Below are 40,568 nucleotides of genomic sequence, written 5' to 3'. Positions count from 1 at the left end.
TCTCCAGTAGGATTAATAGAAATGATTTACACTCCTCTTTCAAAAAGCTTTTGCTCTTTTCCTATAAACATCAGCCGCTAATATATTTTCCAACTTAAACATTCTTCTTTGCTTCTTATAATGACAATAACACACAAGATGAGTTTCATTTACTTTAATTACACTAACGTACCTTTGTGACATTTTCCCTTCATCTGTCAAATAAACGATTTGCACCTTTTCTTTCGACTGAGCTGCCCTTTGCAAAAGTCCCTTCATATATTTCTTCTCCTCTCAACACTCGTAATGTTCTTGGTTTAGATTCAACCCAATCGACATAACCCTTTTTTCTCAATTTAACTAAATGCCCATGCGTAGTAGATGTGGATTTATGGTTAAGTAAATCGGCTAATTCTCTAGTGGTCGGAGCATACTTGTTTTTAATTACATATTCATTAATTTTCACTATTACATTTCTTTGCTTGTTGGTTAATTCATTCATAGTATGTTCACCTCACACTCATTATATACGAACATTAGTTCCTAATCAACTTGAAATAAGAACAAATGTTTGTATATAATATGAGTGAGGTGATCACATGGAAAAATTACAAAGAGGCAATAAATTGTGGGAAATGAAGTTTGTGCTTCCAGAACACACTGCTGCTCTGAAACAATGGCGGGAAGCACAAGACAAAATATCTAAGCCTACACTGGATGAACAGGAACTAATGGAGATTGGTCATGTGGTCATGGATAGCCTTAAGCACGAGTTAGAAGTTAATGTGATTTATTGGGAAGATGGGGACTTTTGTGAGGTCGTTGGTGTAGTGGAGCGGGTGGATCGATACGAGAAATATATAAAATTGCGTACAGAGGATGATATTTTAACGATTAAGGTTGATTGTTTGATGAGTGTTGAAAGAGTATAAAATAGTAGTGAAGCCCCTAAGGTAAAAATCAGGGGCTTCTTCGATCAGAATTTTTATTTTGCTCCTTTTCATTATCAATTACTTCTTTAATACTTTTTAATATCTGTTCTTTTAATTCTGTATCTTCTTTCTTTTCGAAATCCCCTAAGTCTTTATCAGTATTAAACAAATCATTATACGTGGCCATTAACACAATATAACGCCTCCTTTTAAGAATTATTATTGTTAAAATATCTATAATTTAATTCTGGATTAAAGTAGTGCTTTCTTTTAATCCATATAAAGCCGTCAGTTTTAGATATAATTGCAACATCTATAGGACCGCCAACTGACTCAGTTTCCAGTGTCACTCTCTTTTTAAGCGATGCTAAGTTTAGCAATGTTTCTGCTACGACTCCCATTTCCTCCTTTGGCATTAACTGAACCGTATCAAGTATTGGCATGCTAAAATTTTTCCGCTGGTACGTTTGGACATTATTACTTATTTCCCTGTGGATTGAACTAGAGATGCCTTTTAGCTGATCTTTCATTTCCTCATTTAATTCTACTCCTAATTTTTCCTCTAAAACAGATGGGTATACGTTTTTTAATATATCGTAAACAGAACCTAAAATCTGATTTATTATACTTGAATCACTACCAGATAAAAAAGTGTGTACCATTTCCCTTTGAGCGAATGCTTTTATTGAAGCAGTTGGCGTTTCCGTAGTTACATGTGAACCTATCTTAACTGATGAATGCAACTTGTATTTTAATTTAGATAGAAAAATCCCTTCAAATTTATATTCATTTAATCTCGGAAATATTTCTTTAACTCCATATCCTGCTATTACTACCCCAGTTGATATACTTGAGAAAAAATCTTTTGCTAATAACGTTCCTAAAAGATTATTTAATAATATCCGCAAATCACTCGTTACTTCGATATAAATATTTTCATCAATTACATTATTCAACAAATCCTCTTTTTCCTCTAATAATGTTTCAATAAAACCTTTATTGAAGCCATCAATATATTTTACATTCCCTAATTTTTTTAAAGTAGAATTAGCTTCGCTATAGATTAATTCAGAAATTGTTTGGTCTGTTCTATGTTTTTCTTCAATTTGCCGTAACTTTTTATTAACCTGATTCAATATAATTGTTAGGTACGTTGATAATGTTTTATTTAACATAACATCATAAGGATAATTATCAATGAGTAAATCACTCGTTTTTATGTATTCCACAAAATCATTACAATAATCCTCTAAATAATCAAATGTTCTGTCTCCAAGATAACTTCTATACGATTTTATGATCGTTTCCCAAGGTACATTCATAAATTGTGCAGTACCATATATCATAATTCCTACTGGATTTTTTGTAGAAAGCGAAAATAGTTTATTAGCACTATTATATACTTTTTTATTTTCATTTACATCTCCTGAAATAGTTACTGCACTATCTGTAGCCAAAGCTATACCGTGCTTATTAAGAATTGCTATTTGAGCAGTCAATGAACTCACCTCAATAATTTAATTTTACTGAACCTATTCGACACAATCCCTCATTTCCCTTCTTAATTTTTACAATTTATCAAAATACAATAAAAGCCCCTCACACAAGTGAAGGGCTCTTTTCAATCATACGGACGGTACTTTTTGCGGAGCTCCTCAAGCTCTTTTTTCTTTCGTTCCACGGCTGAACGTAAAAACAGTTTTGGTTTTTCTTTTACCGCTCTCAACTTCCCATCCTTCTCCAACCGGTTTACACGTCGCGTTGTCAGTTCTAATATTTCCGCTGCTTCCGTCACAGATACCAATTCTTTTTCTAAGAAGTCAATAAGCTCCTTTTCATTAGAAAAATGATGCATGACTACCCCTTTCTCCAACTCTTCATGATCAAGACAATGCTCGTAATAATACCAGCAATGGTCAAAAGAGTCGTAAAGATATTACTGTAAAACGCCTGTGAAATGATCAAACCAAAAGTGACAATGATGGTACCAAAAGTTAGTCTCTTCATATTTTTATGCTAAACGTGTATAATAGAAATAGGGTGAGGGGCAAAGCCCCTCTTGTCTTAGTCTTTCTTGTCATCTTTGTCTAACCACTGCTTGGTTATCCAACTAACCGAAGCGATGTAGAAGATGACTCGAAGGACTTTTTCTATTTCGTCTAGCATGTTTTCCCCTCCTTTCCTTTGATCTATCTTTATTATACCATACCTAACCTCAAAGAGGAATAGTTTTGTTGTAAATAATTTCATTTTATTTATATGAATTTCATCCGATATATTAGTAAACATAGGCATCAAAGGATATAATTCCAGCAAAATTACAATAATAAAAGAAAAAGAAAAGAAGGTCTGAACATGAAAGAAAAAATAAGGCTGTTACTGGATTCTGATATTAAATCCTACATCATTAGTAAGGAGACAGGAATTCAGCAAAGTACCATTTCGAGGATGAGACAAGGAAAGATTAACATTGGAGGATTACATTAGATACAGCGTTAAAACTTGTTGAGTTTTATGATCTACATAAAGATAGTATTAAGCCCCCACAAGCGTGAGGGCTATTTTTTATTTACTTAATTGTTGCTGACGTATCTGGCCCAGCGTAAATGTTAACTTTACCAAAGTCTCTTGTCTGAATAGTATAAACGTGAGCTTGAGGATTATCTAAAATTTCATAGGACAATCCACCAAACTTAGCAGGGTTTAATCGTCCACTTTCATTACCTACCGTTGGAGCTTTGTCTAATGGATACACTCTCCATGACGCAGCACTACCAGGAAGATATAATGTCTTTGATTGTTTTTTAGATAAAGCTTTTTCAAGTGCAGAGAACGTTTGTGGTCCAGGTACGCCATCTACTTTAATACGTGCATCTTTTTGGAAAGCTCTTACTGCTTTTTCAGTAGCGTCACCAAACTTCCCATCAGCACCCCATCTACCTAAATCATATCCCAATGATATTAGCTCTTCTTGAAGTTCTTTTACAGCAACTCCACTATCACCTTTACGTAAAACATTAGATGAGGTCGAAGGAGTGAGATTTTTCTCCAAGTAATCAACAGGATTCACAGCATTTGACTTTTCAATGTTCCATCGTCCACGATGTAACTCAAAATGTAGATGCTGCCCAAAAGATCGACCAGTGTTGCCCATGATTCCAATTTGCTGACCCTTGCGAACGGTTTGTCCAACTGAAAAACCTCGTGATCCAGTACGCAAATGAGCATAGACCGTTTCCCACGTTTGTCCATTGACCTGATGCGTGATAAAAATAACCTCTCCATAACTCTCTGATACATATGATCGTGATACAGTGCCGTTTGCTACAGCAAAGATCGGTCGTGCTCCTGCTTCCGCAATATCGATACCGTGGTGATCCGGTCTGCTCGATGTTCTAAACCCACTCGTGATTCGTTTTGTGTCTGTCGGCCAAATAAATGTACTCATTATTGATCCTCCCCCTTCAATTTTTCATCCACATCTGATCCAATGACTTCTTTTTTAATTTCCTGTGTTAAGGTCGGACTCTTCTTCGATTCCATCACTTTCAATTTTTCAGCTAAAGTGGCTGGAACTAATACATCAATTTCAGCCATGTTTTCTAAAATGGATAATCCTTCATTTGCAATATAAAAAAGAACGGTTGCGTAAGTAATTGCACCGCCCATCCCTAATATTTGATCCACTACATTGGCCAAGATGATCACGACCAAAATCATTAACTTACGCGCATAACCAAAAAGACTTTTACGACTCCACAGATTACCTTTTTTAATGGCTTTAAAGACACCTGTTAAAATGTCTAATGCCATCAGCAAAAGTAGCAAATGTAAAAACTTCACATCTCCAAATAAGTACATTCTTACGACTTCTAAGTGTTCCAAGTTAATATTCATCAAAATTTCCATCTCCTTTAATATAAAAAGAGCTAGCACAAGTGCCAGCTCCGTTTTTTGACCAAAATAAAAAAGCCTTACTCGACTTCTGTTTCTTCCTCTATTTCTCCCTCAAAATCTTTATTGATTTCCTCTAATAAATGATCTTTCGCAATCTCCTCTAATTGGGCAATCGACTCGTTCCCCTCATATTCCTCTGCCGACAAAACGAGATTCCCACTCGCACTTACAGACCTATCACTATTCCTTGCTGCATAGGAAACCTGTACACTTACCATTTCCCCGTCACTATACCTCGTATTTACTGATCGGACTTCAAAGTTCATTGCGCGTCACTCTCCTCTTTCGTAGTTAAATCCTCAACTTGTTTCTCCAACTCCTCAGCATACTTAATCACCGCTTGTTTAGCAGCTTGTTCAGTAGCCAATTGAACCTCTAGGATAGCGATTTTGTTCGCAAGCTTGGCTTGTACCTCTTTAAAATCATAGTTTAATTGTTGTTTCATCAGAAAACCTCTCCTTTTTGAAATTATGGTGACCTCCAAAATCCTACTGCATAAACAAAAGTTGATAAGTTACTACTTCCGCTAATACTCGACCATTGACGTATAGAGACACTATTTGCTCCCGGAGTCCCTGCAACGTCCGCCCATCTTAAATTACTAGTCGTATGGGTACTTACTGCAATTGGAAAATTCGTATTAAACGACTGTGGAAAACTTACAAACTCTGTATCTGACCTAAATATATTTCCACTGGACACAGTTGCATTCATACTCACCGGATTACACCACACCTCTTGTTTACCGCTACTGTAACGTATCCACCTTCCGTCAGCGTTTGACCCTTGGCTAACGATTGATTCAACAGAACCTCCGTCAACTAAAACATCTCCTGTAAACTTCACACGAAAAGCATCTATTTCAAATTCCGGCACTTGCGGTGATGATTGAAAAGAAATTCCTGTCGCTCTGTAAGAAACAATTCCTTCTTGTACCCCCCCTGAAGAAATTCGTGCCATTTCAAGTCTAGCCTCACTCAACCACATATGCTCACCGCTATTGTCATTCGGATCAAAGTAGCTTGATGTAAACTCACTACCTGATATATTAACCCCGTTAATATCCCCTGCATTAATCGTACCGAGATCCCCCGTGATATCCGATAACACCGACACAGCACCCACCAATTCAATGTTTTCGGCTTGTATCCGAGCGGTGGTCGACGTAAGGTTGATACGTCCGATGATTTCGTTTCCGTTGAAGTCATCTTCTGATACTTTTAGGTCTATCTCAGTCGCTAGTTGGGTGATTTCTGACTCTGCGTTTGTCACGCGCAAACCAACGGATTCTTGGTAAGTGACGGAACCAACTACTATTCCATCGTATCCATTGCCTGTTTCGTCAATTAGAAGGTTGCCAGAATCGTTCATCTTTCTCCATAACCCAAGCATGTTCGAAGGAATGGCAGTAAAAGACCTATTCATATTCGAAATTACTTCCTCTTGAGAAAGTGCACTACTCCATAACCTAAACTCCCCCACTTTTCCTCTTAATGTCCTGTTACTATTTCTTCCAAACATTAAAGTCTCATAATCCAAACTGATAGATGATTGACCACTAGTTGATCTAATTAATACTCCATTTAGATAAACATTCCAGCCATTTGAACCTTCTTTAGTACTAACTGTTAGCAAGTGCCAATCTGTCAAATCAAAGTTAAACTCATCATAATAAATTGGACCTATTCTGTTTGTTCTAAACGTATTAAGATAGATTCTGCTATTACTGTATGGGTATAAATTTCCGTTTGAGTCGTTATGTCCGGTAAATGACCATAATCCAGCATTGCCAGTTGAAGGACTATTGCTATCTAATTTTATCCACGCTTCGATGGTTGCTTCATCTGAATTACCAAGAGCATCTCTTAAACTATTGGGTAGCTCCACCATCCCACCGGAAAATATTAAGTGTCCTATTGACTCAAATCTCGATTCACCACTACCAGCATTTACAGTTGACAAACTATCTACAAACTCCGTTTTCGTCACCCTCAATTCAATCTGTTCCGCTTGCTGACTAATACTACTCTCGGCCGTCGAAACTCTACTTTCTACAGCATCTAACTCTGTTCTAGTAGCTCTTGACTCAATCGCCTCAGCGTTTTGGATAATCTCCGTTTCAGCGTGGGACATACGATACTCTATATCCTCTGGAGCTGGTGTCCAGTCTAATGGAGGTTTTACATTCCCTCTATAGAGACAAATCCAATCAACATTCCAAGGACTAGGTGCGCTATTAGGTGCACAATACACCCTAACTGACCTCCTCCCTGCTTCTGTGGTTTCAACTGACACAAAACTCGCTACCCAATAGTTTGTCCCCTCAACCCTTTCAAATGTCGACCTCGCATTACTTCCTCCATTTTGCCAAATTCTAAAAGTTGGAGGTTCTTCGCAATCACCTTCCAAAACCATTGTGTAGGTTTCACCTGTTATAAAATCTTCTGATAAAGACCATTGTCCCACCAGATAGTCAGTTCCCTCTATCGGAACTCCGGAATTTAATAACAAGTTTCTTGCACCAATTTGCAAATTATTAAACTCCGTCCGAGTCACTCTCTGACTAATCTCGTCAGCCATAATAATCATTTGCGCTGAGTGATCGCTTACCGTATCCGCTACAGCATCAAGGTCCGTTTGATTCGCTTTAAATCCAATCGCTTCCTCGTTTTGAGCAATCAACGTATTATGGTTGCTTAGTGTTTGCACCACACCATCCATATCCGTCTCGTACTCGATGATACCAACATAGTTTAATAGACGTGTATCGACCTCCTCGATCGTGTACACGTCACCTACATTTGCCTTATCGACTAGTTGACCGTCCACATACTCGATCGTAGTCCGATCGGCTAGATCATCAGCAATCTCTTGCATTTTATTGTCGTAGGCTTCTTGAGAGACAGCATAAATCATCGCATCCAGTAACGCTTCTGCTGATCGATCTTCTGCATATATCTTCGCATTATTCTCCGCATCGATGGCTACAATGTCCGCATGATCCTTAGCGTCAACACCAATCAACTCGGCAAATGTTTTTCCTTCTTCAAAAACGTACTCGTCCTTATTATCAATCGTGATCTTATCGTACGTATACTCGATTAAATCTACGATACTGACTTTACGTCGTATTTCAGCCTGAAGCTGTTGCCAAATCGCTTGCACTTCTTCTTCGGTATATTCGATAAAATCACCAAGCTCGACTCGTTTTTGCGATTGATCGATGATATTGCGCTCTTGGGTGTGGACGCGAGCTTCTAAATAAAGCGGAGGATTAAACTTTGTGTCCTTGATCTTAATCGTGTCACCAAAGCGTATCTTTTTGTTAGCTAAACCGGGTACATGTTCTAGATCAGCAATATCAACCTCGTACTCCACCACCTCATTAATACGCTTGTTAAGCTCGGTGCGAGTGTACTGTATCAACTCTTCCTCTGTCATTTCCATACGATCTGATTGAGCTCATACACATCTATTAAATGCTGCAATTCGCCTTGCTCATTCGGACGCCCCCAACGTTGCAGAGCTTCCTCATCTTCAACTAAAACTTCTAGTCGTGTACCGTCTTCATCTGCTGGACCAATACCTCGCAAAGCTGTGTAGATATTATCCGTCTTTTCTATCCGTCGAATACCTTGCAAGTCCTTACCAAGCTCAACCTCACGCCCCTGCCACTGCCCAACACGTTCGAGCAAGTCTACATAACGACCGGTTACTCGATTACCATTTGTCTCGACTCTAAAGCGTAGCTCTAAATCAAACTCATTAGCAACTCGTTTTAAAAATGCGTAAGGATTTGTGTGAGATTCAATGATCAATGTACGGTAGCCACTTCCCTCGACAATACCAGGTCGCCACTCTGTCCCGTTTAACGCCCAACCTAGATACATCGACGGTGTATATTCCGACAGTGTTTGAGGATCAATGACCTTTGCTTTTTTCAGCAATAGATATGTTGCTGATGCATAGACTTCTGCCTCTAATCCATCCGCATTCCGTCGTTTAATCGACTCGTTAATGACAAACTCTTTATACCCTTCATCCTCAGCAGGAATAATCACACGGTTGTGCTTGCCTAAATACTCACTAAAAGATTGATCTGCAAATGTTGTAAACTCAAACGTTTCTAGCGTATCTTTTAACGATTGACGGTGCGTATTATCAATGATGTGTCTAGGTGTAATAACTCCAATTATGTTATCTTGTTGCCCATCTGTAATGTGGATCAATGGCACCAACTCCTTTCTGGTAGGATTTTCCCTTTTTCTGTCGAATAGTGACTGTAGGAGGGAGGTGAATACATATGTCTAAATTAGATCCTAAACCTCAAAATAAAGGTTCTTTATATTCTTGGAAAGAGTTAAATCGAACCCTTCAACTAAACTCCGAAGTTCCAGGAGATGAAGGTCTTTTAATTGATTTACGTCAATTCTCCTTAACCAAAGAAGAAATTATAATTGAAGCAGAAAAACAAGGATATAAAGTTGAAGAACGCAGAGAACATTTTTTGAGACTTAGCTAGTTTTATACTCAGTCACTTACCAGGTGACTGAGCTCCTTGTTTATTTTTACATTTTTAATCCTCCGATAATCATTGTTAGCCTAGACTCTAACTCTAAATTCTTTTGATCCACATCTGAACTTAGTTGATGTAATTGTATTTGAATACTTGATAATTCACCCTTCAATACGTCTATTTCCATTTCTAATTTCTTCACTCTCTCTTCCACAATAACCCCTCCAAATTTTAATTTAGCGATACCTCCGCCTAAACTTGCAACTCGTGTTAAAACTGTTGTCAGGCAACACATATAACTCGTTAGACCCCTTATCCAATTTAAAATACTGTCCACCAAGATCCTTTATATCCGTCCGATCCTCACCGTTGATGAGCAGTTCATCGAGCTTGTGATCAAATGTAATAATATCACCAGGATAAGCGATGTAAGGCGTGTGATCCTCAGTAACTTGACTCAACTCAAATACCTCGACACTATTCATCCGTAATCTAGCAGGTATGACTCGATCTTGATAACTACCAATAAACAAGGTAATGTACTTCAATCGACCTTGCCACTCGTTATTGACATCTTGGTAAGTTCCTTCCCAATGTCTGATATGACGCTGATTCTGCCACTCGCCAATGTAAAAAGAAAATTTCTGTCCTTCCCTTTTTACTCGCAAATAAAAGAGTGTCGTTTCCCTTGCGTTATCAAAGCTGTCAGCATCTCCAATTAAATTACCATTGGCTAATCCACCACCACGGTAATGTCCTACTCGACCAAGTGGCACCCTACGCTTATGATTACGTGAGTTATCTTTCAATCCTAAATGGCCAAGATTATTCAGATTTTCGTCATGGAAATAGATACCCATTCGAAAATTTTCTATTTCACGCCTAGAGATAATATCGAATGTGGATTGAATCTCGAAATTTTGAATAGCGTTAGGCAATTCTTTAAAAACAGCTGGACCACGTTGCTGTTCTCTTGGAGTACCATAATTTTCTGGGCGTATTCCTGCTCCATCTGTACCCATGACACCGTCCACACTATCCACATTGACGTCTACCATGTCTATAGAAGCAGGACTCCAAGTGTCGATTGTGCTTCCATTCTCGTACAACACGCTCGTTCTTGTGTCTACAACCTCGACATCATCATCGGCAGGTATACCGATCATTTGATATTCGCCTGTGTCCTCTCCCTTTTGAATCATAGCAAAGGTGACAGGCTCCGTTACCTCAAACTCAAAGATCGGCTCTGCTTCTGCTGTTCCGTCGTTGGTGAGCGAGACTGAATCAGATGGGAATACGGCTGTGGTTTCGGTACCGTATTTGTAAGGATCGGGGCAATAAAAGTATAAAACCCCTCTACCTAACGTCCCTAGATTGTTCCAGTCTTGTTCTCCATCCAAAAGACCGTAATATATTCTATTAGGTTCACCAGGCAAAATAATAGGTTTAGGCTCTTTAAAATCTAGTAATGCGTTAAGCTGATCTACCTTCCCTATGATCTCCTCTTGATTTGTTCCATAGATGGTAATAGGCACTTCTAACAGTCGCCCATGTCGTTTCGTAGCGGATAAATAGCCACCTTCCATAACTGGTGGAGAGATAATGGTATTTTCTTGCCCCATTATCCCTCGACCTCTAATGTTTAACCCAACACGAACTAGTCCGCTTAGGTCAATACCGTTTACTATCAACACATCACCCCCTAAACTTTCCCTTTGTTGATTTATCCCGATCCATAAACTCACTCACCACTTTATACTGCATCTTACCAACAGCTCTATTATCAAGGTAAACGTCACCGCTCTTATTTGCGATCTTTTCTAGCAACCTCTCAACACGATTCATACTCACATTTGATCCACTATAATTATTGACAATGCTTGCAGTAGCAGCACTGGCATGAGCCATTCTTGATGTTCCTAGCGCTTGCTCTGGTGTTGATGTCAATATCATTCCGTCTGATAGTTTTTCAAGTTCCTTGTAAACAGATTTCGCATTTTCTCTAATTCCTAACGCAATCCCCTCAGGAATAAATCGCCCTACTTCGTCACGCATCGACCTTGATGGAGAGTGTATTCTTAATGCACTCCTCATCGTACTGGCCACACTATTAGCTATATTCCTAGCCGTTGACATTACTTGCCCTCTACCAGCTAATAAACCTTGATTTAGTCCAGCCATAGCATTACGGCCAACCGAATTTAACTGACTTGGAGTGCTGCTATAAGGTCTGATTAAATCGACAGCTAATTTACGCATAGTGCTTACATTTGTATTCGATCCGTTTCTTAACCTCGTCAGCATATTACGCATAGACGTTTGTGTGATAATTGGCAAGCGCTTGAGTGATCTCTCAATATCATTTACCGATCGATCATGGCCTTTCGTAATCGATTGAAAGCTTCTGTCTGAACTTCTAATAACATGTTCAAACATTTTCTCGACTGCTTGAATCACTGCTGTGGTACCGTTACTAATTCCCAAGACTAGGCCTTCTGTGACATTTGTTCCAATCTCTCTAAACACCCTTGATGGACTGTTAACCCCTAATGCTCTCCTAGCAGATTTTGCTGTTTCATCGCCTAATTTCTTAGATGCTGCTTCTGCTATTGGAGTGCCTTTTTCAGTCCCTTCTGCTATGCCTTCTGGTAAAGCACTACCGATTGATTCAAAATCTGCTGCCTCTATTTGTTCCGCTAGAGTTTTTTCTGTATCGGTTACTAAATGGCCAATCGCTTCTATAATACCTGATTCTTCAATCCCTAATGATTTACCCAAAACACCTGTTGCTGTATTTCCGCCTCGAGCGAAAACTTCACTTAAGCCAGCTAGTTCTTCATCAGATGCTTCGACCATTGCTTTAACGTGTCCAGCTGACTCTGGGCCAGCTTGACGCATCTCTTCTAGTAACCCTTCATCAATTCCACGTTCTGCTAAAATTGCGATATTATCAGCCCATTCGCTCATAACACGTTGATTCTCTAACATGTTTTCTTCCATTTCAGCTACAGTGATCGTTACTTCATCACTTAATGTGTCAAACATATCCGTAGCTGCACCCTTGTAATCTTCCCAGGATGATTTCATTGATTCGACCGTTGCTTGCTGTGATTCAGACAAATCTTCAAATGCTATAATTTGATTACTTACTCCGCTTTCAGTTGCTTCAGTAATAGCTTCCATAGATGCAACAAATTGTTCTTCTGTCTCTACTCTCTGATTCTTTAATTCTTCTTCTGTTTCTATCAGTATTTGCTCTTGTTCATCTAATTCTTCAAGCGCTTTCTTTGCCTCTCTAGCATTCCTGCCCCCTTCTTCTTGTAATTCGTTCCACTCTGCCCGTAAGTCGTTAATTTCTCCACGCTTTGATTCTACTTCAAATATTTCTTCTTCGATCTCTAGCATACGTTCTTTTGCGGAAAGCCCAGCTTCTTCCTCTTTCATTAAATCGATACGTGCTTGCAACTGTTCAGATGACATACTTAGTGCATCCGCTTCCTCGTTATATGCCAAGTTCAATCCATCAACTCGATCATTGAGTTGATCTATATACTCGCTTAGTATTTTCTTTTCTGAGGCTGACTTATTTTCTTTATTGGCTAAATCATCTATCCTTTTAGCTAACTCTTCATTCGCTTTAGATGACTCTTTAATTTCTGATTGATTATTTTTGAAAGCGTCAGTGGAACTCTGCATTTCATCATTCAAAGATTGAACCGACTCACCTAAAGCTTCTGTTTCAGCATTAAGTTTTTTGGCTTCATCACTGGACCGTTTAAACCACCTAACTACTCCTACTACAATACCAGCCAATACTCCAATAGCAGCCGTAACCCATCCAATTGGGCCTAATAAAAAACGCCATGCAACACCTAAAGCAGTAGCTGCTGCAGTAGCTATACCTTTTGCTGCTGATAACAAAGTCATTTGGCCTGTATAAAGTAACATTGCCTTTGACGTAGCTCTCATAATGGCATTCTTAGCGGATTCAGCCACGATATATGCATAAATTAAGGCTGTACTCTGTGCCTCGACTAGATTCCTTTTTCCTTTTGCGATTGTCAATATATCAGTTATTAATGCTCCAGCTTGCATGATTGTATTGGACTTTTGAATTGCCGAAGCCGTTGCGGATATAACCGCATGCATGGCGTATGCTGTGGCCAATCCAATCAATGCAGGAGATAGAGCTTTTACAACTGGTAATGTTACCTGGACGCCAGAAGCAAATGCTTTTACAAAAGGTGTAGTCCTATCAATGACATTTCCAATCGCTTGAAAAGATGCGTTCGTAATATTTTTTAAACTATCAATGTTTTGGGCAATATCTTTACCTGTTACCTCTTTTGACAAACGATCGAATCTCTGAATGATATCCGCTACACCACGAGCGACAGCTGTTCTAACGTTTTGCAATGACGTAGCAAGCCCCAAGCTATTCTCTTTGGCCAACTGTGCCATGATACCTGTTCCAGTACCGACTTCAATTAACTTGTCGTTAAACTGATCCATTGTAATGGTACCCTCTTGCAGGGCTTGATAAAGATCGTCTTTTGCACTTTTACCAGCAAAACCAAAGCTTTCAGCAACTTTTATAAGACCTACATCCATCGTTTCCTGCAACGTACGCCATTGTTGCATATCCATATTCCCTGTTTGTAACGCCTGTAAATATTGTTCGGTTCCACGTCTGGCTTGATCAGCACTTGCACCAGAACCTAACAAAGCGTTATTAAGAGCAATCGCAGAATCAGAGGCCTTGTCCATATCGCCAAAAGAACTGTACATCCTTTGAGCAGTAGAAGCAATCTCGTCTAACTTGGTAGGTAAACCATCGATTCCATCTGACAATCGTTCCATAGCACGTTCAGAGTCTTCTGCTGAAACCCCAAGCGCTTGAAGAACTTTTGGGAATTGGTTGAGCGTATCAAATCGTTTTATCGCATCATCCATCGATGCCTTTAACGTCCTAAAAGCCGCCGCACCAATCGCTACCAAACCAAGTGCAGTCGCAAACTTTTTTATATTACTTCCTGCTTTCGGCGCTTCTTTGTTAACACCTTTAAGACCATCTTCTGCCTGTTTTGTACCGTCACCAGCTTTATGCCCTGATGATTCTAAGTTGTCCAACTCTTTTGATGCAACATTAACCTGCTTACCATCCACTTCGATGGCTATACTAATGACACCATCACTCATCGTCGTCCACCTCCTTGTCATTTAATGAAAATTTCCGTTGTAAATCTTTCATATTCTGCCGAAACTCTGCCGAATCACCTTTACTTGGTTTCCATGAACGTATCTCAATGATCCGCTTCATAATCGTATTGCTCGGCAAGCCATTAAGAAGCGCCTGGAATTCCTCCCAGCGCAATTTCCCTTGCTCATGAAAAAGATTCATTCCGTAGGCCTGTCGGAATGAAGCAAAAATGTATTCAGCATCTTTCTCTAAATCAATCAGTTTCTCTTTTTCCTCATCTGTTTTTACAGGCAAAGGATTACCTTTTCGATCATATAAAATAGACTCCTCTTCTTTTATGTGGATAAACTGTTCATAAACGTAATTCCATAAATTGATTGTGGATGACTGATCATATTGTTCTTCACCTAACAGTAAGGACAGACATACCTCTACTCGTTCATAATCTCGTAGGGCTTTATCATCTAGTACGTCAAACACATCTAGCACATTATCAAAAGCTAAATCAATTTGATACTTAATGCCTTCAAATACGAAGCTAGTGACTAGAGGATCATTCAACCTCATAAGCGCCACCTACTTCTTTTTAGCTTTTTTGTTAAGGTATTCAGATTTCTTTGCTTCCACTTGCTCTGATCGCGCTTCCTCTAATTCTTCAATCCGCTTGCCGATGGCTAACCCAATAGGGTCTAATGCTTGTTCAAGTGCTGCAATATCAGGATAATATTCATAGATTTTTTTGAACGTACCATCACCGAAAACAATGTCGTATTGAGCTGCGATAAACTCTTTATTAACGTCTAAGGCTGCATCAACTGTTTCGATTTCGATATCATCAATATGTTCAATTTCATCTGGAAAGTGAATATGTTTTGCTTTCTCTTGTGCTTCTTTTAACTTTTCTTGCGCCAATTCTTCCACATTAAAAAAACGACGTAAATTTTCGATAGAACTATCAAACCATAGCTCTACCTCTCCCACTTTTACAGGGAACCCCGTTCTTTTAATATCAATTTTCACTTCCTGTGTCATCATAACCCTCCTCATAAATAAAGAGAGGCTCTAGGCCCCTCTTATCCTTCCTCTATTTGTTCTTCATCGCCCCCACCCGGGGGATCATTAGGAGTTAAATCTGTTTCTTTTGGAATTCGGTCAAAACGGATGTTACAAGAGAATGTTTCATAAGCGCTTGCGTCACCAGCTCCAGCAACAATGGCCGTCACTGTCGCACGACCAACCCACTCTTTTGTTCCATCGGCAGACACAACCCTGTGCCAAACCTTACGACCTTCTCCTGTTTTATATTTCAAGCCAGCAATAAACGCTTGTGCTGGATCTTCTGGATCATATACTCCTTCAGGTGTATAAGCTCCTGCGACGGATACAACGTCTGTTTCCGGCGTTCCATCCCCATCATAGTACGCTTCTTCTTCGGTTCCTTCTTGCGTATCATCACCGATAGTAGATATATATTTCGCTAATTCCAACCACTCTTCTCCCGGTTCTTCTTGTCCTGGTGTATACTCTTGTACAAAATGCCCTCGTAATGCGTTCTTAGCTCTTGCCATGATCATTCACTCTCCTTAAAAACTGTTATAGTTGCTTGCACATCCAATAAAAAAACAAACCATCCTTGATCATCTTTCTGATTAATAAATGGTTTGTTGGTTATAACTAATTCATCAAACTCAAAACTTCCGTCATTACTTTCTAATTCCTTCAGCTTTTCCAATTCAGATTGTACGAGCCATAGCGTTTGATGTATCTGACTCTGTAACTTTGACTTCATTGCAAATTCAAAATTTAGCTGCTGATCAGTAGTGCCGTCCATATACTCCATAACAACTCGCGACCCAGGCAACGGATAAACCACAAATGATTCTTCTTCCCCTAAATAGCCTGTTTTGCATTCAATTGAAGGCAACGGTATATGGTTTACTCTCTCCACTAGACGTTCAATAAAATCCATCACCAACCAGCTCCCCTCTTAAATGCATTTATCCAATCGCTTATAAAGATCGGCTTGGCTTTCATGTCCCAACGTGGCCCCGTTCCAGGTGTGGTGTAATTATACATTTGCATATAAAACAATACCCCTGCATATTTTGCGTGATAATTAATACTCGACCCATCCGAAGCAACAGTCATTTGTTGTCGTAAAGGACCCTCTTTAAAGGGAATGAATGGATTCATGTCTGCTGCAGCTTGATTGGCTGATGCTCTACGTCCTCTTATAACTGCTTGATCACTTAATTTCCGCCTAGCTCCTTGTAAATTAATGTCCAATCGCATCAGACCACTTCCAACTCGTATGAATAGATGGTCTTGTCGTATGCCTCATAGATTGGTATCACTTTTGTCACAACATGATCCTGATCATCGAAAACAAGCAGAGACTGTACCTTAAATGCTGGCAATGGTGTTGTGATTCCCTCATAACAAAAAACAACCGCGTTGTAGAGCAAAACTTTCCCGCTAGTTGATTGGCTATACTCTGACCCTCTGTCTATTCTACAGTTCTGAACCAAGACAGGAGTGTCATATATCGGCTCAGACCAATTGTTCACTCCCGTGTATTCTTTATAAACAAACGAGTCAATACAAAAGTCTTTAGGAGGTTTAGGCATTACCATGACCGCACCCCACTATACAAAAGACCTGTGCCCTCCAAGTAAATATAGACATCCTCAGCGATCAATGGCTTGCTCTCATTAGCGCCGCTAGGATTATACCTACTCGCATTTGACACGCTCGTTCTACCTGCCTGAAACGTCTGTGGAGAGTTATTAATAGATTCAAAGGTTGTTGCTCCTAAATCATTAAAATATTCAATTTGAGCACATAACCCTAGCTTGAATTGACGCACTCTCCAAGCATTATCCTTTTCAATGTCATAACGTTGGTAAAAATGACTTGTGACATTATCAAGGATGGCAGAAGCTTTAGGTAATAATTTATCAAACTGCTGTTCATCAAGATCGATACTAGTTAACCCTTGTAATTCTTCAAACGTGAGATAAGCCAACTCGTCCACCTCCCAATAAAAAGAGAAAGACGTTTACTCGCCTTTCTCATGTTCCTCAAGTAGCTTTTTGAGAGTGTCATTGCTCGCATTCCCTTTAAATTCAACCCCAAGAGCCGTAAGTTTTTCTTTGGCAGCTTCGCGGTCAAAATCAGCATCTTTGGGTGAAGCGACTAACTCGATGAAGGTGCCTTTCTTTTTGAGGTTTTCATGAACCTCTGCTGCACGTTCCTCTGTTATTTCAATTTCAGTATCTACTTCATATGCAACTTTCGTATGAATGTCTCTAAATTGTTTTAGCACTTTATACTTTGCCATTTTTATCACCTTTACCCTTCTGGAATTTCTGGAGTTGTTTCACCTAGAACAACCTTAGCAACTGCTTTTTTGTTGTCATCCAAAATGAATTCCCCAGCTTTTCCGGCACCTTGCAATGCCACACCGTCAAAGTCCTCCGATTCAATCGCACGAGAAGTATTAATACCAGTGAAGGCTTTACCAATATTAGTGATATATGTGTAAGCTACTTCTCCCTCTTGCAACATTGCATCTGGAATTTTTTCAATATCAAAATCTTTAAAGTTTAAGATTCTATTTTGATCAATATTTGCTGAAGATGATTTTGCGCTGGTTGTGAGTGGATGGTCTACAATAGCGTTATACAATTTCGCATTAACTTTAGCCACCTTTGTTCCGATAGCTTCAATGTTTGTGTAATACTCATCCAGTTTGTTAAATAGTTCAAGCACTGGGTCATTTTCGTATCCTGACAAGGTTTCAGTGCGCACAGCCGTACTTGAAATAAACTTACTGTGCTGTGCATTGAACTTCTTGATTTTAGCTTGGGCCTGCAAATCCAAACGATCAGCAACGGCAGCATCAAAATTGTTATTTACTGTGTGACGGTCAATCCCTTCATGATATAACCATTCCCAAGTATAAGGAACTGGCTTGTCTTTGTAGATGATCTCAGTACGGGGACCAAAGCGTGTGCTGTTTCCTGTACCGGATCCAAAGGCAGTATCCTCACCTTTGTCGTACTCAGCACCTACTACTACAGGAATGTCACTCGTCTTTACATAAAACGCTGTTTCATTATGCTGCACACCATCAAGCGCTTCAATTTCTCCGCCAAAAAAGTCGCGGAAATACGCTTGAGTACGGAAAACAGCTTGAAGCAACTGCTTGAATTGCATTTGATAACTACGAGCCGCTTTGTTTTGGTTTGCTGTACCTTCAGCAAAATATTGTAGATTTAATCGCATTTTCTTTTTCATTTCACATTACCTCTTTCTTTTAATCGTTATATTTAGCCAATTTCGCAGCGAACGGATCGGTTTCTGTAGAATTACTCCCACCGTTCGGATTACCGGGGGGAACGATCTGCGGTGAACTTTGGCTTTCTTCTGAATCGAATAGATAAGGATCACTTTCTTTCAAACTATCAAGCTGACTATCTAAACCTTTTAAAACGTCTCCATCAAGTTTAATCGTGTCCATATCAAGTAATGCTTTGAGTGCTTTCGTATTCTTGACCTTAGCCCCAGACAAAGTATTTTCAAGCTTGTGATCAAATGCCTGTTGCTCTAATTTTTTCTCTAACTCAGTCTTAGTTGTTTCATTCTCTCCTTTCAATCGATCAATTTCGGCAGTTAATTCCTCATTGTCCTTTACCTTATCACCAAGATCAGCAAGCTGTTTGTCACGATCGGCAATCTGTTGCTTGTAATCATTAATTTGACTCTCAAGACCATCAACTTGTCTGCCTTTGCCTTCACATCATTTAATGTCTTACCGTGACTTGCCATGACCTTATCGATTTGCTCATCTGTTAAACCTAATGCTTTCAATTCTTCTCTGTTCATGCTTCATTCCTCCTACATTGTTTTTACGTGGTAGAGTCCACGATGGAATAGCACTTTTTACGTTAGTGCAAACGAAAAGAATGTATAATAAAAAGCCCTGTTTATAACGTCTATTGGCTAAAGACGAGTTTTACTTTTGGTTAGTTCCTAACACATTTCTTTTAATCCGATTTTCAACACGCTCATTCATGTGATATAAAGCTTGTTCTACATGGTATAGGACTTTCTCATTCTCCTTTGAAGAGAAGGGTCCATTTTGAAATGAACTGATTCTATCTTTAACTATTTCTAGCAAATCGCTATCAATGACACCATGGATAGAACCATTCTCCTTTCTAGCACCATTCTGAAATTGAATTACAGTTTCTTTTGGAACTTGCAACCCTGCATCAGCTACAATTAAATACTCGTGATTCGCACCACCATTTCCTTTCTCATCTACTGCAAACACCCGATTTAATTTCTCTCGTTTTTGTACTGTTTCTAATTCCCTCATTTTTATCCTCTCCTTGTTAATTTTTTAATTAATGTGCTCCAAATGAGATAAAGATCATCTCACTTATTCTTTATATGAAAAATCCTCTAGCAATGTAGCTAAAGGAGTATAAACCTTTTCTCTTTTGTAATTTCTTCTTAAATATCTGCCATTGCTTTCTAGATGTTTTCTCATAGCAGCTTGTCTTTTTCTGACCATTCTCCGCCAATGATCAGCGTTGTCACTGCCCAATTCTTCAGCGATCATAAGGTTCTTTTTGTACTTTACGATCTCTCGCTCAATGCGACGCTGTGTATCTCTAACCTTTGCGACTTTTTCGTTCAACTCCTTGTCGTAATGCGGTTGATTATTGGTGTTGACACCTGGAATAAAAGGAATGTGCAAATGTCTGCAATTTGCTCCCCTATGGCCTCCGGCTGTTCCATACTCAGCTTTCCAATATGGATCATAAATACTTTTGTACTCGCTACCCTCCGGTATTTCACTAGGATGTCTTAAATCCACCACATGACCTTGAATTAATGAACACTGATCCCTGGCACCTACTAAGCTAGTAACAACAACCGTATATACGCCATATTCAGCCATACGCTCCGTTCTAACCTCATTGAAAGTGTTTCCTAGTGTTGACTTCAAAACAGTGCGTGTATAGCCTTCAATGCTTAATGAGCGACCTCTACTATCTGTAAAAGTAGATTTGATTCCTTTCTGAGCCATTTCTGTAATAGCACGTTCAACTGACTCCTCGAATGTGTAGATGCCTGTATTAAATAGTGCAGATGTACGGTTCAATACATTTTGATATGCAAGTGCAGCTGTCCCTCTTCCGTAGTTGGAAGTTATAAGAGATTGATTGACGTAATTATTAATATTGTCCCACGCTTGGTTATAGTAGCCCCTCATAATGTCATCCAACTGGTTAGGCACTGGCTTAGTAGGATATGGCATAGCGCGATCTATGTCTTGTATCATCTCTCTTCCAGCTTCCTCAAACATTCTATTGATCTCTGATTCTGCCACCTCTGTAACCGAAGATAGATGACGAGCCACATCGTTATTGAACAACCTTAACTCGGCCATTTTTCGAGCTTGCCAGTAGGTGATATCATCTGAACCGTCTTTCAAGCGCTTGATCATACTCCTAATTATTTCACCCTCGAGACTGTCATAGAGTTCAGACATGTTGCTGGACCATAAGTCTAAATGATCGGGTGTGATTCTTGGACGTTTAGGATCCATTTAATCACTCCTCATCACCAAACATTCGCCTTGCAGTACGCTCATTAATCTCAGTAGGATCAATTCTTAACTGCTCTCTTTCAATTTCATCGACCCACTGTTCTGCCGTCTCTTTCGGCACTTTAAACACCCGTTGTATGACCTCAACCGTAGGGATAAAACCAAATGTCTTCGCTTGACCATAAAACCTGAGCAATGCTGCGCGATCCTGAAATACTCCGTCATCAAAATCTACGCCAATATGCTCAAAGGTCGGTATCTCGCCGTGAAACAATTTAAATGTCTTGGCCAATTCCAATACAGATACAACTAATCCTTTAATAAATTGCTCAACCTCATAAACATGATCATTCCTAGTGCGGTAGGTTAAGTCATTTTCACTTACAACCTCAGTTGCTGTTTTCATGCTTCTACCGTCAAAAGAGAAAGTGCCTACAGACAGTTTCATTTCCATCTCTAGCGTCCTAAGCGATTGATTAATGGCAGCGATATATTGCTCGGTTCGAATATCATTGGTGACATCTTTAACAAATTCCTCGTCGCTACCCATACGCATTGACTTATATACATTCACATCAGGATCAAACACTTGAACAGGAGGCTTTCCACTCTCATCTGGTAAAGTGTTCAGCATTTGGTCACTAACAAACACTGTACGTTGGCCCATTTTGATTTCCCACCAAAATTGGTCGTAGGTATCATTGATTTTTTTGAGAGTAGATATTGAGTTATCAGCAATCCCCAAACCTAACGGACTGTGTGGATTAATATTATTAAATCCGGATGGTTTAAGGTAATTGGGCAAAGGACGCGATAACCCTTTAATATGCGTAACTTCCTCCATACCTTTGTATAACTCATCTAGTGACACACGCTTACCTACTTCAGAAGGGCTTTCAGACTTGTAAAGCTCATTTGTGATTACATATATGCTATTACCTTCCTTGTCTTTCTCCCACTCATGAAATTCCAATAACGTATAGTAAATGGTTCGGTTGCCTTCTGTTTTTGTCGTAACAGATTTCATGACTCCCTCTGAAATGCCATTACTATTGCTTCGTAACGGGAAAAAGGCATTGGCTAGTGCCCATGAGAATTCAATCTCGCGAGTTTCATTGTTCACGTATGGCCTAACTGTCAGTCCACCAAGAGCAAACGTAGGCTCAAGGTAATCAGCAAGATTCTTTTTGAATTTGTTATGCTCAAATACATGCTCGATAAACTCATGCGCTGATTTAAAACTGTTTTCCTTCTTCTCTTCGTCTTTTGCATCCGAAATAGTAACTTCGCATTGTTCATTAAAGACTAATCCAGATAACACATCAGCGCTCAATTTCCGCATATTAAGTGACATATAATCGCGCGTCTGCAGATGGCCATGCGAATTAATATATTCAACCTGCGGATAATCACCTTGATATTGTTTTAAATTTCGTTCAATTCGAGCTAACTCTTTAGGATCGATGTTGATCTTCGGGTGATCGTTGATTGATTTTAAATCCTTCCCAGACAAAGCGTAACCTCCTCTCTTAAATAGATTTTTGATTCGTTGGATAACGTTCACGGCTTCACCTCCTAGAAAAGAGCATAAGAAAAAGCCACCCTATAAGAATGACTTTCCCCAATACTTCAATTCGGCTTGTTTACGTGACTGTTTAGCATCTTCTAAACTTTCATACAAACCGATATATATTTTCTTTTTATTATGAGAAATTGTTACTCTATATTTGTTGCGGTCTTTATCCCACTGAACTCCTTTTATGCCAGTAGTGTTATCTTTTCTTAACCTTTGATTTCTTGATTGAACGGTTCTATTTTCCCACACACAATTACTTTTATTGTAATCCTTATCATTGTCAATTCGTTCAATAGTATGATTTGAACTCGGTCTATTACCCATATCTACAATGAATTTTTCAAAGGATTTCCAGCAATCACAAACTCTAATTCCTCGTCCACCGTAATACTCATAATCTTTATAGTTTTGGTTGTCACAACGTTGTAGCATAGTGGCCCATATTTTATATTCTGGTGATTTTCTACTATGTCCATGAATTATACTCGCTTCAGACGTTCTTTCTTTTTGTAAACATCCACAGCTTTGTGTGTACCCGCTTTTCAACTTGGAAGCTACCACCATTGTTTCATTCCCACACTCACACAAACACTTCCATATCGCTTGTTTGTGCTTATTAGACCCTTCCCTTTTTATAACGGTCAATCTCCCGAATTTCTTACCCGTCAAATCAAGAGCCTTTCCCATATTAACAACCTCCCGTAGTTGTTCCCGAATTATTTTAAGAGGGCAGATAGTCGGGAAACTATCGTTCAGGAGCTACCCTAGCCCTCATTACTATTATATCAAATTAAATCTTTAACCTAAAGTCTCTTGCGTTTGCAGTGCATAGATATTGGAATTCGTCACAAGTATGGTCCGATTCCTTAATTACACGAGGATCCTCTGAATTGAGCGTTTTTTCATCAAATTGATATTTCTTGTGTTCCTCAATGAAAATATCGTTGCTATCAGCATGCTTTAATCCAGTTGAAAAAGGCTTTTTGAGATAATAAAAACGACCTTGCGCTAACAGGTCGTGTACTAAATCGATCATATCTATTTTCTTTTTCTTGGCTACAGGGTGCCAATGCTGTCCGTAATCTTTAAAATACTGATTTCTTAGAGCTGCTTCTGCACTATCAATGGTCCTTTTCTGGATTCTTGCACCTTTCCAATGTTCACAGGTAGATGTTGCGGTAATGAACTCATGTATATCCTTCGACAACTCGCTAGGCGCCTTCTTTCTCACTTGGCCAGCTGGACTGTAGTAATAGCTATTTAATCGGATCACTTTCCCCTTTGCTGTTAAACCATAGCACCCACATGAAGTTGCAGAAACTGAATGCCCTGTATCCATTGAATAATATATCGCTATGATCCTATCATCACTAGGCAGCTCGTCCAACTTTTTAAACAAATTCATGTTGTAGACATTTGTTCCGAGTCCAACCGGCTCCCCGAGGTATAAGTACCGATAATACTCATAATCGTTTTGCTTAATACGATTGATATCCTGCAACATCTGGTCTGTAACAAAGCCCAGCTCATCGTCCATATAACTCGAAGAGTGTACCAAGTAGTTATCTTCTCCTACCATGCTGTCAGCCCACTCATTGATCCATGAGTACGGATTACGTGGCGGATTGTATGACCAAAAGAAGCGTACAATATCGGCTAGTGGATGCTTCTGGCGCATGAATGTTACTTTTGATTGGTCAAAGTCCTCTACATTATCGAACTCAGCTGCTTCCTCGAACCACACAGCAATAATGTGGCCAATATCATTTGATTTAAGCTTCCGGAAGTCATCCTGGCCGTAAAAGTAAAAAGTGGACCCTGTGGCCTTGTGAACTATCTTGAACGGTGCGACTGTACACTTAAATTGATTAAAAATGTCAAACTTACCTAAAGCCCATTGTATTTTTAGATACACAGAATCTCTTATCGTATTGGCCACTTTACGAATAACAACGACGTTAGCCTTTTCTCCTTTTCGTAAATACCAGAGCATCATATAAACAAGCAGCAAGGCTATAACAGATGATTTGAAGGAGTTACGCCCACCCTTCAAGATGTTGTATGGCTCTTTCGTCTTCCATACACGCTTGAAATGGGGGTTTATCTCTTTTTGTATATCAATGGTCGGTTTACTCATTTTCATCAGCCCACTCGTCCACGATGTTGATAGCTACAGGACCTCCGCCATCATCTTTATTTCGTATCTCCTCAATTTCAGCCTTTGTCTTATCCACATTAAGTTTCATCTGTTCGAGCTTAAGTCTTCTCTCATCGTCTTCATTTGCCATATCGTTAAACTGTTTAATCAAGTTCCTCAGCTCACTCATTGCTCTGGATTGCGCAGTAAGAAATGTTGCCTGCCTATCCCACGCGAATTGATACTCATATTCTGTTTCTGTCGGCACAGATTCAATACCTTCACCTGTAGGGATATTCTCAAACTTTTGCTTCTTGATTTCTTTCACTAACTCTTGCTTGGACTCAACAAACATGATTTGCTGAGCACGGATAATAGCAGCATACTGTATCTCGATTTGATCATATATGAGATCCGCAGGAGATCGTTCCTGCATAACCTCAATAATCTCCATCGTCTCAGAAGGGAGGAATTTAGAAAACAGACCATGAGTCGATGCGTTCTGATTACCTCGAGGCGCCGCTCCTCCTCTGTTACCTTTAGCATTAATATTACCTGTAGGTGCACCTCGTTTTTTTGTGTGCACACTTTTTGTTTTGGGTGCACCCCTTGTGCGGTTCCAACCATACCGCTTCTTCCACGACTTAACGGTGTTAAGCGATACGCCGTACTTCTCGGCAATATCTTTATATTTCATCCCTTTGACATAATCTTTCTCGGCTTGTATATGTTTTTCAGCCATGCTACATCACCTGCCACCTCCAACGTATTATGTTTGTTTTGGGAATATAAAAAAAGCACCCACATTGGGTGCTTATAATTTCAACATAGCTCTTTTAATTTTTATCCCTTGTATGACAAAGACGATTCACTATATCCCTTATAGGACAGGGATTCCTTCAAGAAAGAATTCATATCAGCTATATTTCTTTTAATTAAGCATACTTATCAACAAAAATGTCTCTATATAATTGTTTTCCATGAGAACGTGATATTTCTATTCTAATAGTAAATAACCTTGCTTCTTTGCCTTTTTCATCTTTAAATGAATTTAACCCTTCAATATTGCTATCTAGGATATCTCTAAAGTTTAAAATTGATATCAAGATAACCCTAAACATTACTTGAAATTTTGAATTTAGCATTTTTCTCATTTTTCTTTTTCGATCTTCATTCATATTTGCATTACTATTAATTTCTTTAATTATTTCTGTTCTATGTTTCATTATATCTCTATAAGCGTAGATCGGCATAAAAAATGTTAAGATTAATACATTCATCAATCTAATATGGTAATCTTTTTTTGAAATGGTTTTATAGAATACCCTCAGTAAAAAGCCAACAAGGATAGAGATGATGTAAACAACAATCGCATAAACAAAGAAATTGTCAATTAACATTTTTATCACTCCCTTTTAAGCTGGCTTTTGTTTTAATTCACTAGCAATAACTGGTATATATCTCTTCCCATTATTGATTACTTCTAAACCCAAAATAGAGATCAGTACCAAAAAACTTACCGAATAATACATATCAGCATTAAATTCTGGTATCATCCCAGTGATAAAATTGCCTTCAACCCCAGATAATGTATAACCATCTGTTGTCTCAGTCAATTCCATTAACCCAAAGAATCCAGCTGCATCAACACTTGTTAGAATAATTGCAATTGTTACGCCCAAAACTCCAATTATCCTTTCTATGCCTTTGTTATAATATGCAACATTGGTGTAATCGATGATAAGCATTAAGAAAAAAACTAACTTAGAAGCAAAATAAATTTTAACTTCCATATCAGTTGCTGGTTGAAAACTTATTAATGTGATATTTATAAGTATTATAGCTGCCCTGAAGACAGATAATAACAATCTCATATTATCGACCCTTTAATAACAGTAGTAATAATTTACTATTTTATGGCATATTATCACAAAAAGCAATAACTTTGTGAAAATTATTAAATATTATTGCCTGTTTTAATTAATGTTTATTTAAAAGAGCTTTCTATCTATATATGGCACGTGTACGACACTTGCATGACAAGCTATGAGATTTTTTTATTTATTTTGTTCTTTGCACGCTCCACAAACTTCTGAACAGATGAACGAGTAATCCCTAATTCCCTAGAAACCTCCGCATAACTCATCCCATAGCACATATGCAAGATGTAGCACTGCCTCTCCCTATTAGAAAGCTCCCACAATATATCAACTAGCGCTCTCTTATCATGATCACCTAACGATCGCTCTCCCTCATCCAGCTGTAGCGACGGGAATAAGTCCATGTCCAGTAAGGCAGTCCGTTGATACACAGAGCGACGATCAGCGCCACGACGGTTACCTGGTCTTCTTCCGCGCTTCAGCCATTGCAAGGAGTAGCTAAGGTCCGACACCATCCCACCGACTACACTCTTTTCATCAAACTCCTCTTCAAGCTCTGTCCAACCTTCAACAGGTTCACTTTCCTCTTTATTTAATGATTCCCTATATCCTTTTAAATTCTTTTCCGCCTCTGAATATTCCTCAATCATCTTCTCTACCCATGTCGACATTTTAATTCCCCCTTTAACGTTGACGTAATGAGCCACGACGGCGGCTATATGTTGGGCGATTCGCCCCCATTAACTCTTGCCATTCTCTTCTGCTTTTCTTTTCATTCTTTACGGCTTTCGTCTTTTTCTGTTTAACTTGATTCATGACAATTCTCCTTTCACATAAAAAGAGGACACCAAATGATACGGGTAATCCGTAATCAATCAGTGTCCTCGGTTCTTCCGTAAGACCATTTATTTAATTCTCAATCGTTCACTTTTAATGACATCTAGCACCTTTCCATCTTTCCATATAGCGGTGTATTCTCCATGACCACACTCAGGGGCTTCTATCTTTGTTTCTACTCCATCTTTTACTACGATAATATAATTAGTTTCTTGTTTCATAGTACCCCTCCCGGATGATATAATAAGTATTACCAGTACTTAGTCATTCCGAGAGGGATGGCTTTTTTATTACCCTGACATTAACTCCTGGTCCATCATCGCAACAATTCCTCTCTTTTCGAGTACTCGATGGATAAACAGCCTTCCTCTTTGTGTCCAGTGCGTATTCATTCTCACATCTGGTGTCCCGTCAGAACGTTCGATATCCACCGTATAAGATTTTGTATATCCTTTATCGTGGTAAGTAGATTTAAGAAGCCATTGACCACGCTGTTTAAATTGGATACCTTCCTCTTTTAAAATTTGATTCAATGTTCTCGCTGACATACCATAATCCTTGGCGATCTGAGTCGTGGTTACTGTATTTTTTGATTTAAGTATTTCATCAACATAATTAGCTTTCTCTTCGTATATTGCTGCACGTTGTTCAAGCAACTGCACCTTTTTCTGTTCCTCAATCCATTGCTTAGCTCTTTCCACTGGGTTCTCAATCATATAAGAAGGCTGTACGTCAAAACGACCAGTCTTCCTAATCGTAGGTAATACCTGCTCTGTCACCCAATCCGTGAATACTTCCGCTTCTTCTTTATCACTACGGAAAATCAACTTGTATAAGCCAGCTTCATTAACTATAGATAACAACTGCTTTCCGCCAGGGGTACTCACGTGATGAGCACCCTTCTGTTTATCGCTCAATCGTCGCAATGCACTATCTGTTCTTTTGATATCGAGTATCTGACATACATCCTTTGCCACAAACCATGCTTCTCCATCAATCACGATCGTACGTACAGCTTGATTCTCATAATCAAATACCTTCTGCAGTTGATTCATCTTCTTCACTCCTTCATCATGGTTTTTACATACTACGCACCAACTTTAATTCCAACATGATCCTCCAGATAGATTGGTTCTTTCCCTTTCATGAACATCGTGTGACCAATTTTCTTTTCAAGTTCAACATACTCTTTATATAGTTCTGGACGTTGCTCAGCGCCGTGTCTTAAATCATTTACACAACCCATAATACAAAATACACAACTCAATCTTTCGTTCTTTTCGTATGCCCAGAAAGGTTTTTCTCCTACATCACGAATTGTTTGAAAAACTTCCTCTGTGGTGAAATAGAATATAGGGAGCCAATCATAAACGTGTCTGGTAACTCTCTTGTTTACGCTCTGCGTTTTGTTGTAAAAAAACGGTACTTTCTTTGCTCTAGCCGTGGACTCTTGTGCTCTCAAACCCATGACATTAACAGCAACAGTTCCACCACGTTCTTTTAGATCGTTACGGATAAATTTAAAGATAGGACCACGTTTTAAATCGCTGGTACATTGTCGGTAAGCTGCGCTTGGCCATTTTCCTCTCCGTTCAACCATTTCAAGAAAAGTCTTTTTAGCTCTAACAACATTCAACTTATGATCTGAATATTTCTTAATATGATCCTGGACTCCGTTCCACTCGACCTTCCCCAGATCTGAATGGACAAGAACAATCTGCTCACTAGGTAAGACCTTTTTTAATAATCCGTACATAGCTTGCGAATCTTTCCCCCCAGAGTGAGACACATAGAAAATAGCTCCATCACTTATAAGTTCCTTAATCTCTCCAGTAATAAAAACTTTTGGCACAAATTTCTCCTCCTTTGTTTCGCAATATCTCTCTACAGTGCATCACTCCAACGCATCCTCAATCGCTTGACTAATTCTCGATTGAGACATGCATATAATTACTAATTCCTTCTTCATCCTTAAATCGTTTTGCTTTGACTTCTTTTAGATTCATGTCTACTCACCCCTAAGTCCCATTAAAAAGAATAATTCTCCTTAACGCCCCAAGCCATTTTCTTCTTAGCAAGATCCTTCATCTTAATCCCGTAATACTTTGCTATTTCAAAATCTAGCTTCCCTTCATGACGCATTAGCTTATACGTCTTTAAATCTAATTTTTTAGCATAGAATCGAGGTTGCTTAACTGGCTCTTTATCGGCAATGATATCTTCATACTGTCTCTTTTTTGACAAGAGATCTTGAACCTCAACCGGATCCAGTTGATAAGTAATTACCTTAGTCGCCCTCATTGATTGATCACCTTCTCAAACTCCAACTTATCAACCGTTTCAAGGTAATCTAATGGCACTCCCCTGCCTCTATTCACTTCGAATGCATAGATATCAAGATCATCTAACGGAATGCTTTTGCGCCCACCTTTTTTGGCTTTCTCCATGTAATGACGGATCGTTTCAACTGGTAAAAGGAATACACGATGTAAAGGTCGTATCTCCACCAACAGGAAGGCGATAGCTCCGTTCTTATGTGCGAGTTCTAAATAATCGTATTGATGCTTAGAAAGCATTGATAAAGGGAAGCGCTTCTCCCCTGTTGACTTTGCCTCAAATACTATCGATTTCCCTTCGTAAATACCGTCATAATCGACGGTAGACTTTTCTTCAAAAAAGCCACTAATCACTCGCTTCCCTTGTGATTTAAGCACTTTAACAGGAGTAGGACGCTTGTTGATAATGGCCATACCCTTACTCGCGTACTGCTGATCCGTGACATTGATTAAATGCTCAAAGGCCATTCCTCGATTACCGTATCCCATCAATATCCCTCCCTTATCCGGCTAGTTCCTCATTCAATTCATCCATAAAGTTCTGTTCCTGGTCTTTGTTAGCTTGGGTTAGCAATTCAATTGAATCTAACTCTTGTGGCTCTTCTGCTGCCTTCTTAGCGCAGGTGGGGCCATATCCTTTTTTTCGACTACTCTCTGACTTAAGAGCTCTTCCACAACGTTTACACTGCACTATCTCGGTCATAGGTTACCCCTGCCTTTCGTAACATGCTTTGTAATTCTGTTAGTGTCAGACTAGCAATCTCATTACGGTTTATATCGCGACTAGTAGTTAAATGGTCAATCAGTTCTTCTCTTTTGGCATCAATGGCCGATCTCAGCAATCCATGCTGATTCATGTCATCACTCCTTGTTCTTTTCGTTTCTTGCGTTCTTCTAGCAAATCTGTAAAGCTCTTTTCCGGTTGAGCCGTTTCGTTTGATTTAGGCGTAGGAGGAGCTTGTCCGTTCTGTTCTTCTTCCTCGTACCATTTAGGCATTTTGTCTCTCCTAACATCTTTCCTTCTCCAATGATTACTCTTAGGATGGACAACGTTACTCTTTTTCTTTTCCGCTTTCTGTTTTTCATGACTCCTAATGGCGTGGATAGATTTCAAATTAAGCGACACCCAATCTTTTAAAATCGCTTCAGTGTACTTGAAAGACCGAGTGTTATTGCTCAGTGTTAATTTCATAGCCGCTATGACTATTTCATCATCAAGATCCTCACACCAAGCTGAAATGCTCTGTGACATGAATGGGTTTAAGACACCAAAGTTCTCTTGATAAAAACGATGCGCGTTATGCGCGTCTTCTTTATCATCATCTTTATAGTTCTTATCATTCTTTACATTCTTGTTTATGTCCGCGCTCTGTTTCCCTTGTGTTTCCCTCGTGTTACTAGAAACACCTTTTTGATTTTGAATACCTTCTCCTGTATGGCTTTCGCCTGTTTCTTTTGTGTTACCCCAAACACTACTTTTGTTATTATCTGAATTTTCTGTTTGTTGGTATTTATCCCAACTTAAAATGGTAACAAGTGTATATTTTTTACCGTTCTCTCCATTGTCAATTTGAATCATTTGTTGATTAACTAACCAATCCAATACATTCTTTACACTCTTTGGATTAGGTTCATCCCACTTGGTGTTTTCATACCAACCCACAGCTCTAGCAATAGCTCTTACAGACGTTAAATGTTGTCCTCTCTTAATCGTCATAAAGCTTCCGTCTCGCATTGGGATTTGTTGCTCCTGGTGATTGACCATGTATTTTAAATACTGCCAAATACGATGATAAAGAGGAGGCATTTGCCATATAGCGCTGTCAAGTTCCTGCCGATAATCCTTTATAAAGCCTTGCACTCGTACCTCCTCCCTTTCTCATTACAAATGAATAACCAACTGGTCTTCTTTCTCTCGATGAACCAAATGTATTTCTGTTCTAAGCGACTTCACCACTAACCACTCACTATGATTCAGCCCATTTTGCTCCATTAACAGCTTTTGACGCTTCGTAGGACGTTTTCCTTGTTTCATAACTTTGAATCCCTCCTTCCTCTCACAAATGGCTGTCATGCCTTCTATTCGGATCAGGGTGAGCTCAGGATGACTTTTTGCTAAGTATCCCAAGACATACTTTTTGAATAAGGCTGCACGATTCTCATAACCCTCAGTCATCCATTTATAGTCGTGAGGAATTGGTATTTTATGTTCCATCACAATCCCCCTCGCTCTCTAAAACGGCAAGTCATCATCTGATATATCAATTGGTTGGCTTTCATTGGCAAATGAATCTGCAGGAGCTTGTCCACCCTCTGAACGACGCGTCTCCAAAAACTGCACACTTTCGGCCACAACTTCTGTAACAAAAACTTTACGTCCTTCGTTGTTATCATAGCTTCGGGTTTGTATGCGGCCGTCAACTCCTGCTAAACTACCTTTTTTCAAGTAGTTTGCTACATTTTCAGCGATCTTTTGCCAAACGACACAGTTAATGAAATCTGCATCTCGTTCCCCTTGCTGATTCGTGAACGTACGATTTACAGCAAGCGTGAAGTTTGCAACAGCAACTCCATTGGGCGTGTACCTCAGTTCAGGATCACGCGTTAAACGTCCAACTAACACGACTCGGTTAAGCATTAGGTTCATCATCTCCTACATATTCATCAGCTTTCCCCTCTAAATATTCGACCATTTTCTTCATGTCACTAAGGCTCCAATTCTTTGGGTTACCATCAATTTCTAAATCAAATAAAGCAATTGACTCCATTTGCTCTTTTCCTAGTCCGAGTTTCGAACTTAACTCTTTCACACGAATAGATAACTTTTTCCATTCATCATCAATTTCTAATGCCTTATTCTTATTTCCATGATTAGACTCCAAGCGCTTAATGTTCGGATCATCATATTCGATTACCTCACGCATTGGCATTTCTTCTTGTGTGACTAAACCACTAATATTAAACTGCCTTTTTAGCACAATAACCTCTGCAACCTTACGGATCATAGAACTTGGGTAGTTATCCCACACAGGATTTCTACCTGCAGCATTCTTATATTCTTGAAAATCGACTACAATGATGGCAGGCTCTCTTCCTTTTCTTTTACACACAGCCCAAGCACCTGTTATTTGACCTCTATCAGCACCAAACTCATGCTGAATCTCTTTGGTCATTGGGTTAAAGTGAAACTTATCTTTTGATCTGATTTCAAAACTGTTTAACTCTTCAAAGTCCTCGTCGCTCTGCGCTACCTTTACATAACCATCACGACTTGTCATGATGATTGGATCTACACCCTCATAATCAATTTCTCCACTAGGAAGTCGTTTATAATCCCAATTCCCTTGAGCGTCTTTTACTTTTTTGGGTCTCTTCACAAACCAAATTTCTTTTGCAAAAGGATCTAATTGATACCGTTCTGCCAGATGCATAAACATTTCTAATTCATCATCGGTAGCACCCTTCGCTACAGTATTCTTTATGACTTTGATTTTTTCCGATGAAAAATGAAGCAATGAACCAGTGGTAGTGGCAAGCTCATCACTATTTTGATCTGGTACTAAATCTGTAACTTTTTCCTCGCTCATTCATAGAACCTCCTTGATTTTTATTGGAGGATTACCTATACTTTAGTTACGAGTTATTGTATAAGTAATCCAAGGATCATCAGACGGCATTCTGGTGATCTTTTTTTGTTCTTGAAACCCTAAAGTACTCAAATACTTCGTTCCAATCCTTAAACGTGTAATAACACCCAAACCCATGACCATCATCCACACGAACGTTGTGTCCACCTGGTAGATCAATAGAGTCATAATGCATCAACTCACCGTTGATATATTCTGGATGCAAATCTTCAACATTTAATCGCCTACTTCTGACAGTACCGAAATACTCTGCTTTACGACCAATAGGCAGTTCAAACTCTGAAATAGCACCTTCATTGTGCTCCCTATACATGAGTGGTTTAATCAGTTCTAACTGATCACCTGGTTGTAACTGCGACATCATGCATCCTCCTTTCGATAAACTACTAACACTTGGCCAATGCCACTTAACTTAAAATCTAATACTTCCACGTCACCATGATCTTCTAGCCACTTGTTCATTTGATCAGCATTCAAACACGTTTTAACAGCTAAATTCCCTGCTACTTCTTCCACTACATACGCCTCCTATTCTTTTATCAAAGATCAAATACTTGGTGCCAGCTGCACCGAGGGAGCCACGACGTTGAGAGATAGGAGGATCAATAAGCAACGTCTTTTGGGATGGACATGGATCGTCATGGCTCCCTCGGCAAAGCCAACAATTGATGCTTGCCGAATCAACATATAGTTGATAAACTATTTACATAAGTTAATTTTCAAATTTATGAAGCGTGAACTGTGCCAGCAGTTTGCGCTTCTTCTATTTCAATTGATGGACCATACTTCTTTTGGAACTGAAGACGTCTAGTTGCAATCGTGCAAGCTAAGTTGTACATATGCTTTCTCTCCGTACTCTTTTTGTCCATACCATAATGAGCGCGTAACATCATTGCTTTATTCATTAGTGCGTGAGTCATGATCTTCATTTCCATTCCATCTAGCTCTGCCTGAGTGCGATATGTAATCACTTTATTAAGTGCAATATCAATCAATCGTTTATACGATTCTTCCTTGCCTTTCTTGCTAAATTTCAACGTATCGATCACCATCTGTATTTCTGCTCGCTTAAATCCTTCTAACGCTTTTAGTTTCAAAATTCTTCGCCTCCAATTTTTAAAATAGAATTAAGCTAATCCAACCTACTAACGATAAACTTGATAACAATTGCATGAGTGCTGCAATGTCGACACCGCATATAACAGCTGCTGCTATCTCTGGTGCATTCGTTACCTGAAACCACCTGATCAAATCGGATGCTTTCAATTCAAGCTTGTCGTTTTCTAATCTTGAGACTGCGCTGCGAGACAAAAACATCTTTTCTGCTAATTCTTCTTGGCTTAATTCAGCGTTCAACCTCACTTTCTTGAGTATTGATCCAAACTGCATTTCCTTTCTCACCCCCTCGATGTGCAGATATTGCACATAACTTGCAAGGCATTAACAACAAAATGTCTAGGTAACTAGTAAAATTGAGTTAAGGCTAACCTGTCTCCTTGTTCTTCTTAGCTTTTTGTTTTTGTTCGTGGTCAGCAAGGATACGCTGAATTTTCTCTTGTGACATTCGAGGGATAGTGGTTCTCTCGAAGTACCACCTTATCCAATCACAAGTCTCTTGGCTTGGTTGAACAATGATTGGTTTGTTTCCTGGCATTAGTTAAATCACCTCCTATCGGGGTACTTAAACAACTTCTTATTGGTTTTTAGTTCCACCTTTTTCTAGTAAACTGGTTCTAGAAAGGGGGTGTTACATATGTCCTTAACAGATAAAGAAATTGCTTTGGAATTAACGAAGTCCTATATTGAGCATTTAAATGAAAGAATAAAAAGTAAATCTATTACTGGTTCTCATGCGAATGCAGAAAGTATTTCTAAAACATTTAAATACTTTTACTCAACTGTAGAAAATTGCGGCAAATCAGCTGAAAAAGAATAAGGCCCTAACTCAGAGTGAAGAAGGTTAACAACTTTGGCGAGTTCTTCTTCACTCCACCCTTTTGACTCAACAAAATCCATCAATTCATTAGATTTAATAAGAGTATCTTTTAAAGACATCAATCACACCTCCTTACTGGGGTTAGTTAGTTCTCTCTTGAGAAACAAACTTGGATAAGTTTACATGCATCTTAATTTCGAGCTCTGCGTATTTATTTGGCGCAGAGTTTGAGATTCGATAATTTACAATACCTTTCAAATCCAATCCATCTAGCGTCATTGTGTTGTTCTTGATTTCAAGGTTGTGTCGTGCTGACATTGGTCACACCTCCTTCCCGGGGTTAGATGGCTTGTTTCTTATTTCCTTTTTCTAGTAAACTGGTACTAGAAAGGGGGTGTTATATATGGCTTATAGAGAAGAAATAGCTGTTGAAATTCAAAAACTTGTTGAAAAAGCTCCTGCAGGTGTCAGCTCTCATCATTTAAAAGATTTCAAACAACAAGATGTAGTTGATACTGTGAATAGGCTGCACCTGAAATATCCTAAAGTCATTAGAGATACTTTTATTGATCACGCTAAGTACGCAACCATTGAAATCGAGAAGTAACACTTTCTTCCCTCTCGAACCGCCATTCGAGGGGGCACAATCCTTACTTTTCTGACTCGACCGTGTTCATTAAGTCGCTTATCTTCTTTAGATCAAGCATCAATGCTGTTTCTCTAGTGATAACTGAAGGTGCATACTCTACAAAGATTTCTGGTTTGCGTTGTGGGGATAGTCGTATCTCAATCGTTCCAATCCCCTTTTCTACCTGAAAACCATTGAGTTGACAAACACCTTCGCTACAAATCATCTCGCCGTCTAACTGAACAAGGATTTCTTTTACGAGATACGGATTTAACTTTTGTTTGATTATCATCAATCACACCTCCTTCCCGGGGTTAGATGGCTTGTTTTGTATCATCTTTATTATTGATAAGTTTTTTATCATAATTACTAAAAAAAAGATCCGGAAACAAAGATTTCATATCGACGCCAAAAAAATTCTCATATTTAACAAGAGTTTCTCTTCCTGGATTAACAACACCCTTTTCTAATTTTCGTACATAGATAGTTGAAATTCCTAGTTTTTCGGCAAGCTGTTGTTGAGTTAAATTTTTCTCTTTTCTCAGTTGAAGTATTTCTTTTCTTTCCATTTGCATCACCTCGTTTCTTGATAAGTTTTTTATCACTGAACTAAATATACATGATAAGTTTTTTATCGTCAATAGTTTTTTTGAAAATAATTTTATCAATGATAAAAATTTTATCGCATATAGTCTATAATGGGAGGTGATTAGAGGTGCTATTAATGGAAAATAAAAATGAAATTTTCGGTAAAAGGTTAAAGAAATTAAGAGAACGAACTGGAACAAATCAAGAGACGGTAGGAAAAGCTATTGGCATTTCTCGTGCTCGATACTCTCACTATGAAAACAATCATGTAGAACCTGACATAGAATTGATAAGAAAATTAGCGGATCATTTCAAAGTCAGTACTGATTATTTGTTAGGGCGAACAAATGATATTACTAGTCCAGACAACGAGCTCGAAAAAATTAAAAATAAAATAGCAACCGAATTTCCTGACATTGACCTAATGTTTAACGATTTAGAATCAATGACAGCCGAGGATCTGAAAGAAGTGTATGAGTATATTAAATTTAAGAAGAGCCAAAAAGATAACAAAGAATAAAGGGGAGACCAATTTTGAACAAAGTTAGCTTATTTTTCATTCTAGTAATTTCATTAATAGTAACTGGATGTTCAAATAATGAACCAACACAACTTTCTTATGAAGAAATTGAAGGTATGCCATTAGATGAGCAAATTAACTCTATTATTGAAAATACCGAACTAATAGAAGATAAATATGAATTAATAATTGATGGTAGCTCTGTTGCCATTGTTTACCCTGCTGAATATATATCTGATGACAGGTTAGCGCTTGACGACAGTAAAGAAAGTTTTCCTAATTTAGCAATGACGCTTGTTGAACATTTAAAAGTTTTAGAAATGGATGAATTAGTAATCACATCTTATGAGCCATCCACTGAATTGACAAAAGTTTCTGCATTATTTCTCAAAGAAAGTATAGAAGAAATTGACTTTGAAGAGTGGGAAGAAGAAAAAAGTAAATTTCCACAAAGGTTTTATAGATATTCTGATGCCTTTTTAATTAGAGGGAATGTATGGGATAAATTAGATGATGAAACTCAGGAGAAAATCGGGCGACAGTCAAAAAGTTATGACAGTCAGTTTTGGGATTATTATGGTAGTTATATTGAATAAATAAAATACAGACAATACTTGCGCTAGCACACAAGAAGAATATAAAACTAAAAAGAAAGAATTGCTAGGGTTATAAAGGTGTACTAGATACACTTTTATATTTTTTGAAACTAAACCGAACACACGTTTCTGTATTTGGGGGTCTTGCTGTTGAACACGCACATTGAAGATTATATTTATGAACTATATAAAACGATCGGAGTTAAACATCCTAGCGATTTAGACATGATGTATATAGCAAAAAAGCTAGGTGTTGATATTTTTTATAAACGTAGAGCATACCGTCTTGATAATGAAATTTTGTTGACCAAAGGCACTAAGATCGAAGAGTGGATGATGTTTGGCCATGAAGTTTGTCACTATTTACGACATAGCGGAATGCAATTAAATATGCACTACCTTTTCAGAGATCTCCAAGAATACCAAGCTGACTATTTCGCTTATCACTTTTGCGTGCCTACTTTTATGTTAGACGATCTGCCTGATATTTCAATTCATCTAATCATGAACACATTCAACGTGGATTATGATTTTGCACTGAGACGACTAGAAATGTATCAACACAAGCTTTATCAGACGACACCAAGAAAATCTTTGCAACCAGGTAAAGTTTATAACTCTACATTATCAATTTTAAAACAACTAAAACAGCAAGTCGGAGAAGAGAAATTGAGTTATGACATTAAGCGTTTATTACAATGATATCAAAACTGAGGAGCATGTGTATGAAAACTGCTGTATATGTACGTGTTAGCACAGAAGAACAAGTAAAAGAAGGCTATTCTATATCCGCTCAAAAAGAACGATTAGATGCCTATATTAAGTCTCAAGGTTGGGAACTTGTCAGTTATTATGTTGATGAAGGTGTTTCTGCAAAAGATACGAACAGACCAGAGTTACAACGGATGCTAAAGAACATTGAAGAAGGTTTTATTGATGTTGTCCTGGTTTATCGACTTGACCGTTTAACGCGATCTGTGTTGGATCTCTATCAACTTCTCGAATCCTTCGAAAAAAACGGTTGTCACTTTAAATCAGCAACCGAGGTTTACGATACGACTACAGCTATCGGTAGATTATTTATAACATTGGTAGCAGCATTGGCTCAATGGGAGCGAGAAAACCTAGGTGAACGTGTCCGAATGGGAATGACACAAAAAGTACGTGAAGGTGAATGGCATGGAAGCACCCCTCCATATGGATATCAATTAGACAACGGGTCACTTGTTATAAACCTGAAGAGTCTACTACAGTCCGAAATATATTCAAGTGGTACCTAGATGGATTAAGTGATAGGAAAATCGCCATTAAATTAAATGATATGGGTATTGATACTAAGAAAAACACAGGAGTTTGGCGAGAAAATCGTATTAGATACTTACTAACAAACCCAACTTATTGTGGCCACTTACGTTGGAACTATCGTGTAAATAAAGAACAATATTTTGAGGTTCAAAATGCGGTACCTTCAATCATCGATGAAGAAACATTCTTAAAAGCTAAAGAGATTCGTGAAGGTAGAGCCAGAGTTCATCCACGTCAAGCAACAAGCTCTCATGTCTTTAGTGGCTCTCTTCGTTGTGCTAGATGTGGAGCCTCAATGAAGGGACACAAGAAAACAAATGAAAAAGGTGTACATTATCGTTCATATCGTTGTATTAATCGCTACGAAAAAAAATGCGACATGCCAATGATATCCGAAAAGATACTTGAAAAAGTATTTGTTCAATTCTTCGAAGAAATAAAAATACAAAACACAGCTACTCCTAAAAAAAAGAAAAAAGAGGTATATAGAGTTAAGGAATTGACCAACGAATTAGAACGTATCAAAAACCGGCGAAAAAAATGGCAATATGCTTGGGCAAATGAATTAATGACAGACGCAGAATATATGAGTAGAATTAATGAGGAGAATCAAATGGAAGATGAAATCACCTTAGAAATAAATCAATTAACTGCGTCTTCCTCAAATAGTCTAGATTCAGACAAAATTAACATTATTAGTACTTATATTCAGGATAATTGGGAAGAAATGAGTACGATTGAAAAGAAAACATTTATTCAAAATACGGTTGATCGAATCGTTATTGAGAAAGTAGAAGCTAAAAAATTGATTGACCGTGTTGAAATTAAAGAGCTTAAATTTAGATAGCGGAAAGGTGTTCAATATGCAAGATGTCATTGTTATTGGTGGAGGTCCATCTGGACTAATGGCTTCAATTGGAGCTGCAAGCCACGGAGCAAAGGTTCTTTTATTAGATAAAGGAGATCGTCTAGGTCGTAAACTAGCGATCTCCGGAGGAGGTCGTTGTAATGTTACAAACCGTAGTCCAATTGATGTTTTAATTGCAAACATCCCAGGTAATGGTCGGTTTATGCACAGTCCTTTTTCTGTTTTCAACAATGAAGACATCATAGCTTTTTTTGAAGGGCTTGGCATTTCGTTAAAGGAAGAAGATCGCGGGCGTATGTTTCCTGTTACTGACAAAGCAAAAACAGTTGTTGAAACATTACTCCGGAAAGTAAAAGAACTTGGAGTAGAAATAAGAGTAAATACACCTGTTAAAGATTTAATATTTAAGGAAAATCAAGTTGATTCCGTACTCCTTGAAAATGGGGAACAACTACAAGCTAAAAAAGTGATAGTTGCAGTCGGAGGGATGTCTATTAGTCATACTGGG

The 40,568-nt window shown here is 38.6% G+C and carries 65 protein-coding genes; 10 read left to right on the top strand and 55 right to left on the bottom strand.

Annotation, left to right across the window (positions count from 1 at the left end; genetic code table 11):
• Positions 1–39: 39 nt before the first annotated feature.
• Together JCM9152_RS24215 and JCM9152_RS22095 are read right to left on the bottom strand one after the other, a co-directional pair.
• A complete protein-coding gene (locus JCM9152_RS24215) occupies positions 40–258 on the bottom strand; it encodes a WYL domain-containing protein (protein WP_035346748.1) in 219 nt (72 codons plus the stop codon).
• Positions 191–481 carry a LexA family protein gene (locus tag JCM9152_RS22095; RefSeq protein WP_081728114.1) on the bottom strand — a complete coding sequence of 97 codons (291 nt, stop codon included), beginning with the start codon at positions 479–481 and terminating at the stop codon, positions 191–193. Before JCM9152_RS22095 ends, JCM9152_RS24215 begins: the two co-directional genes overlap by 68 nt.
• Before the next feature lie 97 nt (positions 482–578).
• Between JCM9152_RS22095 and JCM9152_RS21565 the strand changes: the two genes are divergently transcribed.
• Positions 579–911, top strand: coding sequence for a YolD-like family protein (locus JCM9152_RS21565; RefSeq protein WP_052016128.1), 333 nt, complete (start codon positions 579–581; stop codon positions 909–911).
• Between the two features lie 28 nt (positions 912–939).
• On the opposite strand, the gene JCM9152_RS22755 is transcribed toward JCM9152_RS21565, so the two are convergent.
• The 3 genes from JCM9152_RS22755 to JCM9152_RS18155 all read right to left on the bottom strand — a co-directional run bounded on the left by JCM9152_RS22755 (position 940) and on the right by JCM9152_RS18155 (position 2,766).
• Positions 940–1,104: a hypothetical protein gene (locus JCM9152_RS22755; protein ID WP_156315011.1), complete on the bottom strand. Its 165-nt coding sequence runs from the start codon at positions 1,102–1,104 to the stop codon at positions 940–942.
• A gap of 16 nt (positions 1,105–1,120) precedes the next feature.
• Positions 1,121–2,410, bottom strand: coding sequence for a hypothetical protein (locus JCM9152_RS18160; protein WP_035346747.1), 1,290 nt, complete (start codon positions 2,408–2,410; stop codon positions 1,121–1,123).
• Positions 2,411–2,532: 122 nt separating this feature from the next.
• Positions 2,533–2,766: a hypothetical protein gene (locus tag JCM9152_RS18155; RefSeq protein WP_035346746.1), complete on the bottom strand. Its 234-nt coding sequence runs from the start codon at positions 2,764–2,766 to the stop codon at positions 2,533–2,535.
• 500 nt (positions 2,767–3,266) lie between these two features.
• Between JCM9152_RS18155 and JCM9152_RS23795 the strand changes: the two genes are divergently transcribed.
• Positions 3,267–3,398 carry a helix-turn-helix domain-containing protein gene (locus tag JCM9152_RS23795; RefSeq protein WP_268870757.1) on the top strand — a complete coding sequence of 44 codons (132 nt, stop codon included), beginning with the start codon at positions 3,267–3,269 and terminating at the stop codon, positions 3,396–3,398.
• Between the two features lie 82 nt (positions 3,399–3,480).
• Here JCM9152_RS23795 and JCM9152_RS22920 read toward each other — a convergent pair whose 3' ends face one another.
• The 6 genes from JCM9152_RS22920 to JCM9152_RS18120 form a co-directional block, all read right to left on the bottom strand.
• Complete coding sequence (locus JCM9152_RS22920; protein ID WP_052016127.1) at positions 3,481–4,359, bottom strand: peptidoglycan DD-metalloendopeptidase family protein; 879 nt, start codon at positions 4,357–4,359, stop codon at positions 3,481–3,483.
• Positions 4,359–4,808: a phage holin family protein gene (locus tag JCM9152_RS18140; RefSeq protein WP_235715755.1), complete on the bottom strand. Its 450-nt coding sequence runs from the start codon at positions 4,806–4,808 to the stop codon at positions 4,359–4,361. The genes JCM9152_RS22920 and JCM9152_RS18140 overlap by 1 nt, the downstream gene beginning before the upstream one ends.
• A gap of 77 nt (positions 4,809–4,885) precedes the next feature.
• Complete coding sequence (locus tag JCM9152_RS18135) at positions 4,886–5,134, bottom strand: hypothetical protein (protein WP_035346744.1); 249 nt, start codon at positions 5,132–5,134, stop codon at positions 4,886–4,888.
• Positions 5,131–5,313: a hypothetical protein gene (locus JCM9152_RS18130; protein ID WP_035346743.1), complete on the bottom strand. Its 183-nt coding sequence runs from the start codon at positions 5,311–5,313 to the stop codon at positions 5,131–5,133. The genes JCM9152_RS18135 and JCM9152_RS18130 overlap by 4 nt, the downstream gene beginning before the upstream one ends.
• A gap of 23 nt (positions 5,314–5,336) precedes the next feature.
• The gene (locus JCM9152_RS18125) at positions 5,337–8,315 is read right to left on the bottom strand and encodes a LamG-like jellyroll fold domain-containing protein (protein ID WP_035346742.1); all 2,979 of its coding nucleotides are present in this window, start codon (positions 8,313–8,315) and stop codon (positions 5,337–5,339) included.
• On the bottom strand, positions 8,306–9,097 hold the full coding sequence (locus JCM9152_RS18120) for a phage tail spike protein (RefSeq protein ID WP_035346741.1): 792 nt from the start codon (positions 9,095–9,097) through the stop codon (positions 8,306–8,308). Before JCM9152_RS18120 ends, JCM9152_RS18125 begins: the two co-directional genes overlap by 10 nt.
• 74 nt (positions 9,098–9,171) lie before the next feature.
• On the opposite strand from JCM9152_RS18120, the gene JCM9152_RS18115 reads away from it, so the two are divergent.
• On the top strand, positions 9,172–9,390 hold the full coding sequence (locus tag JCM9152_RS18115) for a hypothetical protein (protein ID WP_035346740.1): 219 nt from the start codon (positions 9,172–9,174) through the stop codon (positions 9,388–9,390).
• Positions 9,391–9,436: 46 nt separating this feature from the next.
• On the opposite strand, the gene JCM9152_RS22745 is transcribed toward JCM9152_RS18115, so the two are convergent.
• The 42 genes from JCM9152_RS22745 to JCM9152_RS22720 all read right to left on the bottom strand — a co-directional run bounded on the left by JCM9152_RS22745 (position 9,437) and on the right by JCM9152_RS22720 (position 35,873).
• The gene (locus JCM9152_RS22745) at positions 9,437–9,598 is read right to left on the bottom strand and encodes a hypothetical protein (RefSeq protein WP_156315010.1); all 162 of its coding nucleotides are present in this window, start codon (positions 9,596–9,598) and stop codon (positions 9,437–9,439) included.
• A gap of 22 nt (positions 9,599–9,620) precedes the next feature.
• Complete coding sequence (locus JCM9152_RS18110) at positions 9,621–11,075, bottom strand: distal tail protein Dit (RefSeq protein WP_158318460.1); 1,455 nt, start codon at positions 11,073–11,075, stop codon at positions 9,621–9,623.
• Between the two features lie 4 nt (positions 11,076–11,079).
• Positions 11,080–14,583, bottom strand: coding sequence for a tape measure protein (locus JCM9152_RS18105; protein ID WP_052016125.1), 3,504 nt, complete (start codon positions 14,581–14,583; stop codon positions 11,080–11,082).
• Positions 14,576–15,151, bottom strand: a complete 576-nt coding sequence (locus JCM9152_RS18100; RefSeq protein WP_035346738.1) for a Gp15 family bacteriophage protein — start codon at positions 15,149–15,151, stop codon at positions 14,576–14,578. The genes JCM9152_RS18105 and JCM9152_RS18100 overlap by 8 nt, the downstream gene beginning before the upstream one ends.
• 9 nt (positions 15,152–15,160) lie before the next feature.
• A complete protein-coding gene (locus JCM9152_RS18095) occupies positions 15,161–15,616 on the bottom strand; it encodes a hypothetical protein (protein ID WP_035346737.1) in 456 nt (151 codons plus the stop codon).
• A gap of 41 nt (positions 15,617–15,657) precedes the next feature.
• Entirely contained in the window at positions 15,658–16,152 is a 495-nt protein-coding gene (locus JCM9152_RS18090; protein WP_052016123.1) for a phage tail tube protein, read from the bottom strand.
• Positions 16,153–16,154: 2 nt separating this feature from the next.
• Positions 16,155–16,553 (bottom strand): phage tail terminator protein, encoded by a 399-nt coding sequence (locus JCM9152_RS18085; RefSeq protein WP_035346736.1) that lies wholly within the window; start codon positions 16,551–16,553, stop codon positions 16,155–16,157.
• Entirely contained in the window at positions 16,553–16,876 is a 324-nt protein-coding gene (locus tag JCM9152_RS18080; RefSeq protein WP_035346735.1) for a minor capsid protein, read from the bottom strand. The genes JCM9152_RS18085 and JCM9152_RS18080 overlap by 1 nt, the downstream gene beginning before the upstream one ends.
• Positions 16,876–17,211, bottom strand: a complete 336-nt coding sequence (locus tag JCM9152_RS18075) for a putative minor capsid protein (RefSeq protein ID WP_235715754.1) — start codon at positions 17,209–17,211, stop codon at positions 16,876–16,878. Before JCM9152_RS18075 ends, JCM9152_RS18080 begins: the two co-directional genes overlap by 1 nt.
• Positions 17,211–17,609, bottom strand: coding sequence for a head-tail connector protein (locus JCM9152_RS18070; RefSeq protein WP_035346733.1), 399 nt, complete (start codon positions 17,607–17,609; stop codon positions 17,211–17,213). Before JCM9152_RS18070 ends, JCM9152_RS18075 begins: the two co-directional genes overlap by 1 nt.
• 33 nt (positions 17,610–17,642) lie before the next feature.
• A complete protein-coding gene (locus tag JCM9152_RS18065) occupies positions 17,643–17,924 on the bottom strand; it encodes a hypothetical protein (protein ID WP_148296541.1) in 282 nt (93 codons plus the stop codon).
• Between the two features lie 11 nt (positions 17,925–17,935).
• Positions 17,936–18,883: a phage capsid protein gene (locus JCM9152_RS18060; RefSeq protein ID WP_081728110.1), complete on the bottom strand. Its 948-nt coding sequence runs from the start codon at positions 18,881–18,883 to the stop codon at positions 17,936–17,938.
• Positions 18,884–18,902: 19 nt separating this feature from the next.
• Entirely contained in the window at positions 18,903–19,322 is a 420-nt protein-coding gene (locus tag JCM9152_RS22090) for a phage scaffolding protein (RefSeq protein WP_235715757.1), read from the bottom strand.
• The gene (locus JCM9152_RS22995; RefSeq protein WP_052016119.1) at positions 19,277–19,471 is read right to left on the bottom strand and encodes a hypothetical protein; all 195 of its coding nucleotides are present in this window, start codon (positions 19,469–19,471) and stop codon (positions 19,277–19,279) included. The genes JCM9152_RS22090 and JCM9152_RS22995 overlap by 46 nt, the downstream gene beginning before the upstream one ends.
• Positions 19,472–19,601: 130 nt before the next feature.
• Entirely contained in the window at positions 19,602–19,967 is a 366-nt protein-coding gene (locus JCM9152_RS18050) for an Acb2/Tad1 domain-containing protein (protein ID WP_035346731.1), read from the bottom strand.
• Between the two features lie 63 nt (positions 19,968–20,030).
• Positions 20,031–21,206: a phage minor capsid protein gene (locus tag JCM9152_RS18045; RefSeq protein WP_035346730.1), complete on the bottom strand. Its 1,176-nt coding sequence runs from the start codon at positions 21,204–21,206 to the stop codon at positions 20,031–20,033.
• 4 nt (positions 21,207–21,210) lie between these two features.
• Positions 21,211–22,719 (bottom strand): phage portal protein, encoded by a 1,509-nt coding sequence (locus JCM9152_RS18040; protein ID WP_035346754.1) that lies wholly within the window; start codon positions 22,717–22,719, stop codon positions 21,211–21,213.
• Positions 22,720–22,809: 90 nt separating this feature from the next.
• Complete coding sequence (locus JCM9152_RS18035; protein WP_035346729.1) at positions 22,810–23,469, bottom strand: AP2 domain-containing protein; 660 nt, start codon at positions 23,467–23,469, stop codon at positions 22,810–22,812.
• Between the two features lie 103 nt (positions 23,470–23,572).
• Positions 23,573–24,919: a PBSX family phage terminase large subunit gene (locus tag JCM9152_RS18030; RefSeq protein WP_035346753.1), complete on the bottom strand. Its 1,347-nt coding sequence runs from the start codon at positions 24,917–24,919 to the stop codon at positions 23,573–23,575.
• Positions 24,912–25,661 (bottom strand): phage terminase small subunit, encoded by a 750-nt coding sequence (terS, locus tag JCM9152_RS18025; protein WP_035346728.1) that lies wholly within the window; start codon positions 25,659–25,661, stop codon positions 24,912–24,914. The genes JCM9152_RS18030 and terS overlap by 8 nt, the downstream gene beginning before the upstream one ends.
• Before the next feature lie 193 nt (positions 25,662–25,854).
• The gene (locus tag JCM9152_RS18020) at positions 25,855–26,319 is read right to left on the bottom strand and encodes a hypothetical protein (RefSeq protein WP_035346727.1); all 465 of its coding nucleotides are present in this window, start codon (positions 26,317–26,319) and stop codon (positions 25,855–25,857) included.
• Positions 26,320–26,334: 15 nt separating this feature from the next.
• Positions 26,335–26,793 carry a hypothetical protein gene (locus JCM9152_RS18015; protein ID WP_035346726.1) on the bottom strand — a complete coding sequence of 153 codons (459 nt, stop codon included), beginning with the start codon at positions 26,791–26,793 and terminating at the stop codon, positions 26,335–26,337.
• Positions 26,794–26,963: 170 nt separating this feature from the next.
• Positions 26,964–27,470: a sigma-70 family RNA polymerase sigma factor gene (locus tag JCM9152_RS18010; protein ID WP_035346725.1), complete on the bottom strand. Its 507-nt coding sequence runs from the start codon at positions 27,468–27,470 to the stop codon at positions 26,964–26,966.
• A gap of 13 nt (positions 27,471–27,483) precedes the next feature.
• Positions 27,484–27,615: a hypothetical protein gene (locus JCM9152_RS23790; protein ID WP_268870755.1), complete on the bottom strand. Its 132-nt coding sequence runs from the start codon at positions 27,613–27,615 to the stop codon at positions 27,484–27,486.
• 89 nt (positions 27,616–27,704) lie between these two features.
• A complete protein-coding gene (locus tag JCM9152_RS22085) occupies positions 27,705–27,857 on the bottom strand; it encodes a DUF3954 domain-containing protein (protein ID WP_081728109.1) in 153 nt (50 codons plus the stop codon).
• A gap of 69 nt (positions 27,858–27,926) precedes the next feature.
• Positions 27,927–28,691: a phage antirepressor gene (locus JCM9152_RS18000; RefSeq protein ID WP_035346723.1), complete on the bottom strand. Its 765-nt coding sequence runs from the start codon at positions 28,689–28,691 to the stop codon at positions 27,927–27,929.
• Between the two features lie 32 nt (positions 28,692–28,723).
• Entirely contained in the window at positions 28,724–29,488 is a 765-nt protein-coding gene (locus JCM9152_RS17995; protein ID WP_201768801.1) for a phosphoadenosine phosphosulfate reductase domain-containing protein, read from the bottom strand.
• Between the two features lie 176 nt (positions 29,489–29,664).
• Complete coding sequence (locus JCM9152_RS17990) at positions 29,665–29,937, bottom strand: hypothetical protein (RefSeq protein WP_035346722.1); 273 nt, start codon at positions 29,935–29,937, stop codon at positions 29,665–29,667.
• Positions 29,934–30,461 (bottom strand): Holliday junction resolvase RecU, encoded by a 528-nt coding sequence (locus JCM9152_RS17985; RefSeq protein WP_035346721.1) that lies wholly within the window; start codon positions 30,459–30,461, stop codon positions 29,934–29,936. Before JCM9152_RS17985 ends, JCM9152_RS17990 begins: the two co-directional genes overlap by 4 nt.
• A gap of 13 nt (positions 30,462–30,474) precedes the next feature.
• Entirely contained in the window at positions 30,475–30,675 is a 201-nt protein-coding gene (locus tag JCM9152_RS17980; protein WP_035346720.1) for a DUF6011 domain-containing protein, read from the bottom strand.
• On the bottom strand, positions 30,653–30,829 hold the full coding sequence (locus tag JCM9152_RS22740) for a hypothetical protein (RefSeq protein WP_156315009.1): 177 nt from the start codon (positions 30,827–30,829) through the stop codon (positions 30,653–30,655). Before JCM9152_RS22740 ends, JCM9152_RS17980 begins: the two co-directional genes overlap by 23 nt.
• Entirely contained in the window at positions 30,826–31,833 is a 1,008-nt protein-coding gene (locus tag JCM9152_RS21545) for a DnaD domain-containing protein (RefSeq protein WP_052016116.1), read from the bottom strand. Before JCM9152_RS21545 ends, JCM9152_RS22740 begins: the two co-directional genes overlap by 4 nt.
• Positions 31,834–31,854: 21 nt before the next feature.
• Positions 31,855–32,187 (bottom strand): DUF6906 family protein, encoded by a 333-nt coding sequence (locus JCM9152_RS17970; RefSeq protein WP_035346719.1) that lies wholly within the window; start codon positions 32,185–32,187, stop codon positions 31,855–31,857.
• A gap of 18 nt (positions 32,188–32,205) precedes the next feature.
• Positions 32,206–32,610, bottom strand: coding sequence for a single-stranded DNA-binding protein (gene ssb / locus JCM9152_RS17965; RefSeq protein ID WP_035346718.1), 405 nt, complete (start codon positions 32,608–32,610; stop codon positions 32,206–32,208).
• Positions 32,603–33,559 (bottom strand): RecT family recombinase, encoded by a 957-nt coding sequence (locus JCM9152_RS17960; protein WP_035346717.1) that lies wholly within the window; start codon positions 33,557–33,559, stop codon positions 32,603–32,605. The genes ssb and JCM9152_RS17960 overlap by 8 nt, the downstream gene beginning before the upstream one ends.
• A 79-nt stretch (positions 33,560–33,638) precedes the next feature.
• Positions 33,639–33,980, bottom strand: coding sequence for a hypothetical protein (locus tag JCM9152_RS17955; protein WP_035346716.1), 342 nt, complete (start codon positions 33,978–33,980; stop codon positions 33,639–33,641).
• On the bottom strand, positions 33,980–34,135 hold the full coding sequence (locus JCM9152_RS22735) for a hypothetical protein (RefSeq protein ID WP_156315008.1): 156 nt from the start codon (positions 34,133–34,135) through the stop codon (positions 33,980–33,982). Before JCM9152_RS22735 ends, JCM9152_RS17955 begins: the two co-directional genes overlap by 1 nt.
• Before the next feature lie 209 nt (positions 34,136–34,344).
• Complete coding sequence (locus JCM9152_RS17950; protein ID WP_035346715.1) at positions 34,345–34,716, bottom strand: hypothetical protein; 372 nt, start codon at positions 34,714–34,716, stop codon at positions 34,345–34,347.
• A 19-nt stretch (positions 34,717–34,735) separates the two neighbouring features.
• On the bottom strand, positions 34,736–35,008 hold the full coding sequence (locus tag JCM9152_RS17945) for a helix-turn-helix domain-containing protein (protein ID WP_035346713.1): 273 nt from the start codon (positions 35,006–35,008) through the stop codon (positions 34,736–34,738).
• A gap of 94 nt (positions 35,009–35,102) precedes the next feature.
• Entirely contained in the window at positions 35,103–35,273 is a 171-nt protein-coding gene (locus tag JCM9152_RS22730; RefSeq protein WP_156315007.1) for a hypothetical protein, read from the bottom strand.
• Positions 35,274–35,509: 236 nt separating this feature from the next.
• Positions 35,510–35,674 carry a hypothetical protein gene (locus tag JCM9152_RS22725; RefSeq protein WP_156315006.1) on the bottom strand — a complete coding sequence of 55 codons (165 nt, stop codon included), beginning with the start codon at positions 35,672–35,674 and terminating at the stop codon, positions 35,510–35,512.
• 22 nt (positions 35,675–35,696) lie between these two features.
• Positions 35,697–35,873, bottom strand: a complete 177-nt coding sequence (locus tag JCM9152_RS22720; RefSeq protein ID WP_156315005.1) for a hypothetical protein — start codon at positions 35,871–35,873, stop codon at positions 35,697–35,699.
• Positions 35,874–35,958: 85 nt separating this feature from the next.
• Here JCM9152_RS22720 and JCM9152_RS17940 point away from each other — a divergent pair, with 85 nt between their 5' ends.
• Positions 35,959–36,162 (top strand): hypothetical protein, encoded by a 204-nt coding sequence (locus JCM9152_RS17940; protein ID WP_035346712.1) that lies wholly within the window; start codon positions 35,959–35,961, stop codon positions 36,160–36,162.
• Positions 36,163–36,205: 43 nt separating this feature from the next.
• Here JCM9152_RS17940 and JCM9152_RS17935 read toward each other — a convergent pair whose 3' ends face one another.
• A complete protein-coding gene (locus JCM9152_RS17935) occupies positions 36,206–36,475 on the bottom strand; it encodes a hypothetical protein (RefSeq protein WP_035346711.1) in 270 nt (89 codons plus the stop codon).
• Positions 36,476–36,497: 22 nt separating this feature from the next.
• Positions 36,498–36,752 carry a helix-turn-helix domain-containing protein gene (locus tag JCM9152_RS17930; protein ID WP_052016115.1) on the bottom strand — a complete coding sequence of 85 codons (255 nt, stop codon included), beginning with the start codon at positions 36,750–36,752 and terminating at the stop codon, positions 36,498–36,500.
• 155 nt (positions 36,753–36,907) lie between these two features.
• Between JCM9152_RS17930 and JCM9152_RS17925 the strand changes: the two genes are divergently transcribed.
• The 6 genes from JCM9152_RS17925 to JCM9152_RS17905 form a co-directional block, all read left to right on the top strand.
• Positions 36,908–37,291: a helix-turn-helix domain-containing protein gene (locus JCM9152_RS17925; protein ID WP_081728116.1), complete on the top strand. Its 384-nt coding sequence runs from the start codon at positions 36,908–36,910 to the stop codon at positions 37,289–37,291.
• Positions 37,292–37,305: 14 nt separating this feature from the next.
• Positions 37,306–37,887, top strand: coding sequence for a hypothetical protein (locus JCM9152_RS17920; RefSeq protein WP_035346709.1), 582 nt, complete (start codon positions 37,306–37,308; stop codon positions 37,885–37,887).
• 150 nt (positions 37,888–38,037) lie between these two features.
• Entirely contained in the window at positions 38,038–38,589 is a 552-nt protein-coding gene (locus tag JCM9152_RS17915; RefSeq protein WP_235715753.1) for an ImmA/IrrE family metallo-endopeptidase, read from the top strand.
• Between the two features lie 23 nt (positions 38,590–38,612).
• Complete coding sequence (locus JCM9152_RS21540; RefSeq protein ID WP_052016113.1) at positions 38,613–39,167, top strand: recombinase family protein; 555 nt, start codon at positions 38,613–38,615, stop codon at positions 39,165–39,167.
• Positions 39,062–40,039, top strand: coding sequence for a recombinase family protein (locus JCM9152_RS21535; protein WP_081728106.1), 978 nt, complete (start codon positions 39,062–39,064; stop codon positions 40,037–40,039). Before JCM9152_RS21540 ends, JCM9152_RS21535 begins: the two co-directional genes overlap by 106 nt.
• A 16-nt stretch (positions 40,040–40,055) precedes the next feature.
• The coding region (locus JCM9152_RS17905) for an aminoacetone oxidase family FAD-binding enzyme (protein WP_035346708.1) at positions 40,056–40,568 on the top strand (513 nt) is incomplete at its 3' end.

The organism is Halalkalibacter hemicellulosilyticusJCM 9152 (assembly GCF_000513115.1).
In the GTDB taxonomy this organism is placed as follows: Bacteria; Bacillota; Bacilli; order Bacillales; family Bacillaceae_D; genus Halalkalibacter; species Halalkalibacter hemicellulosilyticus.
Note: the sequence above shows the minus strand (reverse complement) of the source record. Positions and strands in the feature narration are given on the sequence as shown.

Coding starts and splice junctions, on each gene's coding strand:
- JCM9152_RS17935 (WP_035346711.1), bottom strand. CDS start 36,475: ATGATAATCAAACAAAAGTTAAATCCGTATCTCGTAAAAGAAATCCTT.
- JCM9152_RS17955 (WP_035346716.1), bottom strand. CDS start 33,980: ATGTCGCAGTTACAACCAGGTGATCAGTTAGAACTGATTAAACCACTC.
- JCM9152_RS18125 (WP_035346742.1), bottom strand. CDS start 8,315: ATGGAAATGACAGAGGAAGAGTTGATACAGTACACTCGCACCGAGCTT.
- JCM9152_RS18015 (WP_035346726.1), bottom strand. CDS start 26,793: ATGAGATTGTTATTATCTGTCTTCAGGGCAGCTATAATACTTATAAAT.
- JCM9152_RS22085 (WP_081728109.1), bottom strand. CDS start 27,857: ATGAAACAAGAAACTAATTATATTATCGTAGTAAAAGATGGAGTAGAA.
- JCM9152_RS17980 (WP_035346720.1), bottom strand. CDS start 30,675: ATGACCGAGATAGTGCAGTGTAAACGTTGTGGAAGAGCTCTTAAGTCA.
- JCM9152_RS18010 (WP_035346725.1), bottom strand. CDS start 27,470: ATGTCGACATGGGTAGAGAAGATGATTGAGGAATATTCAGAGGCGGAA.
- JCM9152_RS18135 (WP_035346744.1), bottom strand. CDS start 5,134: ATGAACTTTGAAGTCCGATCAGTAAATACGAGGTATAGTGACGGGGAA.
- JCM9152_RS18155 (WP_035346746.1), bottom strand. CDS start 2,766: ATGCATCATTTTTCTAATGAAAAGGAGCTTATTGACTTCTTAGAAAAA.
- JCM9152_RS18030 (WP_035346753.1), bottom strand. CDS start 24,919: ATGAGTAAACCGACCATTGATATACAAAAAGAGATAAACCCCCATTTC.
- JCM9152_RS22740 (WP_156315009.1), bottom strand. CDS start 30,829: ATGAATCAGCATGGATTGCTGAGATCGGCCATTGATGCCAAAAGAGAA.
- JCM9152_RS17925 (WP_081728116.1), top strand. CDS start 36,908: ATGGAAAATAAAAATGAAATTTTCGGTAAAAGGTTAAAGAAATTAAGA.
- JCM9152_RS17970 (WP_035346719.1), bottom strand. CDS start 32,187: ATGGAACATAAAATACCAATTCCTCACGACTATAAATGGATGACTGAG.
- JCM9152_RS21540 (WP_052016113.1), top strand. CDS start 38,613: ATGAAAACTGCTGTATATGTACGTGTTAGCACAGAAGAACAAGTAAAA.
- terS (WP_035346728.1), bottom strand. CDS start 25,661: ATGGCTGAAAAACATATACAAGCCGAGAAAGATTATGTCAAAGGGATG.
- JCM9152_RS17990 (WP_035346722.1), bottom strand. CDS start 29,937: ATGAGGGCGACTAAGGTAATTACTTATCAACTGGATCCGGTTGAGGTT.
- JCM9152_RS18080 (WP_035346735.1), bottom strand. CDS start 16,876: ATGCGATTGGACATTAATTTACAAGGAGCTAGGCGGAAATTAAGTGAT.
- JCM9152_RS18085 (WP_035346736.1), bottom strand. CDS start 16,553: ATGGATTTTATTGAACGTCTAGTGGAGAGAGTAAACCATATACCGTTG.
- JCM9152_RS23795 (WP_268870757.1), top strand. CDS start 3,267: ATGAAAGAAAAAATAAGGCTGTTACTGGATTCTGATATTAAATCCTAC.
- JCM9152_RS18060 (WP_081728110.1), bottom strand. CDS start 18,883: ATGAAAAAGAAAATGCGATTAAATCTACAATATTTTGCTGAAGGTACA.
- JCM9152_RS22720 (WP_156315005.1), bottom strand. CDS start 35,873: ATGTCAGCACGACACAACCTTGAAATCAAGAACAACACAATGACGCTA.
- JCM9152_RS18105 (WP_052016125.1), bottom strand. CDS start 14,583: ATGAGTGATGGTGTCATTAGTATAGCCATCGAAGTGGATGGTAAGCAG.
- JCM9152_RS24215 (WP_035346748.1), bottom strand. CDS start 258: ATGAAGGGACTTTTGCAAAGGGCAGCTCAGTCGAAAGAAAAGGTGCAA.
- JCM9152_RS22725 (WP_156315006.1), bottom strand. CDS start 35,674: ATGTCTTTAAAAGATACTCTTATTAAATCTAATGAATTGATGGATTTT.
- JCM9152_RS18065 (WP_148296541.1), bottom strand. CDS start 17,924: ATGGCAAAGTATAAAGTGCTAAAACAATTTAGAGACATTCATACGAAA.
- JCM9152_RS22095 (WP_081728114.1), bottom strand. CDS start 481: ATGAATGAATTAACCAACAAGCAAAGAAATGTAATAGTGAAAATTAAT.
- JCM9152_RS18075 (WP_235715754.1), bottom strand. CDS start 17,211: ATGCCTAAACCTCCTAAAGACTTTTGTATTGACTCGTTTGTTTATAAA.
- JCM9152_RS23790 (WP_268870755.1), bottom strand. CDS start 27,615: ATGAATCAAGTTAAACAGAAAAAGACGAAAGCCGTAAAGAATGAAAAG.
- JCM9152_RS17960 (WP_035346717.1), bottom strand. CDS start 33,559: ATGAGCGAGGAAAAAGTTACAGATTTAGTACCAGATCAAAATAGTGAT.
- ssb (WP_035346718.1), bottom strand. CDS start 32,610: ATGCTTAACCGAGTCGTGTTAGTTGGACGTTTAACGCGTGATCCTGAA.
- JCM9152_RS17930 (WP_052016115.1), bottom strand. CDS start 36,752: ATGGAAAGAAAAGAAATACTTCAACTGAGAAAAGAGAAAAATTTAACT.
- JCM9152_RS22920 (WP_052016127.1), bottom strand. CDS start 4,359: ATGAGTACATTTATTTGGCCGACAGACACAAAACGAATCACGAGTGGG.
- JCM9152_RS17940 (WP_035346712.1), top strand. CDS start 35,959: ATGGCTTATAGAGAAGAAATAGCTGTTGAAATTCAAAAACTTGTTGAA.
- JCM9152_RS18140 (WP_235715755.1), bottom strand. CDS start 4,808: ATGAATATTAACTTGGAACACTTAGAAGTCGTAAGAATGTACTTATTT.
- JCM9152_RS18090 (WP_052016123.1), bottom strand. CDS start 16,152: ATGGCAAGAGCTAAGAACGCATTACGAGGGCATTTTGTACAAGAGTAT.
- JCM9152_RS22730 (WP_156315007.1), bottom strand. CDS start 35,273: ATGCCAGGAAACAAACCAATCATTGTTCAACCAAGCCAAGAGACTTGT.
- JCM9152_RS22995 (WP_052016119.1), bottom strand. CDS start 19,471: ATGAACAGAGAAGAATTGAAAGCATTAGGTTTAACAGATGAGCAAATC.
- JCM9152_RS17945 (WP_035346713.1), bottom strand. CDS start 35,008: ATGCAGTTTGGATCAATACTCAAGAAAGTGAGGTTGAACGCTGAATTA.
- JCM9152_RS18000 (WP_035346723.1), bottom strand. CDS start 28,691: ATGAATCAACTGCAGAAGGTATTTGATTATGAGAATCAAGCTGTACGT.
- JCM9152_RS18035 (WP_035346729.1), bottom strand. CDS start 23,469: ATGGGAAAGGCTCTTGATTTGACGGGTAAGAAATTCGGGAGATTGACC.
- JCM9152_RS21535 (WP_081728106.1), top strand. CDS start 39,062: ATGGCATGGAAGCACCCCTCCATATGGATATCAATTAGACAACGGGTC.
- JCM9152_RS18020 (WP_035346727.1), bottom strand. CDS start 26,319: ATGTTAATTGACAATTTCTTTGTTTATGCGATTGTTGTTTACATCATC.
- JCM9152_RS18115 (WP_035346740.1), top strand. CDS start 9,172: ATGTCTAAATTAGATCCTAAACCTCAAAATAAAGGTTCTTTATATTCT.
- JCM9152_RS17985 (WP_035346721.1), bottom strand. CDS start 30,461: ATGGGATACGGTAATCGAGGAATGGCCTTTGAGCATTTAATCAATGTC.
- JCM9152_RS18095 (WP_035346737.1), bottom strand. CDS start 15,616: ATGACACAGGAAGTGAAAATTGATATTAAAAGAACGGGGTTCCCTGTA.
- JCM9152_RS18130 (WP_035346743.1), bottom strand. CDS start 5,313: ATGAAACAACAATTAAACTATGATTTTAAAGAGGTACAAGCCAAGCTT.
- JCM9152_RS18045 (WP_035346730.1), bottom strand. CDS start 21,206: ATGGATCCTAAACGTCCAAGAATCACACCCGATCATTTAGACTTATGG.
- JCM9152_RS18050 (WP_035346731.1), bottom strand. CDS start 19,967: ATGAGGGAATTAGAAACAGTACAAAAACGAGAGAAATTAAATCGGGTG.
- JCM9152_RS21565 (WP_052016128.1), top strand. CDS start 579: ATGGAAAAATTACAAAGAGGCAATAAATTGTGGGAAATGAAGTTTGTG.
- JCM9152_RS18100 (WP_035346738.1), bottom strand. CDS start 15,151: ATGAGGTTGAATGATCCTCTAGTCACTAGCTTCGTATTTGAAGGCATT.